The following is a 57,671-nucleotide window of genomic DNA, read 5'->3' as shown; positions in this document are numbered from 1 at the left end:
TTAATCGCGTCTGCAGATACTGATGATTTAAAAAGAGTATTCCAGGATAGAAAAAGAACCAACATTTTAAACAGTCTGGAGCAACAAACGCTTTCTTTTCTGGTAACTAGAATCCCGAGTTACATTTCTTCAAACATGCTTACTTTTCTTGGTACCGTTGGATCAGTATTGGTACTTGCAGGATTTATATTAGCTAATTATGTAGACCGCAGTTATCTTTTACTAGGTATTTTTGGTTTAGCCCTAAATTGGTTTGGCGATTCATTGGATGGCCGTATAGCTTACTACCGCAATATTCCTCGCAAATGGTATGGCTTTTCCCTCGATATTATTATGGATTGGGTAAGCACTGTGATGATAGGCTTAGGTTATATGGTGTACGCAGAAAAAACCTACGAGCTCATCGCTTTTGTATTTGTTGTGCTTTATGGCTGGGCTATGATCATTTCGCAACTAAGGTACAAAATCACAGACGTTTACACTATAGATTCAGGACTGGTTGGTCCTACTGAAATCCGTATCATATTGGCCCTAATTTTTATTTTAGAAGTCATATTTGGTGGTTTAATAGGATATTTCGCAGGTGTAATATGCATAACACTTTTCTTCATCAATATTATAGATACCCGCAAATTGCTAAAGCTTGGCGATATCCGGGATACTATAGAGCGAAATGCTAAAAAGAAAGCTGCTTAATGATTACCATAAAGTCCATTTTTGAATTTGCTAAAGCACAGGTTTCGGCATTTACAGGTGGATTGCTGGATTACTCGGTGATGATATTGTGCACAGAACTCTTGCACATACACTACACCATCTCTATCGCCATTGGTGGAATTATTGGTGCCGTAGCTAACTTTTCAGTTAACCGATATTGGACATTCGGAGCAAGCCAATTGCCTGTTGGCAACCAGCTCGTTAAATTTATTTTTGTAGTAGCGGGAAGTATTACGCTAAAATCATCAGGCACCTACCTTTTCACTAACTGGTTAAATCTAGATTATAAGCTAACCAGAATTATGGTCGACATTATTGTCTCCTTAAGTTTCAACTACATACTGCAAAAATATTGGGTGTTCAAAAAACCACCAATTGAAGAATTCGAACAATTAGATTAAATCCCTACTTTTTATTTTTCAACAAGAATGGTTGTAAAGCCTTTTGCCAAATCTGATAGCCATTAGGCTTCATATGCAGGTTATCTTTTAAAAAGATATCTTTAAAGACTTCCCCATTGGCATCAAGCATTGGTGTCCAAACATCTACAAACGCAGTTAGCTTTTGCTTCTCAGCGTATTTTTTAAGTGCTTGATTAAAGGCTACATATTTATCTTTAAGATCCCATCTGGCTACACTCGGTTTTACTGAGATAAAAACCACAGGAACTTTAGGAAATGCCTCAGCAATTCTTTTTCTCAAGGTGGTGGCCTGTTTAATTAGCGTTTCGGTATCAATCCCTTTCGCAATATCATTGTCGCCTTCGTAAATAAAAATCTTAGCTGGCTTATAAGGCATAATTACCCGATCAGCATAATACAATAGATCTTCAAATTTTGAACCACCAAATCCCCGGTTAATGACATAAGATTCCGGAAAATAAGCAGCAATATCGGTCCATTTAGTGATAGAGGAACTCCCAACAAATAGATTCGAGCCTGGCTGCACATTTTCTATGGAATCTCTTTTATCAAAAGCCTGAATGTTTTTTTCAAAAGTTTTGGTGTTATAACCTTGAGCGAAAAGTGCGACAGGCAAAGCAAGAAAAAAAGCAATTAAACTAACCTTAACAAGATTACCCAAAGAAGATTTAAAAGGATTCATACAATAATTTATTTGACAATATTTTTATCGAAAGATAATAAAAAATTACAAAGCTTCTAACTCTTCTATACTAAATCTTATGATTTTATGTTCTAATAAAGCGATCCTCTTAATCTGAAATTGCTTTAATTTGGCCCTAAATAATCACGAACAAAACATGGAATCTGTAAACATTACAAACACTGAAATCCTATCGGACAACTGGTACACACTCAAGAAAATAGGTTTCGAAATCACTAGAAAAGACGGCACCAAATCTGTGCAGGAGCGAGAAGCTTACGACAGAGGGAACGGAGCAACAATTCTATTGTACAACAAACAGCATAAATCGGTAGTGCTTACACGTCAATTCAGGATGCCAACCTATGTGAATGGAAATGAGACTGGCTATTTGATCGAATGTTGTGCTGGTTTGTTAGATAAAGACAATGCAGAAGACTGCATCAAAAAGGAAACAGAAGAAGAAACTGGCTTCCGAATAAATACCGTTCAAAAAATTTTTGAAGCCTATATGTCGCCCGGCTCAGTTACAGAACTTATTTACTTTTTTGTCGCAGAATATTCCAACGAAATGAAAGTCCACGAAGGTGGGGGGCTTGAAGAAGAAAGTGAGCATATAGAAGTCTTAGAGCTCCCTTTTCAACAAGCGCTCGACATGATCAATATAGGAGAAATTAAAGATGGTAAAACCATCATGCTTTTACAATATGCAGCAATCAATAACCTAATCCTATAAAAGCCAACATACTTGCTTTACACAAAAAAATTACCTTCTTAGAGGAGACCCAGGCGCTGTTACCCTTCAGTAACAGATGCCAGACTCCGAAAAGAACGGTTATTTTTCTTCTTTTTAAGCCAAATTATCAGCCCTGTAACAGGAAGACTGGCGGCAATCAGACTAGCAATACATGCTACAATCTTACCAAAAAGCCCAAATAACCGACCTGTATGCAAATCATAATTAGTAGCTTCAACTAAGTCTGCCCGATTAAAATTCTTAAACAATTTAGCTTTAGATAGTGAACCCGTTGCACTGTCAAAATAAAAAGTATTCTGATTACGAGCCCATTTATATGGATATATCATCCTTAAACGAAGTTCACCATTTTTACGAATGGATATACTCGTTGCTTCTGCCCCCGGATATTTAATGGAAAGATCCTGGTACAGCTTATCATAGCGGACAGGGAGCGAATCGATTACGTCAGACTTAACTAACGTTTGCTTTTCCCCATCTTTAAGCTTTGTTCCAGTTAAAAATGCTGCAGCCGTTTTAACCTCTTTAAAGGCGAAAAACAAACCTGTTAAAGCAATAATCAGTAAAACTCCCGAAGCGTAAAAACCCAACACATTATGCAAATCATAATTAACCCTTTTAAAAGATCCCTTCCATTTAACTGTAAGGGCTTGTTTTAACAATCTTATCTGACGAGGAAACCAGAGCACCAAACCAGTAATTAACATGATTACAAAAACTACGACCGACCAACGTTGAATGAATTTACCCGTTTCCCCCATAAGTAATGAAGTGTGAATCTCCTCAACAGTAGATAGCCAATCAGCTCCTCCTTTGTAAACAAGGCTTCCATCATATGGATTAAAGTAGTAAGCTTTGTCCTTTTTTACAGAAAGTTGTACAGTCGCATTCGGCTGCTTTTCTTTAATTCTTATAACCGTTATTTTTTCATCAGGGGCCACCTGTTCAAAAGTCCTGATGATCTTCTCTAGCCCCAGGAATGGTTTATTTTGAACCGGAACATACAAACGGTCCTTTTGAGTAAGCGCTCTGATCTCCTCTTCAAAAACATATAGACAGCCTGTAATTCCAATGATAAATACAATAAGGCCGGTGCCTAAGCCCAACCATAAATGTATTAATCTTATACTTTTCTTAAATCTTTTGGTCATCTCAATTAAAAGGCATAACCAAGCGACAGATTAAATCTGCGGCCATTTCCCCTAACATAATTGATATCACTTCCGTAAAACTGGGAAATGCTAGGATAATAGGTTTTGTTAAGCACGTTTTCAACACCAAGGTTAACCTTTAATGGTTTCATAATTTGGTAAGAAGCCGCAAAATTAAACAAATCATAGGCTTTTACCGGTCCTTCACCAATTAAATATTTACCAGTCTTAGGATTAACCGGGAAACGCTCCCTATCACCTATGCGCATCCAGTTCAAATCTAGAAACAAATTCTTAATCCCTGAATACTTCGCATAAACAGTGGCCTTCGAAGGCGATATACGCGTAGTATTTAAGTAAACATCTAAGGGACTATTAAATCTCCCGTCGTTATCTACATCCCCCTTACCACCAACCTCGGCGTAGTTACCGCCTATGGCTAAAGATGGAATGAGCTGATAGTCGACCTGAATTTCAAATCCTTCCACACGTTCAGGAATTCTTTGTGAAATATAAGTTCCATTCACTTCCAAAAGGTTGGCGCCCAACTTTGAAGTGCTATAATAATACGCTGCACTAAAATTTAAGTTACCCAATGTACTACTAAAACCTGCCTCGTAATTATTTACAATAATTGGCTTCGTTTCCAATTGAGATAGCGTATTACTTTTAGCGGCTCTCAACACCCTTCCAAGTTCAAACACAGAAAAAGACTGTGCATAGCTGATAAAAGGGTTAAACAATTTGAATTTAGAATACCTCGCACCAGCATTAAATACAAAAGCATTATAGTTTAATTTCCCTCCCTTTACATCAATACTACCTTTGCCGTCTGCACCCGTAGCCAATGTTTTAAAATCATCCACATCAATATTGATATTTTCTCTCCTTAATCCAGCTTTAATAGTTAAATCACTAAATAAATTGGCTGTAGCTTGCAAATAAGGTGCAAAATTAACCATATTCATTTTTGGCACCCATACCCTACCATCAACCAGGTTTTGGGCCGTTTTATCGTTCATCAAGTCTAATCCATAGGTTACGTGCATTGGCACCTGAGGTGTTAATCTGAATGGGGTGTTTAAATTTAACCGAGCTCCTTTTTTAGTAGATGTAATGGCCGATTGACCACTTCCATAAAACGAAGCTGAATTTGAATAAATCGTATAAAAATCCTGAAAGTACACATTAGCGGTCAAATCAGTATTTCCAAAAATCTCCCGATTACTGTATTGAAGATTTGAATTGTGATTAAAACGCGTTCCCTCATCTACCCCTACTCTTTCCCCATAAACACCAATTGCAGGGGATTGACCATACACACCTGTTTTAGTGATATATCTGGAATCCTGACGGGAACTAAAATAATTGTACATCAGATCTAATCTTTGCTTAGCCGTAATGTCATAACCAAGCTTAACAAATCCGTTATAAGATTTAGTCTCTCCAAGCCCATATTCCGGTGAAATCACCAATCCTTCGGCATCTCTGTATACACCCGTTTTTTCATACATTCCACTTACAATATAGTCGAACTTTTTAGCCCTACCATAGAATTGTTGAACTACACGATAGCCAATGGTACTATCACCTTTCGTATTACCAGTCATTCCAATTTGCGAATAGCCACCAAACTCCTTTCCCGTGTTTGCTTTCTTTGTGATGTAATTAATCAATCCACCTTCAGCGCCATTTCCATATATCGCCGTAGCACCTTTTATCACCTCCACACGTTCGATCACTGAGGGATCAATACTACGAATATCTCTTCCCCCTGCCCTAAGCGGAGTAGATTGAGGAATCCCATCAATAAGCACAAGCACGTTTCTCCCCCTTAGCGTTTGCCCCGAATTACCAGTTTGGTTGGTTGATGTCCCCAGTCCCGGAACACTGTATGACAAGATATTGGCAAGATTAGGACTGATAATAGATTGGGTATTGATCTCTTTTGCCGTAAGGATAGTCACTGAAGACGGTGTTTGGGCTAAAGACTCTGCTCTTCTACTTGCAGAAACAATTACTTCTGATAAAGCTGAACTTTGATCTTTTAATACCACATCCATATAAGTCGTGTCACCAGCTGATACAGATACCTCCTGCTGTAGCTTATTGTATCCTGTAATAGAAATAGATACTAAGTGATTACCCGCCGGAATTCCTTTTAATAAAAACCTGCCATTTTTATCAGATGTGGTTTTAATATTCAATTTTCTAATCTGAACATTAGAAAAAGCAATGGTGTGCTTTAGGGAATCGGTCACTATCCCATTTATAATTCCGTTACCATTTTGAGCAAAAAGGCTCCATGGTAGAAACATCAATAATATTATAATAAAAAATCGTAGATCTCTAAACGGCATATGCTATATATTTCAGGCAAATATATAGCTATTTAGATTTATTACAAATAAAAATAAAGAAAGAGCAGATAAATAAATCTGCTCCCGGTTGATTTAGAAAAGAATCATTTTTTTTCTTCCACGTATTTTTTAAAATTATCAAGAATAGATTGCCATCCACTCTGTTGCATTTCTATGGAATTCTGAGTTTCAGGATCAAAAGTCTCATGCACTTTAGTCATATTTCCCTCTTCAGTAAATGTGATTTTCACTTCTCTTCCATCGCCCAATACATATTTAATGAGCTTATGATTTTCAACTTCCGTATAAACGCCAGCAAAATCAAAGCTAAAACTTCCATCTTTTGCTGCCATAGTCGTTTTAAAGGTCCCGTCAACACGTAGGTCATTATCTGCGTAGGGAGCATGCCAATCATCCGATGCAAAAGTCCATTGTTTAATCTGTTCTGGGTTTGTCCAAATATCCCAAACCTTTGCTACTGGAGCATTTATTGTAGCACTTACTGTAATTGTCGTTTTCTTTGCTGTTTCCATCTGTCTAAATATTATTTATCAGTTTCATTTTAATAATGTAAATATACCAGCGCTTTTTCTAAACAAAGGCGGGCAATAATGACATTATCTAGGGTCGATTACGACAATAAAGTATTCAGAGAAGATACAAACAATTCTGTTTCGATTTGGTTAATGCTTTAGGACCTAAACACCCGTTATGTCGCGATTAAAAATTAAGACGTTGCTTTTCATTCTTGCAGCAATTTTCAATGCACAAAACCTACTGGCACAAGACTCCTTATATAATGCCTTGCCCAAAGTCTGGAACCTCAGCGAATGTATCCTTTACGCAAAGGAGAACAATTATACAGTTAACAGCTTAAAACTTAGCTCTAAATCTGCCGAACAGGATCTAATCGCCGCTAAAGCGGCTAAATACCCAAATTTAACTGGTAGCGTAACACAAGACGCGACACATTATAAATCGGGCACGCAAAGCTCCAGTGGATATGGAGTCAATTCTGGACTTACCCTTTTCAATGGAGGTTATCTTAACAACGACATCAAGTCGAAGAACTTTAGTCAGCAAATTGCCAATCTCTCCATTGTCTCCGCAGAGAACGACATGACTATTCAGCTTACCCAAGCCTACTTAAATATTTTATTAACCAGAGACAACATTACCTACCTGAAGGATCTCCTGAGCACTAGTCAAGCGCAAGTCAACCAGGCCCAACAGGAATTTAAAATAGGTACCATTGCGAAAAACGCACTCTTGCAGCTTCAAGCCACCATGGCAAATGATAATTATACGCTGATTACTGCACAAAATCAACTCCAACAAAACATACTTACATTAAAGCAGTTGCTACAGCTGCCTACCCGAATCCCCTTTGAAGTCGCAACAACAGATACCGTTAAAATAACTAAGCCATTGATGGATTTAAACTCAGCACAAGACCAGGCTTTACAAACCCGACCAGAAGTTAAAAGCGAACTCCTCAACGTACAATTGCAAACCAATGAAATGGAAAAGGCAAAAGCTTCAATCCGACCACTTTTAAGCCTGGGCGGCTCCATTTCCTCGGGCTACAATAGCAACAGTTTTGGCTCCTACCCAAATCAACTCAACAGCAGTTTTAATCAGGGACTAGGCTTAACCCTGGCGATCCCAATTTTTGACCGGAAAGTAACCCGGACCAATGTCGCCAAAGCCAATATCGAAATTCTACAGGCCAAGCTATCCTTGCTGAATACCAAAACAATTTTAACCCAAGCCGTAGAAACAGCCTATTTAAACGTTCAGAATGCCAACAGTCAATACGCAGCTGCAAAAGAACAACTCAACTATACCAGCGAAGCTTTAAGAATTGCCGAAGCACAACTCAAGTTAGGCGTCAACAATATGGTCGAATACCTACAACAAAAGAACCTATACATTCAGGCCCTCCAGGCCTATATACAAGCAAAATACACGGCCAACTTAAATACCAAGATCTACGATTTTTATACAGGCGTCCCAATTACTGAATAAACAAATGAAAAACAAGAAAACCATATTTATTATTTTAGGCGTACTTGTACTTGGCTTTGCCATTTGGTACTTCGGCATCCGTAAAAAAGAACAAGTGGTTATACTGGACACAGAGAAACCTACGATAGGTTATATTTCAGAAAATGTAACCGCTACTGGAAGGGTCGAGCCGATGGATACGGTAATGGTAGGTTCACAGGTATCTGGTAACATTTCAAAAATCTATGTCGATTTCAATTCTAAAGTTAAAAAAGGGCAACTGCTGGCAGAGCTGGACAAAACGTTGTTTCAAGCCTCAGTGGATCAATTTAAAGGTAGCCTGGCCAATGCTCAAAGTTTAATTATTTTTCAAAAAGGGAATTTCCACAGACAGAGCGAGCTATATAAACTGGGTGCCATTAGCAAAGCCGATTACGACAATGCCCTCTATACCTATAATTCATCTATCGCCAATGCAAACAGCATCAAAGCGCAACTAGTCTCCGCTCAAAAAAATCTTTCTTTAGCCAGTATTTACTCGCCCATTGATGGAACTGTATTAGCCAGAAGCATCAGCGAGGGACAAACTGTTGCAGCAAGTTTTAATACCCCAACTCTATTCAGTATCGCTAAAGATTTAACAAAAATGCAAGTCGAAGCTGCCGTTGATGAAGCCGATGTGGGCGATCTTAAGATCGGGGAGCGAGCTACTTTTACCGTAGATGCTTTTTTGGACGATACATTTAAAGGAGACATACAGGAAATACGGTTAAGACCAAGCATTGCGTCCAATGTAGTTACCTACACGACGATTATAAAAACAGACAATAGTGATCAAAAGTTAAAACCGGGTATGACGGCCAACATTACCATTTTCGCTAAAGAGGTAAACAATGCTTTGCTGATTCCTGCAAAGGCAATTAAGTTTATGCCAGACACAACCCTAAAAAACTATCAACTGATATGGGCCAATAAAGCCAGAAAGCCAAGTGCAGCTGACGAAGGGTACGTATGGCTCAAAATGGGTGAAAATAAGCTGGAACAAAAGAAAATCCAAATGGGGATCAATAACAATACCCAGGTAGAAATTTTAAGTGGAATAACAAAAGATGATGTAGTCGTTGTTGGCAGTAAGGTAAAAGGTGCTAGTAGTGGTACTGGTGCCGCAGCTTCCAGTCCATTTATGCCGGCACGACGCTCAGGAAATAGTAACAGACCACGATAATGGCAAACAAGATACTGGAATTACATGAGTTAAAACGAGAATTCGTTATGGGTGAGATGACCGTGAGGGCTTTAAAAGGGCTCTCTTTTGAAATCAACGCCGGCGAATTTGTAACCATTATGGGGAGCAGCGGATCTGGTAAAACCACACTCCTAAATATTTTAGGCTGTCTGGATAAACCAACTGAGGGAAGTTACTTTTTAGATGGGATTGACATTAAAGGTTTAGATCGTGATGAACTGGCTGGACTGAGAAATAAAAAGATTGGCTTTGTATTCCAGTCCTACAATTTATTACCTCGGACAAATGCACTGGAGAATGTGGAGCTACCCCTCTTTTACAATAAGGAAATCACTGCCGATGAACGTAAAGAGAGGGCTATCAAAGCGCTTGAAGCTGTAAAACTGAGTGATCGATTTGATCACACTCCTAGTCAGCTTTCGGGTGGACAGCAACAACGCGTAGCCATTGCCAGGGCATTGGTCAATGAACCAGTCATGATTCTCGCTGATGAGGCTACGGGAAATTTGGATACCAGAACCTCGTATGAGATTATGGCCTTAATGCAAGATTTGAATGCGCAAGGTAAAACCATTGTTTTTGTGACCCACGAGCCAGATATCGCTGCTTTTAGCAGTAGAACGATTATGTTAAAGGATGGCAAGCTACAAAAAGACAGTATCAATGAAAATCCCCGTTCGGCGAAAGAAGCCCTGGCTTCATTACCCACATCGGATGACTATTAAATAGAAGAGATGAGCATTTTAAATCTATTAAAGATCGCTTTTCGGGCATTACGGAGAAATAAACTACGTGCTTTCTTAACCATGTTAGGGGTTATTATCGGCGTTGCCGCCGTTATTGCCATGATGGCCATTGGACAAGGCTCTAAACAAAGTATTCAGTCCTCCTTGTCAGGTATGGGCTCTAACATGATTACCGTACAACCTCAAAGCAACACGCCAGGAAGCGTTAGGCTGGCCGGAAGCAGCATTCAAACTTTAAAACTAGAAGACGTTGAAGCCATTAAAAGGTTGCGATCCGACAATATAAATGGATTATCACCCGTAGTCTCCTCTGGTGGTCAAGCCATTAAAGGGGCCAACAACTGGCCAACCAGTATCACAGGAATCGTTCCAGATTACCTGCATATCAGGCAACTTGAACTTCAGGATGGAATCATGTTTTCCGATAATGATGTTAAAAAATCCGCTAAAGTGTGTTTGTTAGGCAAAACGGTAATCGATAATCTTTTCACAGACGGTAGTAATCCAATTGGTCAGATTATTCGCTTTAAAAGTATTCCTTTTCAGGTCATTGGGACCTTAGTCCCAAAGGGACAAAGTAATTTCGGACAAGATCAGGATGACATCATTCTGGCACCTTTTACCACAGTTCGCAACAGAATTACGGCTACAACCTATTTGCAATCTATTTATGCTTCTGCAGTCTCAGAAGCGGCTAGCGATGCTGCAACTGCTGAAATCACCGCTTCAATCAGAGAGAGTCACAAGTTACTGCCTTCGCAGGATAATGATTTTCAAGTGCGTACCCAGGCACAATTAATCGCGACTATTACTGCCACAAGTAGTATGCTTACCGTTTTACTCACTGCCATTGCAGGAATCTCGTTATTGATCGGCGGTATTGGGATTATGAATATCATGTATGTTTCTGTAACTGAAAGGACGAGGGAGATTGGTTTAAGAATGTCTATTGGTGCCCGTGGAAAAGACATCCTCATGCAGTTTTTAATTGAAGCTGTTTTAATCAGCATTACCGGTGGAATTCTTGGCGTTTTATTGGGCATCACATCCGCCTATTTAATTGCTTACTTTTTACAGTGGCCCATTTTGATTTCGCAATCGTCTATCGTGATTTCCTTTCTAGTGTGTGGAGTTACAGGAATATTCTTTGGGTACTATCCCGCACAAAAAGCCAGTAAACTCGACCCTATTGAAGCCCTGAGATATGAGTAATCCCTGCCAGTGGCCATACCACTTGCTGAATAAAAGCATCATGAAAAAGTAATGGAGCAGGTACGATTACCCAAAACAACGTCCATATTTTTCCAATCAAACGATGTTGCAGTATATAGATCTGGTGATTTAAAAGTGCCTTTTCTAACACCACCAATACCCCCTGAATCAGGAAATATAAAAATGGCAAACCATAGCCAGTATTTACGGGAAGACTCAAAGCGAGTTCATGCAAAATACCAGAAAAGGCAAAACCTGCCAATACTGCTCCAATCTGACCAATTTTATTTTTTAGCGGTTTAAATATAACAATTGCAGCCATTTCACTAAAGGCCAGATTCCAACGCTTACTCCAAAACTCTGTGAGGCTGCGAGATTTTAAAGGTGATTTAAAAAGATAACCAGCATTTACGCCTTTAAAGCGCAAGATTCCTGCACTTATACTCAACAAACCAAAATGCAATATCAGACTAAAGGCAACCAATAAAACCAAGGAGGTAAACCAATAAACCATCGTAGGATTGGCATTTAAAAATATAAGCCGATGTGCAAGGTATAAGAGTAAAACCCCAACGAAGATTCTTTTCAGTCCGAAAACAATCATTTCCCAGCCACCCTCCAATTGCCTTTGTCCATAATGGACGAACAATTGTGGTCGCATACCAGCCCAACCGAAGCAAAACATCAACCACTGTTTGGTGCTTAGCGCGAAGTTTTTTTTACGATAACTTTCAATAGTAACGATGATCTTCATAACAATAAAAGTTATCGAGATCAACACAAGCATTTTTAATATTTCCATATCAGCTAACCCAATTGATATAAAAAGCCCAACTATATACAATACTGAGAAAGACAAAAAGCACAACGAGCATAAATTCCCCAGCCATGTAAATTTTCCCTTTGGGAAAGCTCTTTCTATCAAAATATAAAAACTGTATCAGCACCCTTGAAATCCAATAAACAGCTATAAAACCACAAATCAACAAAGCAAGCAGCGAGCCATTCAGCAATTCTCTGATCGCAAAAACAGAAAGTACACCAAAGCATAAATTGATGACCAGGATGTAAGCCGCATAAGTCCAGAACATTTGCTTAATCAGCAATGAAACTTTAACCAATTCGGTTTTCCAGTTCAGCATAGCCGGAATAGCCAAACTGCCAAATACTAAAGCGATCTGGGCGATTCCCGCAAAAAAGATAAGGTTAAAAATAAGGCTCTGATTGATATCCATAATAGGTTCTAAGGTTTAGAAAACACTTATAATATCTTTTATTGCATGTTCTGCTTTCGGAAAAATAAAGGTATAACCAGAGTCGACAAGCCGTTTGGGTGCAACCCATCGACTTTTTAAAATTAATTCTGTCTCTGTCCCAATAAACATAGCGCCTAGTTCTAACAGCCAGGCCGGAGAAGGGAGCCCCAATGGAATTCCGTAAGCCGTACGTATTGACTTCATCAGTTCTGTATTTTTAACTGCTTCGGGACTGGTACAATTGATAGCCCCATTAAGTTCCTTGTGCTCCATCAACCATTCCGTACATTTCGCTGCATCTTGTTCATGAATCCATGATACATATTGCTGCCCATCTCCTTGTCTTCCTCCAAGACCAAACTTGACAAGATTAAGTAAGCGTGGAAATGCCCCATCACTTTTACCTAATACAATTCCCATACGCAAAGCTATTTTCCTTGTATTTGGGGTATTGGTTTCAAAAAAAGTTTGCTCCCATTGGCGACAAACATCTATAGAGAAGCCATAGCCAATTTCCCCCATTTCTTCATCCTGCGCATGATCTTCTGCATGGCGATAGATTGTTGCTGAAGTAATATTTATCCAAAGTTGCGGGGGACTTTGCATTTTAGCGATTGTCCTTCCCAAAAGCATGGTTGGATTGATCCTTGAAGTTATGATCTCCTTTCTATTCTTCTCTGTATACCTGCAGTTTACATTTTTACCACAAAGGTTCACCAAAAGATCTGCACCTTCTAAAGTACTTTCCCATTCCCCTTCGTCTAATCCATTCCAAACTATCGTTTTAACATTTCCATCAATAGGCGCAGTTTTACGACTCAAAATAATGATTTCTGTAGCAAGGTTTCGATAATATTGAGCCAAAACACCCCCCAGATAGCCGTTCCCGCCGGCCAAAATAATCTTATTATATTTCATGATTAAGCGTTTAAATTATGATAAGAAGCACTACAATACGATACAAAACCCAGGTGATCGTCAGCGCCCAGCCAATTTGTAAAAGCTTGCTTCTTCTGATGTGTTCCAATAACATCAGGCCGGCAACCGCCATAAACCAGGCGAGGTAAAAATATGGGCTAAGACTAAACCATGCAGACAATAACATTGCCGGCAACAGCAACAGCGCCCCTGCAAATGAGATCGTCATCATGTTCCCCAGGTATCCCCAGATTTTATCTTTGTTAACAATTGCGATGACCAATCCCTGGAATAAAATCTGTCCACCACAAACAAAATACTCGCGATAGGCATGACTAGCAGGTAGCAAACCTTGCATTAAGCCCGTATAAGCAGAAAGGATATATGCAGTTACCAACCAGGTAAAAATCAAATAGGCTATCCGATAATGCAGTTTAAATGTTGGCTGAAACAGATAATTTTCACCTTTTGCCGGCGGCACAATTACCCGTCTGTTATAGGCAATAAAGGCATATACCTTACTCATTAGCCAAACAAAGGGTTTAAATCTAAAAAGCGGGGCAAAGAAAGGCATCATCAATGCAAAGATTTTAAAAAGGCTTTCAATACCGTAAGTCACCTCCCCAGTTTCCTGATTAACCAGGGCGATTTCATTTGCCGCCCGCTGCCGGTCTACCATTGGGCAAGCCTGGGTTGGCAATTCCTGATAAGCAGCCCTGCCGTCCTCATCCAAAAGCCCTGTGCTCACAAAAGCACTTGTATACATTCGGCACATCGGACATTCTTCGTCAAACAGAATCAGGTGGTTTTTAAGCGTTTTCATATTAAGGTCATTTAAACATTTTAAAAATTGAGCCCCAAAACCAGCTTTCTTCTGCTTTGAGCATGGTATCTAATGTTTTATCCACATTTTTAGCCAGCTTATTGATGTCCGTAACTGTTTTATTGAAGGTTTTAAATTCAGGGTCTTTCGCATCTCCCTGCACATTCGACAACTCATCCAGAATTTTCAAAACCGGATCAAGCTCACGCTTTCTGCGTTCTTTAGCCACTTGTCGCGCGATGTTCCAGGTATCCTTATCTGCATAAAAATATTCTTTACGCTCACCAGCTTTATGCTGTTTCTCCACCAATCCCCAACCAATCAAATCCCTTAAAGTCATATTCGCATTTCCCCTGGAGATACTGAGATCTTTCATGATCTCTTCTGTGGTCAGCGCTTCTGGAGATACCAATAATAGCGCATGAACCTGTGCCATAGTACGGTTAATCCCCCACTCAGAGCCTAATTTACCCCAAGCTTCTATAAATTTTTGTTTTGCTGCTGCTAATTCCATGAACAAATATACACAAACATATTAAACTTTCAATAATTACTGAAAGTTTAATACAATATATCACGTCACTGTCTGAAAAAATGACCGAAGGGCATATTAAACATATGCATAGCCCTGTTCTGCAGTATACTGATCAATATAACGAAACTCCGCATCAATTAAATTCGCGGCAACTTCTAAACTCACAAATTGCAAATTCCCGAATACACTTGCAAATGCAGTATCAGTAGCATCAACGCCAGTTGCAATCTTGACTAATCCATTTAAGGGAACCAGCTTAGTTGCATCTACAATAATCCAGTAACCACCTATATAAGCCTCGAAACAGGCATGAAAATCTGCAGGCTGCAACTGGTAGGCATAACCAGTGTAATATCTAGCCGGAATGGTTAATGCCCTGCATAAGGCGACTCCCAAATGTGCAAAATCACGACATACGCCTATTTGTTCCGTGATGGTATCAAATGCCGATGTTTGAGCATTGGTATACCCCCCACTATATTCTACATTAGCATAAATCCAGTCACGGATAGCCATTACTTTATAAAATGCATGATCAATATGCCCGAATTTGTGAAATGCGAACTTATATAGTTTGTCGGACTGACAATATCTGCTGGGATTTAGATAGGACAAAGCACTAACCGGCATAGCACTAATAGGTATATCGTCCAGATAATCTGCCGCAACTGCACGAACTTGCGTCTCAACTACCGCACGGTAATTGATCACTAAGCTTCCGGTATCAGGAATTTCTATGATCTTAAATCTTTTTTCTCCGGTGACTGCAAATAACTCCGTCATTTTCAATTGCGAATTCAAATCCATACACTCTTCAACAAGAAACTGACCTGCAGATTTAAGAGGTTGGACATTTAAGATCAGGGTTGAAGGCGAAATCACTTCATAAACTATTCTAGCAGACACCTCTAATTTCATACAAATTCCAGATTAAGATAATAATTCAACAAAATTCTAATCATTTTTCAAACAAAAATTCAAAAAACAGATAAAAACAATAAAAATTAACCACTAAAAATAGATTTAAATAAAGATATAACTATATTTCAGAAGATTTTAACGTAAAATGCTCGGAAATGGAAACAAAAAGCTACACAAAATCGTACAATCTACCCAAAAACACCTGGGACGAGATGTTTGAAGACTCAGAAACGGTAAGAGAAGCGTATAAAACCGTGATGAACTACCTCGATCTGGAGTCTACCGAAGAACTCAACAAGAAAGAAGAGCTATCTAAAGTACTTTTCATGAGCCAGGGCATAACCTTCACTGTATATAATAGCGGAGAAGGCATCGAAAAGATTTTCCCTTTCGACATCATCCCCAGAATTATTACTGCTGATGAATGGTCTTTTATAGAAAAAGGAATTAAACAGAGAGTCACGGCCCTAAATCTTTTTCTGAAAGATGTGTATAGTGACCAGTTTATCATTAAAGATGGGATTGTTCCCATCGATGTCATTTATTCCTGTCCACATTTTTTACGGGAGATGGTCAATGTAAAAGTACCACACGACATCTATATACACATTGCCGGAATAGACCTCATCAGAGACAACGACGGCACTTATTATATTCTGGAAGACAATGTACGTACGCCATCCGGAGTAAGCTACATGCTGGAAAACAGGGAGATTACCAAACGCCTTTTTCCAGATCTTCTGCCCCAATGCAAAGTCAGAAGCGTAATTGAATATCCCAACGTGCTCTACAACAACTTACTTTCACTGGCACCGCATGATGTTGCTGACCCTACGATTGTATTACTGAGTCCTGGCAGCTTTAACTCTGCCTATTTTGAGCACACAACCCTGGCGCGTTTAATGGGAATAGAACTAGTTGAAGGACCCGATTTAATTGTAGAAGACCATAAGGTATACATGAAAACTACTGCCGGACTGCAACAGGTAGATGTCATTTACAGGAGAGTAGATGATGACTATCTTGATCCGCTAGCCTTTAATCCAACCAGCTTACTTGGGGTTGCCGGACTCATGAATGCTTACAGAAAGGGGAATGTCACCATTGTGAATGCAGTAGGCAACGGCGTGGCCGACGACAAAGCCGTATATGTATATGTCCCCGAAATGATCAAATACTACCTGAATGAAGAACCTTTACTGAAGAATGTACCGACTTACCAGTTAGGCAATGCACAAGAGCGAGCCTATGTATTCGAAAACATTTCCCGCATGGTTGTTAAACAGACCAATGGCAGTGGCGGCTATGGAATGTTAATGGGACATGCTTCAACAGGAGAAGAAATTGAAGCCTACAAACTGGAAATCCTGAAAGATCCGAGGCAATTTATTGCTCAGCCAACCATCAGCTTATCATCTGCACCCTGCTACATGCAAGGCAAATTACAGCCCCGGAGAGTCGATTTTCGCCCCTTTGCTTTGTGTGGGCCCAATGGAATCGACATTATCCCCGGTGGGTTGACTCGCGTTGCTCTCAAAGAAGGCTCACTGGTCGTAAACAGCTCTCAAGGTGGGGGCAGTAAAGACACCTGGGTACTTTCTAAATAAAAATCATTAAGCTAAAATAATAGAATCAATATGTTAAGCAGGGTTGCAGAGAGCTTATACTGGCTAAGCCGTTACATCGAAAGAACAGATGGCATGCTACGCATGCTTAAAATAAATTACGCATCCTCACAGGATGCAATTTCAGAGTTTTCCTGGAGCCCGGTCATGCGCTTATTTTGCGATCCTAATGATGATGAACTAAACGCCATGGAATTCAATAGTCGGGCAGTTCTCCAACATATGGTTACCAACAAAGAGAATCCCAACTCCATCGTCAATATCATCACACTGGTGCGGGAAAATGCAAGAAGCGTTCAGGATCATATGACCAAAGATGTATGGCAATGTTTGAATGAATATTACCATACGGTGAAAGACCCCCGACTAAATGCTATGCTCAAAAAAGACGATCCAATATCCGTGCTGGATATTCTGATTAAACAAGGCATGCTGTTTTATGGCACTACAGAAATTACTATGGCAAGAAATGAAGGTAGCAGTTTCATGCGTATTGGAAAATATCTGGAGCGCAGCATCCAGTCGGTAAACATATTAGACATTAAATTTGGTTCAGTAGACCATAACCCGGATTTATTAACAAACACAAGTTATTGGAAACACCTATTGTTTTCCATAGGCGGATACGAACTATATCTAAAAACCTACAGACAAGGTTTTGAAGCAGAAAATGTACTGGATCAGGTAGTATTGAATAATGAGTTCCCCAGATCTGTCATCTACTCCATAAACCAACTGTTCAAATATTTTGAAAGGTTAAAAAGAGATGGGCACATTACCGCAGGAAACCTGGCCTTCCTCATTGGCCGGCTCCAAAGTAAAGTAAAATACAGCTCTATAAAGGGACTAAAAAAAGGAGATCTTCACCTCTACCTGGCCGAAATAAAATCTGAGCTCTATGGCATAGGAAATGCCTTTAACCAAACTTGTTTCAACATATACTAAACGCCATGCCAGAATTCAAAATCAAACACGTTACCAAATACACTTACGAATCTCCGGTAAGAGAAAGCGTAAACCATATCATCCTCTACCCTATTGAAGATCCGTTTCAAAAGGTAATTAAGCATACCCTTATCATCTCTGGCAACCCGAAAGTAGATGTGTTCACAGACTATTATGGCAATAAAATCGGCTTCTTTGCCTATAGCGAACGACACCGGGAACTTGAAATCTGTTCGGAACTTACCGTAGCTACCCTACCTAAAGAACTCCCCACAGAAACGATGTTCAGCGAGATGCAGTGGATGGAATTAAAAAAATTGCGTTATCAGGTCCCTTATATTGATTATCTCAAATGGGAAGCTTTTAATGAGCTCAATGAACTCAAAAAAGTAACAGAGCAATACCTTCAGTCGGATTTAACACCCTACCGCGTGGCGATGGATTATTGCCAATATGTATATGAACATTTCAAATACATACAAGGTGTAACAACGGTACAAACGCAGATAGATGAAATCTGGCAAATCAAATCGGGCGTATGCCAGGACTTTGCACATATCCTTTGCCAGATGTTGCGCATGGCCAAAATCCCTGCAAAATACATAAGCGGATATATCTGTCCGAATAAAAATGGGATTCGCGGTGAAGGTGCTACCCATGCCTGGGTAGAAGCTTACATACCCGACTATGGTTGGCTGGGCTTAGATCCGACAAATAATTGTATCGCCAATGAGACTTATGTCAGACTGGCACTGGGTAGAAGTTTTACCGATTGCTCCCCGGTAAAAGGTGTTTACAAAGGTCCATCCAACCATAAGCTAATGGTTCAGGTAATAGTTGGCTACGACAACGGCATATCAGATACACATGAGCCTTTCACAGAAGAAACCGAATCAGTAGCAACATCTAACCCAGTCTTAAAAGGCAATAGTTATCGTCGTAACCTGGAACTCATGCAGCAGATCCAACAGCAGCAGCAGCAATAAAAAGTATTTAGCAGGCAGATTTCAAGATCGGAATGCGAAGAAACTTCGTTAAATTTGCATAATGAACAATGAGATTGCAGTTATTTTTGACATGGATGGTGTAATATGCCATACCAACCCTTATCATTCTCTTGCCTTTCGTGAGTTTTTTGCGGCAAGAGATTTAGCCCCTACTGACGAAGAATTTGCCGAACACATGTTTGGTAAAAGCAATAGTTATATCTTAAGTCACTTTTTTAAACGTCCAGTTGCCGGAGCTGAGCTACTGGAAATGGAGCAAGAAAAAGAGGGATTATTCCGTAAAATTTACGAGCCTTATATTGAGCCAATCACCGGCGTTGTGGAATTTATGACGGATTTAAAACAGCATGGTGTAAAACTAGGTGTAGCTACTTCAGCGCCTTATGCCAATCTGGACTTGATCCTAAGCAAAATTGATATCCGCGAAAAACTTGGTTCAATTATGGCCAGCGAAGATGTAAAAAAACACAAGCCAGATCCAGAAGTATACTTAAAATCGGCCGAAAATCTGGGCCTAACTCCTGATCAATGCCTGGTGTTTGAAGATTCTTTTTCGGGTATCACAGCTGCATTAAATGCCGGGATGCGTGTGGTTGGGGTACTTAGCTCTCACACCAAAGAAGAGCTACCACCTTGTAATTTATACATCGACGATTACACTGACTTGTCTTATAAAAAGATCATTGAACTTTTCAACACATCATACTAGTTGCTGCCTACCATGGAAGATGAAAACAAAAATCCTTACGTCCAATTTAATGCACAAATCCTTAAGGATTGGAAAGACAATGGCGTAAGCTACATCAAATTGGTTGAGCTGGTGACCGATTTACCCGTTAAATTTTTCGAACTGGTGCCCAACTCCGAAATCCCCGACGCTGGTGAAACCATTTACCATATCGATTCAGAAGACATTACGGAACTTTTAGAACCATTAAAACATGTGAAATTTTTAGTTCACGAAATCTATTTAGAGGAAGAGGAAGACTAGCTTTTGGAAAAACCAATCGCTAGTTCAACTTAATTTCAAATAAACTGAATGTTCCTTTTGCATAGTGCAAAGGCAAACCTACGGTATTCTTTAATTTCGTTACACCTAGATAGGTAAAACCGCAGCTTACATAATATTTGTTTAGCTTCTCGTTCCCTGCGCCTGTATCCATTCTGATATAGGATTTCTCCTTTTCTATCGCATAATTTTTAACCCAGGCTACAATGTGCTTTACAAAATGCATCCCTCTAAACTTAGGGTTTGTGGCAATGCGGTGGATATATACCGCAGGGTCTTTATCTTTTTCTTCCCAAATTAACGGATCACTTAAAGTTAGCGTAAATACGCAGGCCATCTCTCCATCTACCATAATCTGCCACTGAAGGTCATCTTTGATCGTCTGCGCTACCATAGCTCTTTCGAATCCCAACCAATTGATTGATCCAACTATTTTCTGGTACGCAGTAGCTGCATCATACAGTTCAAATATCGCATCTATGTCTTGGTCTCTGCTTTTTACAACTTCCATCATCTCATTATTTGTTTCCTACAAATCTATGCAGCTTTAAGAAACTATCACAGATACAGAAATAAAATATTTTATGGTAACAGATGACCCATATATCCAGCAAACAATACTCGCCTTCAGATGTTACACTTCCGCAATACTTATTGCTCGATCATGATAGGGAATCTCCATTTCAAAACGATACTATTCCTTCTTTTACTATTTATTTCCACTCCCATTTGTGCCCAAATTTCATTCTATAATCAACACTATCACAGAGACTCCCTGGTCAGAGGGCCAATCACCGAAAACCCAGTGGAAAAAAGATTTGGACGTGGCGCATTTCTGTTCTCGCTCACAGAATTATTGCCATGGACCTATGACAGGTTTGTGGTAAATGCCGACTTCGCAAAAATCACCTTTAAAGGAATAGGCCAAAATTTAAAGCTTAGTAGCTGGGCTTGGGACAACGATGGATTTACCACCAATCAATTGAGCCATCCTGCGCATGGCAGCATCTTTTTCAATACTTTTCGCTCTAATGGTTACAACTTCTGGCAATCTATTCCGGCTGCAGTTGCAGGAAGTTACATTTGGGAAGTCGCTGGAGAAAATCAGGCATCATCGAAAAACGACTTCTTAAATACCTCTTTCGGCGGCGTGATCATCGGTGAAATGGTTCACCGTTTGGCTGGAAAACTAATCAATAACCGTAGTAGAGGGATCAGAAGACAGATCAATGAATCAGTAGCCTTATTGATTAATCCAGCAAATGGTTTTAACAGATTAATAGATGGCAAATGGGGGAAAGTACCCAACCCCATGGATATAGATTCTTCAAAAATAGATTTGGAAATCGATGCTGGTCTAAGAAATTTTAATGTGAATGAACGCAATGCTAGATTTAGAGGATATGGCCGAATAAAATTACTATATGGCAGTCCCTTTGAGAATTATAAAATACCCTTTAGCACCATTACCGTTAATGCGGAAGTTGGAAAAGATGATAGCACTTTTGTAAATGCAATCAATCTTTTTGGTTCCATCAAAGGTTGGCCCGTTGGTAGATCCGACTACTCCAGACATATCGCGGTCTTGACTGCCAATTACGACTACATTCTTAATCAGGCTTTCTCTTACAGCGGACAAAGTCTTAAAGCCAATTTATTTTCAGAATTTGGCGTGAAACGTAAAAACAGGATGAATACATCAATAGGTGCAGGCCCAATATTGCTTGCGGCCATCCCAGAGAAGTATATAGGCAACGGTAGAAACTACGATTATTGTTCTGGATTTGGCTTTAATGCCAATGCTGAAATCAATATCAATAATATTTTTTTTTACGGCATGACCTATAACAACGGCTTCTTTTTTACCTGGAATGGAAATACATCCAGCTTTTTTTTACAAAGTCTTTCAGCTGAGTTGAGATATCGATTTCTCCATAATCTTTCTTTCTGTACAGAGCCAGGTTATTTTGTATTAAGGGAGAATTATAAAAGCAATGAGGAGGTAACCAGAACCTATCCTTATTTAAAAATCGCTGTGAAATATAACATTCGCATCCAATAAGACTCATTTCACCTCATGACTGAGACTTACCCAATACCTTCAGAAATCGGAGATACTTTCTACGGACAGTAAAAAAGGGAGCCCATATTTTTATATGGCTCCCTTTGATAAACAGGTAAGAACCTAACTCTTACTTTAACAACTCAAAAACCTTATTCGGAATTTCGAAATTTTGTAGAAATCCTGTAAACCTATCGGCACCAGGGCCATAACTCAATAAAGGTACAGGCAAACCAGTATGGTCGGTGGTTGTATAAGTACTCACTACTGTCCCCGTTTTATAATTGCCATCTAATACAATCAAACCGCCAGTTTCATGATCTGAAGTGATAATAACTAAGGTTTCGCCATTTTTATCGGCAAACTGCAATGCTTTACCAACCACTCTGTCAAAGCTCAGGTATTCATCAATAGAGATATTAAGCTTATTACTATGGCCGCCATGATCAATTTTCGCACCTTCAATCATCAGAAAGAACCCCTTCTTATTGTCAGCAGACAGGAGTTCTACGCTTTTATCAAAAGCATGTTCAATCATCCTGTAATTATCTTCAGCCCGATCGGTATCAAAACAAAGTATTTTTTTACTTTTCTCTTCTTTAGGGATGTTACCAACACCTTTATACACCTCAAAGCCTGCAGCTTTAACACTGTTTAATATGGCATTATTATTCGCACCAAAAGCATCATGATAGCCAGCAATCACTAATTCGGCAGGACTTCTGCTCAGATCAGCGGCAATGCTATCACTTTGATCTCGCTCTGTTCTATGCGCAAAAAAAGTTGCAGGCGTAGCACCTGTTACCCGGTCATTACTCACAATTCCTGAACGAACGCCTATTTTAGCCAGTCGCTCAGGTAAATTGGGTACTTCCTTGCCATTGGCATCCATACCAATATAACGATTATTGGTTTTTTCACCTATCGACATGGCACTACCGCCTGCCGCAGAATCGGTGGTATAATCATTAGCCGCCGAAGTATTTGAAAAGCCCACATGTTTGATGTTCGTTGCATTCAAATATCCACCGTTAGCAGTTGCCGCAGCCCAAAAAGAAGAGAAGCCAGATCCATCGCTGATCAGCAAAATCACATTTTTAGGCTTAGCCTTCCCGTTATCACTCTTATAGGTAGGTTGATAAATGCTGTGCTTTGACTTTGCGGTATAGTTATTACTTGGATAATTGTTCAGAAACTTGGCCATTTCTGCCGGCGAGTCCGTATTCAAATAATCAACGCCCATTTTAATAAAAGCCTGCCAGCAGGTTTTGGTATCCGGGTTGCCCCAGAAACGTACCGGTTTTCCAATACGATGTACCGAGTCGACAAAGTTTTTTGTCTTCAATGAATCCGGTGCCACCATTCTACCTAAACCATTCCATTTACTAAACTGCTGAAAGCTTGCACTAAAAAAAGCTACTCTTTTTAACTGCTCTGCAGTATAAGCAGTATTTCGGTTCCCGTCAAAGAAAAAGATCTCATCAAAATCTTTAAACCTATCTGCAGTCGGTGCAGCTCCACTAATCACCAGCTTTATCGCATCAGGATTGTTCTTCACATCAAAATACTGACGGATGGGTTTCAACTTAGCTTCCAGACATCTTAAAGTAGGTTCACCAGCAGTTTTTAAGTCGATCATAAACTGTAGTTTACCACCATCTTTATACGCTTTGTTGTTGCCGTTTAGCTTAATTTGTCTTAGCAGCGGTTCTATATATAAGCTTTCAATGGTCTGTTTAGGATCGATCTCATTCTTGCGATGCGCAACATATAACTCATTTCCTTCCAGAAAAACATCAATCTCCATAGAAGCAAAATGATTGCCATGCGCTGCATAAAAGGGCTGACTCTGTAGGTAATCATTGTGAGAATGGGCATTTTTGCCTACCTCATATTGTTGAGCAAAGGTAGTAGTACCTGCGCCCAGTATCATCAAGCAAAAAATTGCTGCACGTAATGTATTTGTTCTTTTACTATTCATCTTCTGTTAAGGTTGAAACCAAACTTTAGTGTTGTGTGTCGGCATTTTACCGCCCATATGCTCTTGAACCCAAAGAATCAGGTTTGGATTGTTCTGCTCATTATCTGAATATACATAACGAACAGGTATTGGAGATAAAACCGAGGGACCAGGAACCAATTGTGGGTATCCCACTCTTCTCCATCCTGCCCATCCTTCAAAACCGTTCAGATAAGCATCTATCCATAATTGCTCGGCAATTTGCTGTAATGAATTTGTGGGAGAAAGTGCCGCCAATGGCTGATCCAAATAGGCCTTTTTCTGCGCTTCAGAGATAAATGGAGTCTCAGTCGCTGTTGCCGAACCTACTGCAGGCCATTTTTCCAGCGAAGCCTTAACTCCTGCCAGGTAAACATCTGCAGCTGTTCCACTAACGCCCATGTTACGCTGAATAGCTTCTGCTTTCAACAACATCAACTCTGTATATGTCATCAGAAAAGCGCGGTTTTCTTTTCGAATTCTCTTACCTATTACAGAGTAGTCATCCTTATTCAATCCTGTATTAGTATAATCAGCTTTCTGTTCAGCATTGCTCAATCCGGCACGCTGACCTCTGTATTCTAAGGGTTTAGCTGCATTTGCTACATTAGCGAGATAAGAATTTTTGGTTGGTGCAGCAAAGATGGTTAGCCTTGGATCATTCTTGCTTTTCAATAAGTTTACCATTACATCGCTCACCCTGGTATTGCCGCCAAAATCGACCCCACTACCATCAGCCGGAGGATTCTGAATAAACCAATAATACAAATCTGTACCGTTGTTATAAACTAATGTTGCCTGATCGCTGTTTCCTTCAAAAACAGGAAACTCTGTTGGATTGTTAAAAATGGCTGCTACCGATGCTTTAACATCGATCTTTGCCGATTGCCTCATCAGAATTCTCACTTTAAGCGAATTGGCAAATTTCCTCCAGCGATTGATGCTACCATTAAAAAGAATATCCCGTTTTACTGTAGTTCCTGCAGGCAGACTTTTGAATTGTTGATTTGCGGATTCCAGATCTCTTAGCATCAGCCCATAAACATCCTGTTGCGCTTGAAAATGAGCAAATTCCATTCCGCTCAGGTTACCCATTCCGGCTTCATCATAAGGGATATCACCATAAGCATCGGTCATTAAGGAAAGAATATACACTTTAAGGACATGGGCTACAGCTACATATTGTGGCAGATTACTTTTAGTACCGATCTCCTTCAGCTGGTTCACATCCTTGATTAAACGCATCGGACCATTCCATTCTTCGCGGAAAGAGGCTCCGGTTAGGTTGTATCGCCCGTCTTCTTCACTGGTACCACCCAGCCAGGCCAGGTGTTGTACATATTGCCCTGCACGTGTACCACTACCATTCATGGCATTTGCCGCACTAGCAATAATTGGCGGTAACAGCATTTCTGCAGGAACCGTAGCCGGATTGTTAGGGTTCACATTGATTTCTTCAAACTTTCCGCAGGAGCTGAGCAACAAAAGCATCGCACCGGTTATTATAGAGAACTTCTTCATTTGCTATATGTTTATAGAATTTGATTTAAAAGGATTAGAAATTAAGATTAAGCGCAAAACCAATGCTTCTCAACGAAGGGAGTGACATGGCCTCTACGCCTTGGAATTGACCATCATAAGCAGAAACCTCAGGATCAATGTTAGGTACATCCGACCAAAGTAAAAGGTTACGTCCTACAGCAGAGATAGAGCCTGTTTTTACGGCTATTTTTCGCAACAATGACGTTGGTAGCGCATAACTTAGCTTTACCTCTCTTAATTTTACGTAAGAAGCATCAAAAGTTGCAATGGCATCGTTGTTATAATAAGCGCGCCAGTAGTTTCTTACCGTTACTTCGGTCGAGTTTGGATTACCCGTATCGATATCCGTACCACCGCCAATCATATTTCCAGCACCATTCGCATCACGGTTTACCAAAGATTCTTTTAAACTACCTGCATTAATACCTTCTATATAAGTACGTGAATGTACTACGCCACCTTTTTGCATGCTAAACAACACACTTAACGATAGTTTTTTGTACCTAAAGTTATTGGTAATTCCGGCAGTGTAATCAGGATTTACATTACCAATGAAAGCCCAGTCGCCATTTTCTTCTTGTGGCAAACCGTTTTTATGTGTTAAACCTGCATTATTGTAAATCAGGTAGTCACCATATAAAGAGCCAAAAGAGCCATCACCTTTGGTATTTAGGGTACGTAATTCCAATGACGCCCAACGCTCTAATTGACGAATACGGGAGATCCCAATGTTTTCGGCCAGAGAAATTACTTTATTGCGATTCATGGCAAAGTTGACTGACATATCCCAACTAAAATCCCTGAGTTTAACCGGAGTTGCATTAAGCATCACCTCTAGTCCCTGGTTATTCATTTTACCCACATTCATCAGCTTAGTATCGTAACCTGCAGAAGGGTTTAAGGTGACAGGGATAATCAGGTCAGTCGTGGTACTTTTATAATAGGTCACATCCAAACCGATGCGGTTATTTAAAAAGCGGGAATCAAAACCAAATTCATAAGAGTCTACTTTTTCCGGACGGATATCCGCATTCGGGTAATTGTTATTATGAACCGCTACGGTTTCACCATTCCAACCCTGCGAAATCTGGAAGTTTGAAGCTGTTTGGTAAGGCTCTAAATCCCTACGTACAGAAGATACACTTCCTCTTAATTTCAAAAAGCTTACAACCGGACTGGTCAGATTAAACAACTCTGAAGCCACCACACTCAATGATGCGGATGGGTAGAAATAAGAATTGTTCTTTTTTGGTAAAGCACTAGACCAGTCATTTCTACCTGTTAAATCTAAAAACACAACGTTTTTATAACCCAATTGCGTAGTCGCATAAATGGAGTTGATCTTTTTCTCCTGATACGTATTACCAGCTACGATTGGAATGGCATTGTTGGATAAGTTGTATACATTAGGAATGGCCAACCTGCCTGCAATAGCACCTAGTCGTTTAGATTTCTGGGTAAGCAAGTTACCGCCTGCATTTGCGTTAAAGCTAAAATCACTACTGAATTTAGTATCGTATGATAGTAAGAAATCATGGTTGGTTTCCAGGAAATAGACATCATCCTCCTGATAATATCCATTTACAAATTGCGCCGTAGAAGTGGCATGTCTCATGGTACGCTTGTCGTTATAAAAATCACGACCCGTTCTTACCATTAGTTTTAAGTTCGGCATAAAATCGTAACTCAACTTTACATTGCCATACACCCTGTCGCGGTTGTTACCATTCAGGTTTTCCTGGGCTACAAAGTAAGGATTGTTCAACCTTGAACCATTTGGACTATAAATCGGCGTATTTTGCAAAGTATTTGAGGAACCTGGCTGCCAATAATTTTTCAAACTCTCTACGTTCACATTTCGGGGCATGTAAAGGAAAATTTTCATGATCGCATCATCATTTTTAGCCCCGTAACTGGTCCTGTTGTCACTGGCTGTATTGATGTAATTCATGTTTACATCAACTTTCAGTTTTTGGGTAATGTTGTATCCCGCATTTAAACCTAAGGTATTACGACTTAAGCCTGTATTTTCCACAATACCCGTTTGCTCGGCATTGGTATACGATAAACGGAAATTCAATTTATCGTTGCTGCTGGCAATAGATAAGTTATTGGTATAGGTTTGACCGGTAATAAAGAAGTCTTTCAATTGATTGGGATAAGCCACAAAGGGTGTAGGAACACGTTTTCCTGTAATGGGATCAATTGGCGAATCGAACTGCGGGATCAATTGCCCATTCATTGCAGGTCCCCAGTTTTCCATGATGTTATCATTGGTACCACCGCCCATTCCATCTACATAGGCATACTGACCATCGCGACCCTGACCATATTGGTATTGATAATCAGGCAATTTTAACGGCGACTCAAAGCTTGCCTGTGAGTTAAAAGAGATACCAACACCTTTAGTGCCTTTACCAGATTTGGTGGTAATCAGGACTACCCCGTTCGCGGCTCTTGATCCGTATAATGCCGCAGCATTCGGCCCTTTTAATACAGTAATCGATTCGATATCATTGGGATCAATCTCTCCGGCGGCATTACCATAATCCACCTCGCCTTCGCCATTCGTTAAGTTCGGATTGTTGTAATCCTGTCTGCCTGTATAAGCACGGGTAGATTGTTCGTTGTTGTTACTTACCGGCACTCCATCCACCACAAAAAGAGGAGAGTTGTTGTAATTATAACCACTTACGAAGTTTTGTCCACGGATCTGGATATTCGCAGAAGCGCCTACCCCACCCGATGAATTGGTGATTTGCACACCAGCTACTCTACCGCTAAGCGTATTCAATAGGTTGGTTTCATGTGATTCCTGTAACAGATTTCCATCTACTTTTTGAGCAGAAAAACCTATCGATTTTGCCTCCCGGGTAATTCCCAATGCTGTAACCATCACCTCATTCAGCTTATTGTCGTTTTCAGACAAAGCAACATTAATCACTTGACGGTCGCCCACAGTAATTTCTTTAGATGCATAGCCTACGAAAGCAAACACCAATACTGCATTTTCATCAGGAACCGTCAATTGATAATGTCCTTTGCTATCTGATACCGTACCTTGGGTACTACCTTTTACCCTAATACTTACACCAGGAATGGTTGATTTTGTACTGGCATCAGTTACCACACCTGTAATGTTTTTACTTTTTGCGAGTACAATTGAATTCTCATACTCCTGGTACGAAATGGCGTATGGTGTTAACAACTTGTGTAAAACATACTCCAATGGTTCATCTCTAAAGGCGATACTGCTAACCCCGGCTTTTTTAAGGTTAAGTGAAGTTGGATCATAGGCGAAATTCAGTCCCGTTTTGTTTTTAATTTTTTGAATGGCTGTTTCCAGGTTTTCTTTATCAAAGGAAATAGAGATCCTTTGTTTTAAAATACCCAGACTGAATAAGTTTTTTGCATAAAGCTGACCTGTGGTTAAAAAGAGGAATAGTACACAGAAGCTCATTACAGTTGATGTCTTTAATACAGTATGTATAATTTTTTTCATCAGTATATAATATTGTTTTTCTATTTTTGATTAAAATGTTGAGTGATTGACTTTTTAATAGCGATGCCCTTGGCATCCTATATAGAGGTTGCTGTTAGTTCCAGTAACAGCAGCTTCTTTTTTACCTATACAGTATTATCTTTCCATTTTCAGTTCTTGTATGAAGTCCGTGAATTTTTGCTGCGATTTTTAAGATGCGCTGCGCATTATCCGTTTTATTGATCGTGAAGGTGTATCTCAGTTCTGCGATCTCTGCATCAGGCGCCAGAAGTTCTGTGCCATAACAGCTGCTAAAAATATAAGCGAGTTCTTTAAAGGATACATTGTTAAGCTCCATTGTTGATTTGTTCCATGCAGCTACATAGTTGGTATTGATGCTATCCAGTTTAAAGGCGCCTGATTTGGTATTAAACCTGATGAGTTTCCCTTTGGTTAGGTAAGCCAGACCATGGTTTTTGTCGCTTACCTGCACTTTACCATGTGAAACAGCTACTTCAACCTCGGTTAAATCCGCTTTGTTTTTAATGTTGAATGCTGTACCCAATACCTGAGTTGAAATCTGCCCGGATTGGACAATAAAAGGGCGTTTAGGATTTCTTGCAATGGAAAAGTAAGCTTCGCCACCCTCCAGTTTCACCATACGCCTGCTGCCCCGCGTAAATGTTGCAGGTACATGTAACTTTGTTCCGGGGCGCAAAGTTATCACTGACCGGTCTGTGAGTGTTATGGTTTTGGTCTCGCCAGCTTTGCTGTTATAAGTAGTCCAGGTCTCATTTCTGTTTACCTCGGGTTTACTGCCAGATCTATATAAGGCAATACCAATTGAAGCTATGAGTAAGATTGCTGCTGCAGCCCTTATAAAAAATAGTTTAAAGCTTTTATGTTGATTTACTTTCTGATAAATCTGATCGAAGATTTCATCTTTGATTCTGTTTTCTTTATCTATATCTCCGAAAGCATCAAAGGGGAGCTTGTCATCTGTCTGATGGAACCAGGTTATGGCCCGTTGGTCTACGTCTTTTTTAAAGCGGCTGTTTGTCTTACCCATATACTAACTCATCATCGCCAAAGTCAAAAAGTACTTTAAGCGCGGGTTATGTATAGGTTAAAGTTTTGTTAAGGCAATTGTAAATAGCGCGGCGAGGTTTGTGGGGTCAGAATAGAATTTTTTTGTTTTCTTTTTGAGTCTTTCCAATGCCTGAGAAATGTTGTTTTTTATGGTTTGTTCGGATAAGGAAAGCTCGGAAGCAATTTCACGAATTGACTTATTTTCCTCCCTGCTCAGCACAAATGCCTTTCGCATAGTATCCGGCATTTCCTCAATTTCCTTATTAAAGAACGCTTTCAGTTCATTTGCTTCTAGGTTATGCTCTATGGAATGTTGCAACTGATCATCCTGAAAAATGTTGTTCCTGGAAAAGTCGGCCAGGTTCTTTTTGTAAAAACTAATGGTTCTATTTTTTGCCGCAGTATTTAAATACGGAGCAAGGGTACTTTCGATAGTAATAGCTTTTCTAGAAGTCCAGAGATTTACAAAAATGTTCTGAACAATATCCTTAGTGGCCTCTTCATCATGTATTCTGCGGTATACCATATTGTAAACTTCTTTCCAGTACCGCTCATATAAAACCTTAAAGGCCGACTGATCTCCTTTTCTTAAACCAAGAAGTAAATTATCATCAGTATCAATGGCATTATACATGCTTCAAAGGTAGAAGTCAGTTGTTAAGCCAAGGTTAAGATCAAAAAAATAAGACGGTCCTTACCTACAAGAATATTTTTGTAGATAAGGACCGCCTTATTCGATCTCTATTTAATCCAGGATGGACCAATATTATTATTGCTTAGGTTTTCTTATCGATATGTTAAAATCCTTCCAAATTTGAGCTTGCTCAGGCGTCATGATTTCTTTTTCTTTAGCAGCCATTTCTTTCCTGACAGCGGTAACTTTTCCCTTTCTTTGTTCGTCAGTTAATGTTGCATCTTCTTTAATTGCCTTTTGTGCTTTACTACTTTCAGATATCGCATCGTGCATTTTTTGTTTATTTTCATCACTAAGCTTCATCACAGTAAAAACTGAATCTCTTCGTAATTTCATACTTTTAGGTTTGTCTTGAGCAAAAATTGTACTTGCCGCCAACATCAATCCGAATAACAATGCTACTTTTTTCATAATTACTATTTTATATCGTTTAATTTATGTTTAATGATTGGAGTTTTGTCCCCCTATACTTCTATTTAAATTACTACACCTGCCGCAACAACTATACTATAGTTTACCATAGAAATCTAATAACGTCAGCTGAAAGATATTGATTTACGATCAAAAAATAAGCTCCACAAGTAAAATTCATCAATTTCAAACTATTTCTGGAGATATTCGAAAGTCCGTTGTCTCATTCTCCCCTACCTTCACTATTATAAAGAATTAGATCTGTAATAACAAAAGATTGAATGATGAGAAAAACTTTCAGCATGCTTTTAGCAGCCTCCACCCTTGCTTTAACCAGTTTTGCACAATCCGGGCAAGACACATCTTTGAAGTGGTTAAAGAATAGTACTAATGTAATTAGCTACCAATTAAATAAAGCGTCAAAGACCTACAAACCTGGTCAAAATCCCCGTTCGGTGAATCCAGATGGCACTGTAAGACTTGCTCCTTATAAAGATTGGACTACTGGCTTTTTTCCAGGTTCATTATGGTATGGCTATGAGCTTACCGGAGACAAAAAACTAGCAGAAAAGGCAAAACGTTTTACCCTGGCTTTGGATTCTGTCCGCTACCTTACACATACCCATGATTTAGGTTTTATGTTGTATTGCTCATACGGAAATGCTTATCGCATTACTGGTGATAAAACTTATTTACCTGCATTAGCCGATGGCGCAAAAAATCTTTTTGCCAGGTTTAATCCTAAAGTTGGCGCTATACGCTCATGGGATTTCCCACAATGGCATTTCCCGGTAATCATTGATAATATGATCAACCTTGAGTATCTATACTGGGGCGCAAAAGAATTCAACAAACCTGAATATGCACAGGCAGCAAATACCCATGCCATTACAACCATGAAAAACCATTACAGAAATGACCATAGCTCGTACCATGTGGTGGATTATGATCCTGAAACTGGAAAGATCCTACGTAAGGCGACACACCAAGGCCTTACTGACGAATCGGCATGGGCACGAGGACAAGCCTGGGGACTTTACGGCTATACCATGTGTTATGAAAACACCAAGGATCAAAAATTCCTTGATCAGGCAGAATTGGTTGCTGCTTTTATCATGAATCATCCACGTATGCCTAAGGATAAAATTCCGGTTTGGGATTTTGATGTGCACAATGCGCTGGATGTGGATGAACGTGCCCCTAGAGATGCTTCAGCCGCAGCTGTTATTGCATCAGCGTTGCTGGATTTAAGTACTCAGGTAAAGGATGGCAAAAAATATATGGACTATGCAGAAGCCATACTCAAAAGTCTATCTTCGCCAGCTTATTTGGCCAAACCAGGTACAAATGGTTTATTTATCTTAAAACACAGTGTAGGTGCTTTCCTTTACAATTCTGAAATCGACACCCCTCTGGATTATGCTGACTATTATTACCTGGAAGCTTTGAAAAGATATGCCAACATCAAAAAAATAGATCTTTCAAAAATTTAAAAGATGAAAAAAAAAGGAATTGTTCTATTCACTATTTTAACATTATGTTATATAGGGGTTCACGCGCAAGAAACAGACCTTACAAGAGTAAGCTTTGACAACATCAACCTCTCCTATCCGGGCCTTGAAAAAACAAATCAGCTTTTTACGACTGGTAAATACGAGGATGCCGCTAAAGAATTGCTAAGTTATTACAGAAAAAAAAGCAAGGCTAAAGCACCTGATTTCAGCAACTCTGAAAAGCCTGCCGATTTAAGTAAGCCTATTGACAAGGCTACACAAGAAATGGCAGACAAAGCTTTATTCCACCAGTTTCAACCCCACAAGGGATATGGCTACTTCGATTATGGCCAGGATATCAATTGGCAAATGTGGCCGGTAAAAGACAATGAAGTACGCTGGCAGTTACACCGTGTAAAATGGTGGCAAGCGCTGGCCTTGGTTTATCATGCCACAGCCGATGAAAAATATGCTAAAGAATGGATATACCAATACAGCGATTGGGCAAGAAAAAACCCATTGGGTTTATCAAAGGATAACGATAGGTTTGTATGGCGCCCGCTTGAAGTTTCGGACAGGGTTCAAAGTTTACCTCCAACTTTTAGTTTATTTGTAAATTCTCCTAATTTCAGTCCTGCCTTTTTAATGGAGTTTTTAAAAAGCTACCATCAACAGGCGGATTATTTATCTGAAAATTTTGCCGAAAAAGGAAACCATCGTTTATTTGAAGCGCAACGCACCTTATTCGCTGGTGTGTCATTTCCTGAATTTAAAAATTCCCAAAGATGGAGACAAACTGGTATCACTGTATTAAACACCGAAATTAAAAAACAAGTGTATGCAGATGGAATGCAGTTTGAGCTTTCGCCGATTTACCATGTTGCTGCCATTGATATATTCTTAAAAGCTTATAGCTCTGCACAGCGTGTTAACCTGGAAAAAGAATTTCCACAATCTTATGTGCAAACTGTGGAAAACATGATTATGGCCGTGATCAGCATTACTTTACCAGATTACAACACGCCTATGTTTGGTGATTCATGGCTTACCGATAAAAAATTCAGAATGAGTCAGTTTGCAAGTTGGAGTAAAGTTTTTCCGGCAAACAAAGCGATCAAGTTCTTTGCTACAGATGGTAAAGAAGGTCAGGCTCCAAACTTTTTATCTAATGCATTGAGCAATTCTGGCTTTTATACATTTAGAACTGGATGGGATAAAAATGCAACCGTTATGGTGTTAAAGTCTAGCCCTCCGGGAGAATTTCATGCCCAGCCAGATAATGGAACTTTCGAGCTTTTTGTAAAAGGCAGAAACTTTACACCCGATGCTGGCGTATTTGTATACAGTGGAGACGATGCCATTATGAAACAAAGAAACTGGTACCGCCAAACGCGTATTCATAGCACGCTTACACTTGATAACCAAAATATGGTGATTACCAAGGCACAACAAAACAAATGGGAAACCGGGAAAAACCTGGATATCCTTACTTATACCAACCCTAGTTATGCTGAACTTAATCATCAGCGTAGTGTACTTTTCATCAACCAGAAATACTTTCTAGTTATTGATCGTGCAATCGGCAAAGCTACTGGAAATCTGGGCGTACACTGGCAATTGAAAGAAGATAGCAAACCAGTTGTCGACCAATCAAAAAACAGGGTTTACACTACATACGGAGATGGAAACAATTTATTAATCCAATCACTAAATAGTGATAAGATAACACTTACTGAAGAGGAAGGTAAAGTATCTTATGTTTACAACAAGGAACTATCCAGACCTGCTTTTGCATTTGAAAAGCTTAAAAAGGATGATAAGACACAAAATTTTGTGAGCATCGTTTACCCTTATCATGGGGAGAAAGCACCAAGCATCAGCATTAAAGAAAACGCTGGTAATGATTTCGAAAAAGGCAACATCAACATTAGCCTGATCATTAATGAAAAAAAACAAGACATTAAGACAACGCTGAATTAACAACACTTATAAATGAAGAAAGGCAACCCTATTGGTTGCCTTTCTTCATTATAGAAATATATCCTTTACTTTGCCGGCACAAGCAATAAGGCGTCCGCCACTACAGCTCCATCCGATCCCTTAGCCAAAATTTCAACATAAGCCTTTCTTCCTGCATCGAGGGAATAAGTACCCAAGCTAACCCACTCACCAGAAGTTTGACCAACAACCTTAACTTCAGTATCCTTTATCAACACTTCTTTAATCCCAGTTCCGTCATTAACATGAACAAGCGTTAATGCTGCTGCATTTTTCAACTTCGGGTAATAGATATATAGTTCATACTTTCCCTTTTTTAAAACTTCAGGTTTGTATTTAATTGATTTGGGATCCGAAGAAACCGTGTCTGCGATAAAATAATCAGGACCGTACCCACCAGATTTATGGATAGCCCAATCTCCTTTTTTCTCCACCTTTAGTACATCGCTATTGTCTACCAGAATTTCCGGCAGACTTCCATCCGCAAGAGGATTTGCTTTTAGCTGTGCCTGAACCTTTGCCACATCAACCTTTTGTACCGACAGTTTCTGATCAATTGCCTGCACTGCAGCCAACGCCGCCGATTGACCAAGCACCATAAAAACAGGCTCCATACGTATAGAGCCGTAAGCGATATGACTGGCAGAAAGACAAACCGGCACCAATAAGTTAGTTACCTCAGTTTCCTTTGGAACAATTGCACGGTAGGAAATCGGATAGGGCCCAAAACCGCCCTCCTCTACATTCCCTTCATTTTTCACCATTCCATTGACAACCAGTCGGTCACAATTGTGTGAATCCATTGTATATGCCGCCATACCTACGCCATCTGTTACTGTTTCTCTACCCTGACAATGGTGTTGTGTCATCACCAATTCCCCTTTCATTCTCCTGGCTTCTCTGACATAAAGCTGGTGTGACCAGTTCCCCATATCAGTATACTCATCTTTAGGGTAACCCCATTGATTGAGCTCTGATCTGATGTGTGCATCAACCCGAGGATCATTACCTACAAAATACAACAGGCCTTTGGTATAATCAACATGCGCCTTCCAGATCTCGGCTCTTTTCTGGTAATCTGCATCAGGGTACTCCCAGTTCATTCCAATCATATCCGTAGAGAAGCCGTTCCTGTTGTTGATATCGGTTTTTCCATTTGGCATGCCACTCCATATGAAACCATCTTGCAGGGATTTCCAAGGTCTTTTTTCCATTTGCCGCAGTAACAACTCATATTTTTCTGGTTGATAGTGCTCTGGCTTGGTAATGGGTATCAGGTTTTCCTTATTATTAGTTAAGCAGATCCGAAAGTTATAAGCCTGAACTTTTTTATCTCCTGTTCCGTCTTTTTCCAAAACACCAGTGTTAATACCCCAAAGCAATCCGCTTGAAGCATCCCCAGGAGTTTTGTAAGGGTCTATCCCCTCAAGCATCTGATGCCCCTTCATGAACTGAACGCCATTAAAAGTTTCCTTGTACAAGTCATTTGCCTCCCGCCCCACAGTATAAGAAACGCCTGCCTTTGCCATCAAATCTCCTTCATAGGAACAATCGATAAACATTTTGGCTTTAACCCTGTTATTTGGTGTAGCTTTGTTCGTACTCTCGAGTGCTATTTCGCTGATCAGGGTACCATTCCTGGTAACCGACACTAAACGGTTCTGGTACAAAACTTCTACTTTAGCGCTTTTAATATATTCAAGAAAGAGATTTTCGGCGACATGAGGCTCAAACACCCATTGCTCAAATTTGCCATAATGCTGACCTATTCTTCTGTAGAAATCAAGTGCAAGGCCACTGATGGCGTATTTATTACCTATGTCGGTAAGGCCGAGACCACCGGAACTCATTCCACCAAGGTGTTTTCCAGGCTCAATTAACAATACGGTTTTTCCAAGCTTTGCTGCTGTATAGGCTGCAATTACACCAGAAGAAGTTCCTCCATAGATACAGATATCATAATCTTTCTTATTGGGTTGCTGGGCTAGTGAAGGCTGCAGCGATAAGCCGATCAGAATGGGTATCAGCAAGTAAAGAAGAATATTTTTCATAACTAGTATTTAGGGTTTTGAATTAATTTAGTATTGGTCACCACTTCTATATTAGGAATTGGCCATAGATAATCTCGTTCGCTATTGAAAGTACGTATTTCTATGACCCTCAAATCAGCACGATTTGGTACCGCAGAATAATCGGCCAGACCGTTTTCGTCTATTTGTGGTGCGGCAGCAAGCAAACCTCTTTGTACCCTTCCGTAGAAGTTTCCAGTCATTGCTTTCTCAGCAATATTCCATCTGCGGAGATCTGTTTGTCTGAAACCTTCCATAGCCAGTTCATAAAGGCGTTCTTTACGAACTAAACTGCGAAACTCAGCTGGCGTTTTACCCAATGTAATAGCCGGCATGTTTACACTTGGCCGCTGCCTTACCAGGTTAATAGCGTCATAGGCCGACTGATCTAATTGATTGAGCTCGTTTTTTGCTTCGGCATAAATTAGCAGGATTTCAGCATACCGAATCTGTATTACATTCAGTTCCGAATTGGAGCGGTCTATCTTATCGGCCAGGTCTACATATTTTCGCCAGCAATATCCGGTAAATGTAGCAAAGGCGTTAATGGCTTCCTGATTGTCGACCCGTGTTGCTGGTGTTGTATCGTAATTCCAGCATTTTAAACTGTCTCTATGTGTTTCAAACTGATAGTTGAAATATATTGATCCGGGCAATGCAATGGTAAATCCAAGCCTGGGATCTCTGTTTTTATACGGAACTTTAGGATCAAAAAGTGGTGACTCATCAATATTCAATCCATCTGTGCATGGATATGCGTCTACAAGTGATTGTGAGGGTACTTTGTTTGAAAACCCTTGTCCGTTCCTCGATAAAAGAGCTGTTGGGGTAGAATGGGTTTTGGTTTTTGAGGCGCGAAGATATTGAAATGCCCAGATGATCTCATTCGAATTCTGTCCTGCATAACTAAACAAAGCACCAAAATCGTTATGCAGACTATAGATTTTCAGATCCATGACTGCTTTAGCAGCATCAGCGGCATCCTGCCACTTCCCATTGTTTAGTGCGGAGCGGGCTTTAATGGATAGCGCTGCTCCTTTTGTTGCCCTGCCAACATCAGCTCCGGTGTAGCTATTCGGCAAATCCGGAGCTGCTTCAGTTAGCTCTTTCATAATAAAATCGACCAGTTCAGCTTTTGAAGTTTTAGGAATCTTAGCTTCTTCGAGGGTTAACATTTTAGTAACCAATGGTACGCCACCAAAGTAATCGATAAGATATTGATAGGTATAGGCCCGGATGAAACGAGCTTCCGCTTTGGAACGGTTAAATATGGCGGGAGTAGTTTTGTCCTTTACTTTGTCAAGATTATCCAAAATGAAATTGCATTTTGCAATTACTTTATAGGAGTCTCTCCAGATATTCAATGCATAACCATTGTTACTGTCGTGGTTACCTTTCCCTATACTCTGCAAGGGGCTATTGTTACGGTCCCAACCGATATCTGTTCCATCATCTATAGTAAGATTGAGTGGCATGCCATCAAGCGGTGGATTACTTACATATTTATACAAGCCGTTAACAGCCAATATAAGTTCATCCTGATTGGTGAAAAAAGTATCATCTGCGGGACCTGACAAAGGACTTTTATCCAGATATCCTTTTTGGCATGAAGGCGCAACTGTTATTAAGACAGCGGCCAGTATAATAAGGTATATATTTGTTTTCATCTGTTTCGTATTTAAAATGTAGCCTCTAAACCAAAGCTATATAGTTTAACCTGGGGATAGACACTTCCTGAACCAATTGGTGCTTCTACGTCGTAACCATTAAGAAAGCGGTCGAACGAGGCCACGTTTGAGCCATTTGCAAATACCCTGAGGCGGTTGATGCTTAGCTTTTTGATCACACTAGCTGGCAGGGTGTAACCGATCTGGATATTTTTAATACGCAAATAAGACGCATCTCTCATCCAGAAACTGGAAGCCTGCTCATTATTAGATTCACCAAAAGCGAGTCGCGGATATTTTGCACCCGGGTTCTCTGGCGACCAACGATCTTTATTTTCCTCGCGGATCGTTCCACCAAGTGCTCCGCCTACATTAAAGGGTAAAACACCAGGCCCATTCACATAACCATTCGCTTTACCTACGCCTTGTATCAACATAGAAAAATCGATGCCTTTGTAGGATGCGCCAATATTGGAAGCAAAAGTAAATCTGGGAATAACACTACCTATAATGATCTTATCACTTTCGGTAATCAGGCCATCGCCATTTTGATCTTTGTATTTGATGTCGCCTGCTTTAACAGCACCAAATTGTTTAGCGTGAGCGGCAACTTCTGCATCAGATGTAAAAAAACCTTGTGCTTCGTAACCAAAAAGTGAGCCGATTGAATAACCCTCTCGGTTTACCTGTAGCTTGCCGGCCTCGTTGATGCCTTTCATATCAATTACGGTATTTTTTACATCAGATACATTGAAACTCACGTTATAATTGAAGTCTTTAACCTTCCCTTTATAAACTATGCCCAGTTCCCAGCCCTTATTGTCAACAACTCCAGCATTTTGAAAGGGTGCTTTCAGACCAATGGTGAGTGGGACATCAAGCTCCAGAAGTATATCCCTGGTACGCCTTTGATAATAATCGGCAGTGATGCTCAAATTATTGAAAAGGGTTAAATCAATACCGATATTCTTTTCTTCAGTAGCCTCCCAGGAAATATTCTTATTGGCCATCTTGTTTAATATTGCCGTATTTACGATCTGTTTACCCAAGGTAGTAGATTCCAATTCCAGCGCAGTGGTGGAGGGATAGGTACCGATAAGTTGATTACCGAGCCTACCCCAGGAAAGCCTTAGTTTGGCTTCGTTAATGGTGTTTTTTAATCCACTGAAAAAGTTTTCTTCTGAAATTCTCCATCCTGCTGATGCAGATGGGAAAAATCCGTATTTATTGCCGGCTGAAAAGCGGGATGAGCCATCGTAACGTGCATTGACCTCGAATAGATATTTTCCTTTATAGGTATAATTAAACCTGCTGAAGAGTGATTGCAGTGCCCATTCTTCGGCATCACCAGTTGCAGTTTGATTTAAAGCTGAACCAGTGTTAAGCACTGGATACTCTGGAAGTATATAGGTATCGCGATAGCCATTTAGTGACTCGGCATAATAATCTTCCCGAGATCCACCGATTAAAAATTTTAAATCGTGATCACCAAAACGCTTGCTTGCTGTAATGGTTGCACGTATATTGTTAAAAAACGATTGGACTTGCTTTTGTGTTAATGAGGTTAATGCCGGAGTAAGGAAACTACGTGTGCCATTGGGTAAATAGGACTGGATCGCTTTCCGGAAATTTTTGGCTGATGAAAGTGCATATTTGGGTGAATAGGCTGCCTCTGCCTCCAACCACTCTACGGGTTTATAATTTAAAGTGGCGTTAATGCTGCCAAATGGTGCTCTCAGCCTGTTTGTGCCTCCATCTCTGCTTGCTGATATGGGATTGACACCGTTCCAGCCCACTCCCCACTGGCCATTTTCAGTAATGCCAATCTGATTTGCAGGAATTCCATTCATCCACTGGAAGATCTCGCCGGAGGCTGAAGTATTAGGATCCGAGGTTGACGCAGGTTCGGTAGTGATGGTATTTACGAATTGAAGGTCAACTCTGGCTTTTAGTTTATCAGAAAAAGTGATGTCGGCATTGTTACGAATGGTGTATCGTTTGAAATTTGAGTTTTCAATGATCCCTTTCTGGTCGAGAAGCCCGAAAGAGCCCAGTAATTTTACCTTTTGCGTGCCACCCTGGATGGTTAGAAAATGGCTTTGTTGTAATCCGGAACCTGTTAATGTTTCTTTTTGCCAGTCGGTATTTGGATAAAGATCTGAACTACGTCCGTTCTGCTCGCGGTACTTGTCGATCAGCGTATTGGCATAAAGGGGGGTTCTACCGGTATTGGCGTATGCTTCGTTGATTAACAGCATATAATCCAGCGCGTTTACCAGCTTCGGCAAATTCGTTGCATCCTGCCAGCCAATATAGTTGTTGTAAGAGATACTGACCTGATCGGCGCTTGCCCTTTTTGTTGTCACTAAGACCACGCCATTTGCAGCCCTGGACCCATAGATGGACGAAGAAGCGGCATCTTTAAGGATAGAAATGGATTCTATTAAATTTGGATCTATATTGTTGATTGAACCCTCGATTCCATCGATGATGACTAATGGATCGGCATTGCCCATGGTACCTATCCCACGTATGCGAATTTGCCCACCATCACCACCGGGCCTGCCCGAACTTTGTCTGATGGTAACACCAGGCGCCATACCTTGCAGCGCAGCAGAGGTTTGCCCCATCGGACGCGCCGCCAGATCCTTTCCTGAAACCATAGAAACAGCACCAGTTAGGTTTACTTTTTTCTGCGTTCCATATCCAACTACCACAACCTCGGTTAGATCAGTATCATCAGCCTGCATTTTTACATTGATACTGCTCTGATTACCTAGAAGGATTTCCTGAGCGGTATAACCAATATAGGAAAATAGCAGAGTGTTGCCACTTTTGGCTTCAATTGAGTAACGTCCCTTCTGGTCTGTAACGGTTCCCACGTTGGTTTCTTTCACTTTTACACCTACCCCTGCCATTGGTATTCCAGCATCATCGGTTACAATTCCCCCAATTTTTTGACGGGTATTATCAACTGTCCCCTGGTCTGCTTTGTGATCTGCAGGAATAGCCGGTGAAGCTGTTTTTTGCAATACAATGTATTTTTCTTTAACCAGCCAGCTCAGTCCTTTACCCTTGAGTGCTACTTTCATCACTTCGGCAAGGTCAGCCCCATTAAAGTCGACAGAGATCTTTTCAGTGTCGTCCAGCAGTTTATTACTGTAAAATACGGTTAAACCAGTTTGTTTCTTAATGGTTTTAAATAAAGTGGCAATGGTAATGTTTTTGCCTTTGAGGCTGATCTTACTGACGCCCTGGGTACTTGCGCTGACAGGCATTAAGATCATCACCATAAAAATAGCTGGCAGTGATAGCCAGCCTAATCGGGTTAGTTTTTTAAGCATACATCTAAAGTTTATATAAGGTTTGCTCTAAGACGCAGCTTTTACCCGAATGGGTGAAAAGTATTTAAAAAAAGAATTACCTAAAGGTCAGTATTCCATTTTTAAGGTCTGCTTGCATTCCTGAAGTAATTTTTAAATTATTGATCACTACATCCAGGGGCAGGTTTTTATCAATTTCGCCGGTAAAAGTTTGTTCGGAGACTCGTTGGTTCTGCCATGCGACTTTTACATCAAACCAGCGGGTTAAGACCTGCGAGATCTGGGATAATGATTGATTATGGAAGGAATAGGTCCCATTTCGCCAGGAAAGCACTTCTTGTGGATCAAATATTTTGACCTCCAGATTGTCTTTTCCTATTGTTGCTTCCTCTCCTGGTTTTAATTTGATAACCTGACTGTCTTTTTTCGCGGATACAGACCCCTCGACAAGTGCAGTGCTGAAGTTTCGAGCGGTATAGGCATTCACATTAAAAGAGGTTCCGTGCACATGAACATCAGCATAGGAGGTATGTACAATAAATTCTTGCTGCTTGTTCTTTGCTACTTCGAAATACGCCTCTCCTGTTAAATAAACCTCTCTTGTTTGTCTTCCAAATTGGAAAGGAAAACGCAGACTAGATGCTGCATTCATCCACACAGTAGTACCATCTGATAATTTAATCTTATAGTCTTTTGTAACCGGAACAAAAATCGTAGCCCATTCTTTACTATCGGCATTATCAGATGCGTAGCTTAACTCCTTTTGTTTTGCGTTGATTTGAGTTTGGCCTAATTTAATTCTCTTGTTATTCGAAAGATCTACAGCTTTTCCATTGTCAGTTTTAAGATATACCTCTTTAAATTCCTGCTCCTCAATGTTTGAAAGTCCTTGTTTTGTGGAATTGAAATACCATGCCAGGGGAAGTACAATGGTCAGTATTGCAGCCACAGCAGTTAATGCCCATCTGTTTCTGCTGAAAACCGAGCCTGGTTTTTGATGCAGGCTTGTGGCTGTTTTATCCCAAGCCTCATCCGCACTCAATCCGGATAAGAATGCAGTTCCTTTAGCGCTTCCCATTTTGGCTTCCAGTACTTCCCAAAATCTTCGCAGTTCGGCATCGTTTGAAATGGCATGCTCAGCAACGAGGTTATCCTCTTTAGAGATCGTTCCTGCTATCTTTTCAAATAAAAGACCTTGTATATATTCCTCGTTGTACTCCATTACTACACATTAGACGCAATTAAGCGATTATCAGGTGAATATTTCATTTAAAATTGATAAGTTTTTTTTGCAAGGCCTTTACTGCCAGTTTTAAATGGGTTTTTATGGAGTTTACAGACAGGCCCATTTCCTCCGCTGCTTCCTTATACTTTTTATCTTCCAGGTACACCAGCTTAAATGCCTTTTGGCGCTGGGATGGTAATTGGCCAAATATTAGCTCAAACTTTTTTTCGTAATCATTTTGCGGAACCGTTTCCTGATCCTCTTCGTCCTGCCAGTTTTGTTCTTCTGTATATCTATTGAGCCTACGTTCAGCAGTTTTCTTATCTCTGAGCACTGTTAAGCAACGATTGTGGGCTGAACGAAGCAAATAGGCTTTTACAGAGGTATTGACAGAGAAAAAAAGGTTATTTTGCCAGATGGAAATAAACAGGTTCTGCACCAGATCCTCGGCCTCCATATCGTCCTCGAGCATGAAATATGCTTTAACGGAAAGTGCCTTATAATATTTCTTAAAAATCAGCTCATAAGCAGAGTAGTCCCCGCTTTTAAGTTGATCCAGTAATATTTGGTCTTCGTTTTCCATGCTACAATCAAGTAGGTTATTTAGGTTCTGAATATATAAAGCTAATAATTATATAACACGCAAAACCAAATTTCAAAAAAAACACACACAATAGCGCACCTCCCTATAGCTATTATTTATACATTTACTGCATTATTATTAATGTGTAATGGGTCATCATAAAAACGTCCACAAATTAAGCGCTGCAGGTTTATTAATTAGCTTAGGTATCATTTATGGGGATATCGGTACCTCTCCGCTCTATGTTTTCAAAGCCATCATTGGTGAACGTCTGATTACACCAGATCTAATTCTAGGCGGCTTATCCTGCATATTCTGGACGCTTACTTTACAAACTACCATTAAATATGTGGTCATTACCTTACAAGCGGACAATAAAGGTGAGGGTGGTATTTTCTCCCTATTTTCTTTAGTAAAGCGCAAAGCAAAATGGTTAATCATACCTGCCATGATTGGTGGAGCCGCCTTATTGGCTGATGGCATTATGACCCCTGCGGTTACAGTTTCTTCTGCGATTGAAGGTCTGGGATTAATTTATAAGGATTTACCTACGGTACCTATTGTACTAGCTATCATCGTCTTTCTATTTGTTCTACAGCAGTTTGGAACTTCTTTAGTGGGCAGAGCCTTCGGTCCCATTATGTGGCTGTGGTTTACCATGATCGCGGTTTTAGGTTTTGTATACATTATGGAACTTCCTGAGATCTTAAAGGCGATTAATCCTTATTATGCTTATCATATCCTGACCACTAATCCGCAAGCATTTTTAATTATCGGAGCGGTATTTTTATGTACAACTGGAGCTGAGGCATTGTATTCTGACCTAGGACATTGCGGCCGTTCGAACATCAGAATTAGCTGGATTTATGTGAAGATTTGTTTGGTTTTAAATTATATGGGCCAGGGCGTTTGGTTATGGAAACTACAGGGCACCCATTTGGGCGATGTAAACCCCTTTTATCAATTGATGCCGGGTTGGTTCCTGATCTACGGTATAACGATAGCAACTATCGCAGCAGCAATTGCCAGTCAGGCGCTTATTTCAGGTTCATTTACCTTAATTGCTGAAGCTGTTAGGTTAAATCTATGGCCGAAGGTTAAAATTAACTATCCTAGTGAGCAGAAAGGGCAACTTTATGTACCTTCTATGAACTGGATCTTAATGAGCGGATGTATTATTGTGGTATTGATCTTCCAAAAATCTGTAAATATGGAGGCGGCCTATGGTCTATCTATTACGGTAGCCATGCTCATGACTACGATTCTAGTTTCAGTATTCCTTTTAAGGAAAAAAGTACCTAAATACCTGATCGCGATATTTTTAACGATTTATGGTATTATTGAATTGACATTCCTTGCAGGTAATGCAGCAAAAATACTTCATGGCGGCTGGTTTACTGTAATTCTGGGGATGGCGATATTCTCTGTAATGTGGACCTGGTACAATGGCCGTAGAATCAGAAACAGGTACATGAAATTTGTGGATATCGAAGAGTTTTATCCGGTGATTAAAAACATTAGCTCTGATCAATCCATTGCTAAATATGCATCTAATCTGGTTTACCTCACCAGTGCGAATTTCAATACGGAGATTGAATCTTCGGTGATTTATTCGATCATCCAAAAACACCCTAAACGAGCCGATGTATACTGGTTACTGCATGTGGATGTAACGGACGAGCCTTATACCATGGAATATGAAGTAGACCATATGATCCCGGAGAAACTGATCAGAATAGATTTCAGATTAGGCTTCCGGGTTGAACAACGAATAAATGTCCTGTTCAGAAAAGTGGTTGAAGAATTGGTAAAAAGCGGTGAGATTGACATCACCAGTAAATACGAATCCTTAAAGGCATTAAAAATACCCGGCGATTTTCGCTTTGTGGTAATTGAGAAAATTCTATCCAACTCGAGTAGTCTTCATTTTATAGAAAGATTAACCATTGCTTATCATAAGATCCTTAAGCACATGAGTATTTCTGAAAGAAAAGGTTTTGGACTGGATTCAAGTTTTGTGAGTGTGGAGCAGGTTCCATTGATCGTAGATGTTCCGGATCCCATTCATATGAAAAGGATTAAGTAAGCAATGGATCGATTCTCACTGAGCCCTCAATTAACGCGTCTAGTGACCTGCTTAAAATCTCCACTGCATCGTCCATTTCTTTTTTGTCTAAACTACCAAATCCTAAACGAGTAGCGGTAAGGTTTTTGGTTTGGTACAAAATCGTTTTTGGCAAGAATAGTCCATTTGCAGTACATTTCTTTTGAAACTTTATCAGGTTAAAGTTATCTAGCCATTGAACCCAAATCGCTAATCCGCGGGGTGGGACATGAAACTTGATCCTATCTTTTAATTTTTCAGTCAATAGAAAAGCAAAATAATCCCTGCGTTCTCTATAGATCTTTCTATTCTTTTTCGAAAGTCGATGAACCTCTCCATCCTGAATCCAATCAGTCAGGACCTGCTCTTTAATCACATCTATTCCCGGCTCTAAAATATTTTGGTGCTTTTCCAATTCCTTGATGAACGCTATTGGTGCTGCAACAAAGCCATAGCCGAAACCTACAGGCAATGATCTGGCGAATGACCCAACATACACTACCCTTTCCTGTGAATCAAAAGCAGCTAATGGTAATATTGGATTGTTATCATAGTGAAAATCAAAATCGTAATCGTCCTCTAAAATGATAAAGCCATATAGACTGGCCAATTCAAGTACCTCCATCCGCCGTTTAGCACTAAGCGAAATTGTAGTTGGATAATGATAATTGGAAGTAAGATACAATACCCTAATCGTATGTTCTTCGCAAACCTTCCTCAGCTGTGCTGTATCAATTCCCTCATCATCAATAGGCACTGGAATAATATGTGCACCACTATCCGACAAGGTCATATTCGACAAATAATAGCTGGGAGCAGCAACGATAACCTTATCACCTGCTGAAATCAGTAGCTTTGTAACCAAATACAGACTAATCTCATGACTGGTTGTGGTGAGTAAGTTCGATTCAGAGATTCGCAGCCCCCTGGTTAAGTTTAAAAAATTAGAAAACTGCTTTTTAAAAGTCAGATGCGACTGAGTCTGGATCTGTTCCCAGGTCCTTTTAACCTGTTGTCTTTTCAGTTTTGAGACATAAAGTCTTGCCAAAACATCAGTATGAACAAGCCTCAAGTCTGGCAAACCATCATTAAATTGTAAAGCCAGGTCACTTACCTCAACTGGATTTTCCAACAATGATGAATGCTTGAAAGTAAAACTTGTAAAAACCGCCGATTTCTCCAGGCTTAAGGATGGACCAGCCGTCTTTGTATTTTTCTTTTTTTGATCTGATAAGATAAATGTTCCCCTATTTGGCAGAATTTCGATAAAACCTTGCGATTCTAAATCGTCAAAAGCTTTGATCAATGTATTTCTGTTTACCGCTAATAACTTACACAATACACGTGTACCAGGAAGCTTTGTACCCTCTGGAAGTAGGCCCAATTGTATGGACTTAATGAATTCAAAGACGATCTGTAGGTAAATCGCTGTGCCTTCGTCAGGCTTAAGTTGAATGAAACTTTTGAAGGGAATTTGAACCGGACCATCCATTATCTTAAAACTGGTACACTTTAGTGGTACGGCAAGGTACTACTTTTGTCGAAATTTATAAGGAATGAAGAAAATTTACTTTGCTTTATTCATGCTTTTATGCAGTAATTTATATGCGCAAAAAGGCCTGGATAGTGTTATCAGGATTAAAGAAGTAGTGATCAACGAAAATGGGTTCAGTACTCCGATCTCTAAACAAAACAGAAATGTATATGTAATCGATAAAGAAATGATTGCCAAATTACCGGCTCGTAGCATCCAGGAATTGTTACAATATGCCAACGGAGTCGATATAAGGCAAAGGGGGCCTTTTGGAACGCAGGCTGACATCAGTATCGACGGAGGAAGTTTTGAGCAGACTGTAGTGCTTTTAAACGGTGTGAAGATCATTGATGCGCAGACAGCTCATAACATGCTTAACCTGCCTATTCCGGTCGAGGCTATTGAGAGAATTGAAGTGGTCCGGGGACCTGCTGCCAGAATATATGGAATCAACAGCTTAACAGGGGCTATCAATATCATCACCCGAAAACCAACCAAATCAGGCTTCCTGGTCGATGTACACGGAGGTTCTAACTTCGAAAAGGACACTGAAGGAACAGGAAAGACATTTTATGGAGAGGGTATTCAAGTGGGCGCCGCTTTGAGCAAGAAACATCAGCAACATTCCCTTTTCGGATCTTATGATAAAAGTAACGGTTATCGATTTAACACCCAGTTCGATAATGCTAAACTTTTCTATCAGGGAAACATCCAAATTGATGATTCAAATGAAATCATGACTTCATTTGGCTATACCAACAATGAATTCGGAGCAAATGGATTTTACGCAGCACCTGGAGATAAGAATTCGATCGAAACCGTTCAAACCACCCTTGTGGCTGTACAATCCAAACACCTCTTATCCAGCAAATGGACACTAAAGCCAAAATTAAGCTACAGATATAATTTCGATGATTATAGCTATTTAGGGGCCTCTAGTCCAACAGCTGGCAGAAGTAAGCATTATACAAATTCAATAGCTGCCGAAGTCATCACTTCCTATAAAACCAGCGCGGGTGAATTGGGTTTCGGTACCGAAGTTAGAAGAGAAGATATTAAGTCTTCTAATATTGGCCAGCACCATCGAGAGAATCTGGGTATCTATGTACAGTACCAGACCTACCTATTTGAGAAGCTCAATCTAAATTTTGGTACCTACCTAAATTATAACTCTGATTATAAGTGGCAGATCTATCCAGGAATCGATGCGAGTTACGCCATAACTGATATGTTTAAGATTATTGGAAATATTGGAACAAGCCAAAGGATTCCTTCCTTTACCGATTTATATCTGAATCAACGCCCTGCGAATATTGGAAATCCAAACCTTAGTCCCGAAAATGCACTACAAGGAGAACTGGGTTTCAAAATCACCAAAGGAAACTTCAGTTTCAACTCCAATTTTTTTCGCAGGAGGATTAGCAAGTTTATAGATTGGACTCGGGCAGTTAATACTGATCCATGGCAAAGTAATAATGTAGGAAATCAAGTTACTGGAGGGATAAATATGCGATCAGATTATTCCATGAACGTTTCTGAACGCGCCAAACTGAATATAAACCTTGCTTATTCTTATTTGGATTCTAAAAATAGTGAGATGGAAACTGGGCTTGCTTCAAAATATCAGATCTCATCGTTGAAACATCAATTGACCAACACCATCGATTTCCAATACCTCAATTTTTCAATAATGGCTGCAACACGTTTTAATCAACGGATATCAGGCCCCTCTTATTGGATAAACGACTTCAGGTTAAGTCAGTCGATTCATAAAGTAACGATCTTTATGGATGCGCAAAATATCTTTAACACGAAATATTATGAGATTGGAGCTATTCCACTTCCCTCACGTTGGCTCAGTTTAGGGCTAAAATTTGTAAATTTCTAAACCCTGCTAAAATTCTATGAAAAGCAAAAGAGGGTGTAAACCTACACCCTCTTAACTATTTTAATTTCCAATCAGGTCTTTCGAAATGGCAGGTATATCCGTTCGGATTCTTTTGCAAATAATCCTGGTGCTCTACCTCCGCATTCCAAAAATCAGTCGCAGGAACAACTTCAGTTACAATTTTTCCTGGCCATATACCAGAAGCATCCATCTCAGCGATTAAAGCCTTTGCAGTTTCTTCCTGCTGCTCATCCAAAAAGAAAATGGCCGAACGATAAGAAGTACCGATATCATTTCCCTGTCTATTTCGAGTTGATGGGTCATGAATCTGGAAAAAGTATTCAAGAAGTTTACGATATGATAATTGTGCCGGATCAAAGACAACCTCTATACCTTCCGCATGTGTTCCATGATTCTTGTAAGTTGCATTAGGCACATCCCCACCTGTGTATCCAACTACCGTTGAAATGACACCTGGGTAATGTCTTATTAATTCTTCTACTCCCCAAAAGCAACCGGCTGCCAGAATGGCTTTTTCAGTATTCATATCAATTCTTTTTTTAAAACAAAGGTACTGCGTGGTTGTGTAAATGGCAAGTCGGCCTCTTTATTATTACTTTCTGCTGAACTTAATCTCCATGGTTTTCATTTCCTTACCATCGGTAGTGCAATACATCTCCAAAACTTGATTGTTATCATCCACTAGTTTAAAGACCTCCCGGACATCCATATCCTTACCTGTAGCAGGATCAACGCATTTCCCCTTAAAGTTAATGGTTTTCGTCGCTTCATCCCAAGTACCATCCATCACCATCATCCCAGTACCCATATTGTCTATCCAGGTAGATGTAAATGTTTTCTTGGCGTTGTCATACGCCAGAAGACTCATCCCTTCAAAAGGCATACCCATCATTGTACCTTTATGAGTAGATTGCTGGTACCGCCCACCCAAAATCATTTTATTTTCACAAACGCTTTTACTTTTTTCTGGTGGAGCACCAGGCTTCATCCACATGGTTACATCGCTATCCCAGGTCCCGTCGCTCTTTGCAATCATTTTGTGTACATCCCCTGGTGTCATGTAGGCTTGCCAGGCTTTCATCATGGCGTCGTCCTGAGCTTTAATACCACTGGTTACGGCTAGCATTAGCAAAGCCATAACAGATAATGTTAACTTTTTCATATCAATTAGAATTAGTTTTCCCTTACCTAAATTTACGAAAAAAAAAGGGCTTAAATGTCAAAGAGCTCCGACATCCATCTGAGCTCTTCATTATCAACTAAACCTAAACTTATAAATACTAACCAAATATTTATACCGCAAAAATAAAGGCTCATTATTAAAGCTGTGTTAAGGCTATATCAACTGTTAATATTTTTATATCTAAATTAGCCGCTTATTTAAACATCGCTCTTGCAATGAAAATACACTATACCTTTCTGTTAAGCTATTTAATTCTACTTGTGTCCTGTAATTCAACAGAGACCGATCAGCAAAGTAAAAAATCTGATTCTGTACACAATCCAGTTGAATCTACAAGACTACCTAGTGAGACATTGCAAACAACTGCAGTAAAAGCCAAATACTCAGAGATCATCAAAATAGATTACCTGAAAAATAAGGAGATTCTGGACATCCTACCACTGTTACCGGATAGTGCCATGACAAGCTGGGAATGGAAAAAAGAAGAACGAGAAGGCTGGGTCCGGAGTCTGGCAGCTAACAACCAGTTTACGGATACCACAAAAAACTACAACACGATTAACAAATTAACCCCCAACTATTTTGAAACCCTCGTAGTAGATGGCTTATGGACCGTAGCGCTTTATAAGCTATCAGAAAATCATTACATCGTAATCACGAACGACATAGTGGGTGATGGATATGATATCAATGCATTTGAAGTGAAAGATCAGCAGATCCAAGCTATAAGCGTTGATAATCTAATCGGAACAAAACCCGGAGACTTACTGCTTAAAAATAACAGCGAAAAATGTAAATCATTTATATCAGAAAAAGACATGGGGATGTTCACGTACGACTTTTCCGATCCGGACATAATCCGCATATATTGTGATTATTTAACCAAAAAAGAAAATAGTGCGTGTTTCAAAGGCAACGAGGTCACCCTTAAATTCAATAAAGATTTAAAACGATTTGATTTTATAAAAATAAGCTGGCGTGATCGCCCAGTCTATGACTAAGGACCTCGAAGAGGCCATAAAACCCTGTTAGGATTGAAGCTTCAAATAACTCAGTGGTGTTTTTCCCGTATAGGTTTTAAAGTCTTTTAGAAAGTGGTTTGAATCGTAGTAGCCATTTGATATTGCAATTCGCATCAAATCGACATCTTCATTTCCTACCAATTCAAGATATGCGTGAATAAAGCGTTGGAGTTGAATATACTCTTTAGGCAAAAGTCCAATATTTTTCACAAAACTCCTTTCCAGCCACTTATAGTTTACACCAGCATCATTGGTCACATTTCGCACAGTGCTGTTTCCTTTTATTTTATGGATATAATCCAATGTTTTTTGCAAAACGTCAGGGGTACCGATCTGTGTAAAAGAACTTTGAACATATGTTTCGATAAATTCGATCTTTTCTTCGATAGCATTACATTCAAAAAATTCTGCCATGCTGAAGTTATTGTTCTTCGCAAGATCCCCAAATGGAACAATTGGATTGTGTCTAAAATATTGAGCATCTAAACCAAACATCTGATAGAAAGTACTGGGATGGAAACGGACTATGAAAAGCTGCGCTGTATTGCTGTTGTATTTTATATAAACATTTTTTATCGAGCCAGCACTTGCCCATCCTCCCTTAATTTCGATTGCATCCTTCACTCCTGTTACCCCTATCGTATCTTCGTGACTTTGCAAAAATACAAGCACGGGAAAGCCGTCATTGAAAATAAGATGGTTATCATGCTTGGAATCTCTAGAGAAAACATAAAAACCCTCGATAACTGAGGCCAAGTCTTTAGACGGACTAATTCTGTACCCTTCCTCATCAAATTCCTCTAGCTGTATCTTCTCCAGATAATTTATTGGCATGCTGCAAATTTACGGGAAATGTAACTGGCTAACGAATAATACAATGTCTAATATTTACTATGAGCTCAATTTAAATGCCCCTAACTTTGTGCAAAACTGAATAACATTAATTTATGATTGTAAAAACGGAAGAAGAATTGCTTGGTATGCAGCGCGTGAGTGAAGCTGTCGGGCTTACCTTACAAAAAATGCAGGCATATACCCAGATAGGCATGTCCACAAAAGACATAGACGAGTATGGAAGACAAATATTAGAGAACCTTGGTGCAAAGTCTGCCCCATTCGAAACCTATGGTTTCCCTGGTTATAGCTGTATTAGTGTCAACAATGAATTTGCTCATGGTGTCCCTTCCGACAAAGTCAATCTAAAAAATGGTGACATCATCAACATTGATGTATCTGCAGAGTTGGGTGGTTTTTGGTCCGATAATGGTTGCTCATTTGTCGTCGGAGAAGATATTCAGGGCCTACAACATTTGGTAGACACTTCTAAAGAAATATTACTTGAAGCAATTTCACAAATTAGAGGAGGAGTCAAAATTTCTGATATCGGAAAACTAATAGAAACCAAGGCTAGAAAAGCAGGATATACTGTTATCAGAGATTTAGCTGGTCATGGCGTTGGACGTAGCTTACATGAAGAACCTGATGCGATCATGAACTATTGCGACCGTTATGATAAAAGGCGATTTAGAAAGGATTCTGTTGTTGCTATTGAAACATTTATCTCCACCGATTCAACATTTATAAAAAAGGGGGCGGATGATTGGGCTTTTGTAGGTGACAAAGGTGGATTTGTAGCCCAACATGAACACACGATATTAATAACGTCGGACAAACCAATAATTTTAACAGCAGCGAACGGAATATAAAAATTGTTCAATTAAATTCGCTGCTGTCAACAGGCTTAATTCTCTGCTCTGAATGTATTTGACATTAATTTTCTAGGGCGTTTATTTTTAAACGACTCTGTGTTGCTTGCCCCACTACTTGCATTACCCTGTAATTCTTGAGAATGGAAGTGGTTTGTTTTAAATGCTCTCGGCCGTTCTGCTCTATCTTCATCGGCTAGTTTAACACGAATCTTCCGACCTCTCAGCACCATGCCATTTACAGCGGCAATAGCCCTGTCGGCATCTGCTTGCTCCTCCATTTCGACAAAACCAAAACCTTTATGTCTTTGGGTCACTTTATCTCTTAGCAATTCTATGCTGTGTATTGCCCCATGGATGCTAAATATCTCCTTCAGGTCAGCTTCTTGTATATCTAGTGGATAGCCCACTACAAATAATTTAATCATGATTGTATTTAGTTTTGTTCGATTTCTTTTAAGCTATCCATTTTCTTGTACGCCAGGAAGCCTTTAATATCCTCAAAGTGCTCCCGAACACGCTTATTACCAAATTCGAACACTTTTTCTGCCAGTCCATCCAAAAAATCCCTATCATGGGATACCAGAATCAAAGTACCATCAAAATCCTTAAGAGCGTCCTTGATAATGTCTTTGGTCTTCATGTCCAAATGATTGGTTGGCTCATCCAGGATTAACACATTTACGGGTTCTAACAACAACTTAATCATTGCTAAACGGGTTTTCTCTCCTCCAGAAAGTACCTTAACTTTTTTCGTAGTGTCATCACCACTGAACATAAAGGCCCCCAAAAGGTCTTTAATTTTTATGGAACCATTGCTTAATGGAATCTGGTCAATGGTTTCGAATACCGTTAAGTTCTCGTCAAGCAATGCAGCCTGGTTTTGGGCAAAGTATCCAATCTTGGCATTGTGACCTACTTTTAAATCTCCTTCAAAATTGATCTCACCCATGATGGCTTTGATCATGGTCGACTTACCTTCACCATTTTTACCCACAAAAGCTACTTTTTCTCCTTGCTTGATCACCATAGATGCTTTTTCGAACACCACATGATCACCATAAGTTTTAGTCAGCTCTTCCACAATTACAGGATATTGACCCGAACGCGGTGATGGCGGGAATTTCAATCGCAATGCCGAAGTATCAACTTCATCAATCTCAATAACTTCAAGCTTTTCGAGCATCTTTACACGCGATTGTACCTGTAAGGTTTTAGAATAGGTTCCCCTAAATCGGTCTATAAATTCCTGGTTATCTGCAATAAAACGCTGTTGTTCTTCGTAAGCTTTCAGTTGGTGTACACGACGGTCAGCGCGCAATTGAAGATAATGGCTGTATTTGGCTTTGTAATCGTATATTCTACCCATAGTAACCTCAATGGTACGATTGGTAATGTTATCTACAAAGGCACGGTCATGCGAAATTACCATAACTGCTTTTGCCGAATTGATCAAGAAATCTTCCAACCATTGTATACTTTCGATATCCATGTGGTTGGTAGGCTCATCAAGTAAGATGAGATCAGGCTTCTTTAACAGAATTTTAGCCAACTCGATACGCATACGCCATCCGCCAGAAAACTCAGCGGTTAGACGAGTAAAGTCCTTGCGTTCGAAACCTAAGCCTTTTAGCACTTTTTCTACCTCTGCATCATAATTGATCTCTTCGATCGAATAAAATTTCTCACTCAATTCCGATACGCGTTCGATCAGCTTCATGTAGTCATCACTTTCGTAATCGGTACGAATAGTCAGCTGCTCATTCAGCTCATCAAGCTCTTTTTGCATCTGGTTTACCTCTTGAAAAGCTTTCATCGTTTCTTCAAAAACGGTAAGCTTATCCTCTGTAAGCAAATGCTGCGGCAAATACGCTATTACCGCATCCTTTGGACCGGTTACGCTACCAGAAGTAGGTTTAGCAGCATTTGCAATGATCTTTAGGATGGTCGACTTTCCAGCGCCATTCTTGCCCATCAGGGCTATTTTATCGTTCTCGTTTATCGAAAAGGTTACATCGCTAAATAGAGTGGTTCCGCCAAATGAAACGGAGATGTTATTTACATTAATCACAGTATGGGGTATTGAATTGTCGGCAAATATAAGAGAAAGACATCGAATTAACAGTCGACCGATTTTATTTTGAGCCGACTTTTATTCTCGCCAGTTCCATCGCCTTTTTCATGTCTGCGATACCATAACCAAAAGGCAATTCAGGATGGCCAGCTCTATCAGCAGATTTACGGATTATTTCCATTAAGTCATTATTTGTCAGTGTGGGATTGGCTTGCCATAAGCAGGCTACTAGTCCACACATGATCGGACTGGCATATGATGTCCCACTTCTATTTTCGGCTATGCCTGAAGTATTGATCACACTAGCTCCTCCACCCATAGCCATTACATCAGGTTTAATTCGACCATCAGCTGTAATTCCCCAGGATGTAAAGTAGCTTTGGGTGCCATTGCTATTGATTGAACCTAGCGTTAACACGCTCGGCGAATCGGCAGGAGTGCCTACCCATTTTTGTTCGTTCCCTGCACAGTTTACAATAAAAATCCCTTTCTTGAAAGCCATATTTGCTGCCCTGCTAGCGAAAGCGGTTCTACCATCCATATCATTAGCAGTATATCGTTGTTGTGGGAGATAATAGCCATCGCTATAGGATAGAGAAGAATTAACCAAATCTACCCCTACACTGTCTGCAAATTCTATGGCACTCGTCCAGTAATCCTCTTCGACCGGATATTCAGTTGCGCTATCTTCTGTACGTAGTAGCCAGTAATTTGCCTCTGGTGCAGTCCCCACATAGCTTCCAGGTTTGTTCACAGCCATGCATGAGGTTACCCAAACACCATGTGTATCGATGCTATATGGATCATCATTTTCATACACAAAAGATTTTGCCCCTTTAATACGTATATTACTAAATGCTGGATTGTTTTTCAACTGCATGAACCCGTCATCAATAACAGCGATATCCATTCCTTCGCCTTTAAAGCCTTGCTGATGCAGCAATTCTCCCTTTACTGTATTGATGTTCAATGCGGCCGATCCGTAATCAATTGATGTACCTAAATTGCCGGAACTTCCTGGCTGTGGGCTATCCACATATTTTTGAACCTCCGAGCTTAGTTTCCTTTTGCCCACATATACCAATACGACCTCTTTTACGAATGGTAAAGCTTTATATTTATCAATCAGAAACTGATCTTTTACGTTCACAGTCACTGTATTCAGCCATTTACTCTGAGCAACAATTGTACCTCCAATTTCGGTTATCTCCTTAAGATATTGCTTAGCTATAGGCAAATCACTTTCGTCAATGGGAATATTTCGTTTTCGACGTCTTTCAATAGCTTTTGAAGAAAGAAATGCCTCAGGCCTACCAATTGAAAAATCAGACTTCCCCTTATCGGTCAATACAAGCCTGTATTTATAGTCATTCCCATCAGTAACGATGACCTTGCATTTCGCTTCACCCTTTCCATTCAGCAGTTTTGCAAAAACGTAGGTAATTCCAGCTCCCTTAGGCCATACGACTCCTTCTAGGGTTACCTCAGCAATACGTGGATTTTCTACACGCCATTCTACAGCATCTGAAGTGCCTTCTGGAAAATTTTTAAGGATCACCGAAAGGCGTGTGCCAAAAAAGTTGTCATTTGCCAAAATGGTACTGTCCAAATTCATACGAAGGGAAGGAATTGGCACTTCTGGTTGTTCTGGTAGTTCGCTTTTTTTACATGCAGATAGAACAATAAGGAATGAGAAGAAACTTATTAGGAAATGACGAGCGTGTAATTGCATTTTAAGATATGTATTTGGATACTCTTTTTTGAATAAATGTGCTGGGTACAAATGTAGGATTAATTAATTCCAAAATCTAGAACATTTTTAAGCCTGAAAAGGGCATAGAGTAGGAAGGTAATCATTATTTGATTACCTGTCCCCTCACACCACCGTACGTGCCGTTCGGCATACGGCGGTTCATTAAACATAAACAGCTTTAGGGGCTACTATTTCTTTAAGACATAGTAGCCCTTGTTTCTTTAAAAATGCGTTGTTGAGCGTCCGGGTCAAGATCGGGCTATGCACCGTTCTCCAATGGCCTTTACGAGTATTTCCCCATTGATAGGCTTGATAGGGTTTCACCCCTAGTTTCTCAAGCTGTTTAACACGAGTCTTTACCTGTTTCCATTGGATCCAGTAGCATAGTCGGATACGACTACGAACCCATTC

General features: G+C 40.0%; 48 protein-coding genes and 1 pseudogene (1 of these 49 running past the window's edge). 19 read left to right on the top strand and 30 right to left on the bottom strand.

The window, feature by feature from the left end; all coding sequences use genetic code 11:
• Both BLS35_RS06675 and BLS35_RS06670 read left to right on the top strand, forming a co-directional pair.
• On the top strand, positions 1-696 hold the 3' portion of the coding sequence (locus BLS35_RS06675) for a CDP-alcohol phosphatidyltransferase family protein (protein WP_090779095.1). It extends 30 nt beyond the left edge of the window; the window shows 696 of its 726 coding nt (coding positions 31-726); its start codon lies off the left edge, out of view; it ends in the stop codon at positions 694-696.
• Positions 696-1,118 (top strand): GtrA family protein, encoded by a 423-nt coding sequence (locus BLS35_RS06670; protein ID WP_090779093.1) that lies wholly within the window; start codon positions 696-698, stop codon positions 1,116-1,118. The genes BLS35_RS06675 and BLS35_RS06670 overlap by 1 nt, the downstream gene beginning before the upstream one ends.
• A gap of 4 nt (positions 1,119-1,122) precedes the next feature.
• Here the strand turns inward: BLS35_RS06670 and BLS35_RS06665 are convergent, their stop codons facing one another.
• Positions 1,123-1,821 (bottom strand): GDSL-type esterase/lipase family protein, encoded by a 699-nt coding sequence (locus tag BLS35_RS06665; protein WP_090779091.1) that lies wholly within the window; start codon positions 1,819-1,821, stop codon positions 1,123-1,125.
• A gap of 157 nt (positions 1,822-1,978) precedes the next feature.
• On the opposite strand from BLS35_RS06665, the gene nudK reads away from it, so the two are divergent.
• Positions 1,979-2,557, top strand: a complete 579-nt coding sequence (gene nudK, locus BLS35_RS06660) for a GDP-mannose pyrophosphatase NudK (RefSeq protein ID WP_090779089.1) — start codon at positions 1,979-1,981, stop codon at positions 2,555-2,557.
• A 59-nt stretch (positions 2,558-2,616) separates the two neighbouring features.
• Here nudK and BLS35_RS06655 read toward each other — a convergent pair whose 3' ends face one another.
• The 3 genes from BLS35_RS06655 to BLS35_RS06645 all read right to left on the bottom strand — a co-directional run bounded on the left by BLS35_RS06655 (position 2,617) and on the right by BLS35_RS06645 (position 6,622).
• Positions 2,617-3,729 carry a PepSY-associated TM helix domain-containing protein gene (locus tag BLS35_RS06655; RefSeq protein WP_090779087.1) on the bottom strand — a complete coding sequence of 371 codons (1,113 nt, stop codon included), beginning with the start codon at positions 3,727-3,729 and terminating at the stop codon, positions 2,617-2,619.
• 5 nt (positions 3,730-3,734) lie between these two features.
• Positions 3,735-6,047, bottom strand: coding sequence for a TonB-dependent receptor (locus BLS35_RS06650; RefSeq protein ID WP_090779085.1), 2,313 nt, complete (start codon positions 6,045-6,047; stop codon positions 3,735-3,737).
• Between the two features lie 146 nt (positions 6,048-6,193).
• Complete coding sequence (locus tag BLS35_RS06645; RefSeq protein WP_090779083.1) at positions 6,194-6,622, bottom strand: SRPBCC family protein; 429 nt, start codon at positions 6,620-6,622, stop codon at positions 6,194-6,196.
• A 178-nt stretch (positions 6,623-6,800) separates the two neighbouring features.
• Between BLS35_RS06645 and BLS35_RS06640 the strand changes: the two genes are divergently transcribed.
• The 4 genes from BLS35_RS06640 to BLS35_RS06625 are packed head-to-tail and all read left to right on the top strand — an operon-like array spanning position 6,801 to position 11,300.
• A complete protein-coding gene (locus BLS35_RS06640; RefSeq protein WP_090779081.1) occupies positions 6,801-8,117 on the top strand; it encodes a TolC family protein in 1,317 nt (438 codons plus the stop codon).
• A 4-nt stretch (positions 8,118-8,121) separates the two neighbouring features.
• Positions 8,122-9,321, top strand: coding sequence for an efflux RND transporter periplasmic adaptor subunit (locus tag BLS35_RS06635; RefSeq protein WP_090779079.1), 1,200 nt, complete (start codon positions 8,122-8,124; stop codon positions 9,319-9,321).
• Positions 9,321-10,067, top strand: coding sequence for an ABC transporter ATP-binding protein (locus BLS35_RS06630; protein ID WP_090779078.1), 747 nt, complete (start codon positions 9,321-9,323; stop codon positions 10,065-10,067). Before BLS35_RS06635 ends, BLS35_RS06630 begins: the two co-directional genes overlap by 1 nt.
• Positions 10,068-10,076: 9 nt before the next feature.
• Positions 10,077-11,300 (top strand): ABC transporter permease, encoded by a 1,224-nt coding sequence (locus tag BLS35_RS06625; protein ID WP_090779076.1) that lies wholly within the window; start codon positions 10,077-10,079, stop codon positions 11,298-11,300.
• On the opposite strand, the gene BLS35_RS06620 is transcribed toward BLS35_RS06625, so the two are convergent.
• The 6 genes from BLS35_RS06620 to BLS35_RS06595 all read right to left on the bottom strand — a co-directional run bounded on the left by BLS35_RS06620 (position 11,275) and on the right by BLS35_RS06595 (position 15,750).
• A complete protein-coding gene (locus BLS35_RS06620) occupies positions 11,275-12,054 on the bottom strand; it encodes a wax synthase family protein (protein WP_165973208.1) in 780 nt (259 codons plus the stop codon). The two genes, BLS35_RS06625 and BLS35_RS06620, sit on opposite strands and share 26 nt — an antisense overlap.
• Before the next feature lie 49 nt (positions 12,055-12,103).
• On the bottom strand, positions 12,104-12,535 hold the full coding sequence (locus BLS35_RS06615) for a hypothetical protein (protein WP_090779073.1): 432 nt from the start codon (positions 12,533-12,535) through the stop codon (positions 12,104-12,106).
• Between the two features lie 15 nt (positions 12,536-12,550).
• The gene (locus BLS35_RS06610) at positions 12,551-13,474 is read right to left on the bottom strand and encodes a TIGR01777 family oxidoreductase (RefSeq protein ID WP_090779072.1); all 924 of its coding nucleotides are present in this window, start codon (positions 13,472-13,474) and stop codon (positions 12,551-12,553) included.
• A gap of 10 nt (positions 13,475-13,484) precedes the next feature.
• Entirely contained in the window at positions 13,485-14,297 is an 813-nt protein-coding gene (locus BLS35_RS06605) for a DCC1-like thiol-disulfide oxidoreductase family protein (RefSeq protein WP_090779070.1), read from the bottom strand.
• Positions 14,298-14,304: 7 nt separating this feature from the next.
• On the bottom strand, positions 14,305-14,811 hold the full coding sequence (locus BLS35_RS06600) for a GbsR/MarR family transcriptional regulator (protein WP_090779068.1): 507 nt from the start codon (positions 14,809-14,811) through the stop codon (positions 14,305-14,307).
• Positions 14,812-14,907: 96 nt separating this feature from the next.
• Positions 14,908-15,750: a transglutaminase-like domain-containing protein gene (locus tag BLS35_RS06595; RefSeq protein WP_090779067.1), complete on the bottom strand. Its 843-nt coding sequence runs from the start codon at positions 15,748-15,750 to the stop codon at positions 14,908-14,910.
• Between the two features lie 158 nt (positions 15,751-15,908).
• Here BLS35_RS06595 and BLS35_RS06590 point away from each other — a divergent pair, with 158 nt between their 5' ends.
• The 5 genes from BLS35_RS06590 to BLS35_RS06570 all read left to right on the top strand — a co-directional run bounded on the left by BLS35_RS06590 (position 15,909) and on the right by BLS35_RS06570 (position 20,321).
• The gene (locus BLS35_RS06590; RefSeq protein ID WP_090779065.1) at positions 15,909-17,360 is read left to right on the top strand and encodes a circularly permuted type 2 ATP-grasp protein; all 1,452 of its coding nucleotides are present in this window, start codon (positions 15,909-15,911) and stop codon (positions 17,358-17,360) included.
• Positions 17,361-17,390: 30 nt separating this feature from the next.
• Positions 17,391-18,323, top strand: coding sequence for an alpha-E domain-containing protein (locus BLS35_RS06585; RefSeq protein WP_090779063.1), 933 nt, complete (start codon positions 17,391-17,393; stop codon positions 18,321-18,323).
• Between the two features lie 5 nt (positions 18,324-18,328).
• Positions 18,329-19,309 carry a transglutaminase family protein gene (locus tag BLS35_RS06580; RefSeq protein ID WP_090779061.1) on the top strand — a complete coding sequence of 327 codons (981 nt, stop codon included), beginning with the start codon at positions 18,329-18,331 and terminating at the stop codon, positions 19,307-19,309.
• 61 nt (positions 19,310-19,370) lie between these two features.
• Entirely contained in the window at positions 19,371-20,039 is a 669-nt protein-coding gene (locus tag BLS35_RS06575; RefSeq protein ID WP_090779059.1) for an HAD family hydrolase, read from the top strand.
• Between the two features lie 12 nt (positions 20,040-20,051).
• Positions 20,052-20,321 (top strand): hypothetical protein, encoded by a 270-nt coding sequence (locus tag BLS35_RS06570; protein WP_090779057.1) that lies wholly within the window; start codon positions 20,052-20,054, stop codon positions 20,319-20,321.
• Between the two features lie 19 nt (positions 20,322-20,340).
• Here the strand turns inward: BLS35_RS06570 and BLS35_RS06565 are convergent, their stop codons facing one another.
• Entirely contained in the window at positions 20,341-20,853 is a 513-nt protein-coding gene (locus BLS35_RS06565) for a GNAT family N-acetyltransferase (RefSeq protein WP_207909076.1), read from the bottom strand.
• Between the two features lie 291 nt (positions 20,854-21,144).
• On the opposite strand from BLS35_RS06565, the gene BLS35_RS06560 reads away from it, so the two are divergent.
• The gene (locus tag BLS35_RS06560; RefSeq protein WP_165973209.1) at positions 21,145-22,401 is read left to right on the top strand and encodes a DUF3943 domain-containing protein; all 1,257 of its coding nucleotides are present in this window, start codon (positions 21,145-21,147) and stop codon (positions 22,399-22,401) included.
• Between the two features lie 130 nt (positions 22,402-22,531).
• Here the strand turns inward: BLS35_RS06560 and BLS35_RS06555 are convergent, their stop codons facing one another.
• The 6 genes from BLS35_RS06555 to BLS35_RS06530 all read right to left on the bottom strand — a co-directional run bounded on the left by BLS35_RS06555 (position 22,532) and on the right by BLS35_RS06530 (position 31,617).
• Positions 22,532-24,382: an alkaline phosphatase gene (locus BLS35_RS06555; RefSeq protein WP_090779051.1), complete on the bottom strand. Its 1,851-nt coding sequence runs from the start codon at positions 24,380-24,382 to the stop codon at positions 22,532-22,534.
• A gap of 6 nt (positions 24,383-24,388) precedes the next feature.
• Complete coding sequence (locus BLS35_RS06550; RefSeq protein ID WP_090779048.1) at positions 24,389-25,921, bottom strand: SusD/RagB family nutrient-binding outer membrane lipoprotein; 1,533 nt, start codon at positions 25,919-25,921, stop codon at positions 24,389-24,391.
• 34 nt (positions 25,922-25,955) lie between these two features.
• Positions 25,956-29,444: a SusC/RagA family TonB-linked outer membrane protein gene (locus tag BLS35_RS06545; protein WP_254778709.1), complete on the bottom strand. Its 3,489-nt coding sequence runs from the start codon at positions 29,442-29,444 to the stop codon at positions 25,956-25,958.
• A gap of 121 nt (positions 29,445-29,565) precedes the next feature.
• Entirely contained in the window at positions 29,566-30,492 is a 927-nt protein-coding gene (locus tag BLS35_RS06540; protein ID WP_090779045.1) for a FecR family protein, read from the bottom strand.
• Positions 30,493-30,549: 57 nt separating this feature from the next.
• A complete protein-coding gene (locus BLS35_RS06535; RefSeq protein ID WP_090779043.1) occupies positions 30,550-31,146 on the bottom strand; it encodes an RNA polymerase sigma factor in 597 nt (198 codons plus the stop codon).
• A gap of 135 nt (positions 31,147-31,281) precedes the next feature.
• Positions 31,282-31,617, bottom strand: coding sequence for a hypothetical protein (locus tag BLS35_RS06530; RefSeq protein WP_090779041.1), 336 nt, complete (start codon positions 31,615-31,617; stop codon positions 31,282-31,284).
• Positions 31,618-31,901: 284 nt separating this feature from the next.
• Between BLS35_RS06530 and BLS35_RS06525 the strand changes: the two genes are divergently transcribed.
• Together BLS35_RS06525 and hepC are read left to right on the top strand one after the other, a co-directional pair.
• Complete coding sequence (locus BLS35_RS06525; protein ID WP_090779719.1) at positions 31,902-33,110, top strand: glycoside hydrolase family 88 protein; 1,209 nt, start codon at positions 31,902-31,904, stop codon at positions 33,108-33,110.
• A 3-nt stretch (positions 33,111-33,113) separates the two neighbouring features.
• On the top strand, positions 33,114-35,090 hold the full coding sequence (gene hepC, locus BLS35_RS06520) for a heparin-sulfate lyase HepC (protein WP_090779039.1): 1,977 nt from the start codon (positions 33,114-33,116) through the stop codon (positions 35,088-35,090).
• A gap of 65 nt (positions 35,091-35,155) precedes the next feature.
• On the opposite strand, the gene BLS35_RS06515 is transcribed toward hepC, so the two are convergent.
• The 5 genes from BLS35_RS06515 to BLS35_RS06495 all read right to left on the bottom strand — a co-directional run bounded on the left by BLS35_RS06515 (position 35,156) and on the right by BLS35_RS06495 (position 43,975).
• Positions 35,156-37,159, bottom strand: a complete 2,004-nt coding sequence (locus BLS35_RS06515) for an FAD-dependent oxidoreductase (protein WP_090779037.1) — start codon at positions 37,157-37,159, stop codon at positions 35,156-35,158.
• Positions 37,160-37,161: 2 nt separating this feature from the next.
• A complete protein-coding gene (locus BLS35_RS06510) occupies positions 37,162-38,844 on the bottom strand; it encodes a RagB/SusD family nutrient uptake outer membrane protein (protein WP_090779035.1) in 1,683 nt (560 codons plus the stop codon).
• 11 nt (positions 38,845-38,855) lie between these two features.
• Positions 38,856-42,188, bottom strand: a complete 3,333-nt coding sequence (locus BLS35_RS06505; protein WP_090779033.1) for a TonB-dependent receptor — start codon at positions 42,186-42,188, stop codon at positions 38,856-38,858.
• A gap of 76 nt (positions 42,189-42,264) precedes the next feature.
• Positions 42,265-43,389, bottom strand: coding sequence for a FecR family protein (locus BLS35_RS06500; protein ID WP_090779032.1), 1,125 nt, complete (start codon positions 43,387-43,389; stop codon positions 42,265-42,267).
• Positions 43,390-43,432: 43 nt separating this feature from the next.
• Positions 43,433-43,975, bottom strand: a complete 543-nt coding sequence (locus tag BLS35_RS06495) for an RNA polymerase sigma factor (protein WP_090779030.1) — start codon at positions 43,973-43,975, stop codon at positions 43,433-43,435.
• A gap of 148 nt (positions 43,976-44,123) precedes the next feature.
• Here BLS35_RS06495 and BLS35_RS06490 point away from each other — a divergent pair, with 148 nt between their 5' ends.
• Complete coding sequence (locus BLS35_RS06490; protein ID WP_090779027.1) at positions 44,124-46,061, top strand: KUP/HAK/KT family potassium transporter; 1,938 nt, start codon at positions 44,124-44,126, stop codon at positions 46,059-46,061.
• Here the strand turns inward: BLS35_RS06490 and BLS35_RS06485 are convergent.
• Positions 46,054-47,571 carry an aminotransferase-like domain-containing protein gene (locus BLS35_RS06485; protein WP_090779025.1) on the bottom strand — a complete coding sequence of 506 codons (1,518 nt, stop codon included), beginning with the start codon at positions 47,569-47,571 and terminating at the stop codon, positions 46,054-46,056. The genes BLS35_RS06490 and BLS35_RS06485 overlap by 8 nt on opposite strands.
• A gap of 64 nt (positions 47,572-47,635) precedes the next feature.
• Between BLS35_RS06485 and BLS35_RS06480 the strand changes: the two genes are divergently transcribed.
• The gene (locus BLS35_RS06480) at positions 47,636-49,501 is read left to right on the top strand and encodes a TonB-dependent receptor plug domain-containing protein (protein WP_090779024.1); all 1,866 of its coding nucleotides are present in this window, start codon (positions 47,636-47,638) and stop codon (positions 49,499-49,501) included.
• A gap of 55 nt (positions 49,502-49,556) precedes the next feature.
• Here BLS35_RS06480 and msrA read toward each other — a convergent pair whose 3' ends face one another.
• The gene (gene msrA / locus BLS35_RS06475) at positions 49,557-50,048 is read right to left on the bottom strand and encodes a peptide-methionine (S)-S-oxide reductase MsrA (RefSeq protein WP_090779022.1); all 492 of its coding nucleotides are present in this window, start codon (positions 50,046-50,048) and stop codon (positions 49,557-49,559) included.
• Positions 50,049-50,114: 66 nt separating this feature from the next.
• On the bottom strand, positions 50,115-50,684 hold the full coding sequence (locus BLS35_RS06470) for a DUF1579 domain-containing protein (RefSeq protein ID WP_090779020.1): 570 nt from the start codon (positions 50,682-50,684) through the stop codon (positions 50,115-50,117).
• A 236-nt stretch (positions 50,685-50,920) separates the two neighbouring features.
• Here BLS35_RS06470 and BLS35_RS06465 point away from each other — a divergent pair, with 236 nt between their 5' ends.
• Positions 50,921-51,706: a hypothetical protein gene (locus tag BLS35_RS06465; protein ID WP_090779018.1), complete on the top strand. Its 786-nt coding sequence runs from the start codon at positions 50,921-50,923 to the stop codon at positions 51,704-51,706.
• Between the two features lie 27 nt (positions 51,707-51,733).
• Here BLS35_RS06465 and BLS35_RS06460 read toward each other — a convergent pair whose 3' ends face one another.
• Positions 51,734-52,561 (bottom strand): helix-turn-helix domain-containing protein, encoded by an 828-nt coding sequence (locus BLS35_RS06460; protein ID WP_090779017.1) that lies wholly within the window; start codon positions 52,559-52,561, stop codon positions 51,734-51,736.
• A gap of 113 nt (positions 52,562-52,674) precedes the next feature.
• Between BLS35_RS06460 and map the strand changes: the two genes are divergently transcribed.
• The gene (gene map / locus BLS35_RS06455) at positions 52,675-53,433 is read left to right on the top strand and encodes a type I methionyl aminopeptidase (RefSeq protein ID WP_090779015.1); all 759 of its coding nucleotides are present in this window, start codon (positions 52,675-52,677) and stop codon (positions 53,431-53,433) included.
• Between the two features lie 35 nt (positions 53,434-53,468).
• Here map and BLS35_RS06450 read toward each other — a convergent pair whose 3' ends face one another.
• The 4 genes and pseudogenes from BLS35_RS06450 to BLS35_RS27690 form a co-directional block, all read right to left on the bottom strand.
• Positions 53,469-53,861: an RNA recognition motif domain-containing protein gene (locus BLS35_RS06450; protein ID WP_090779013.1), complete on the bottom strand. Its 393-nt coding sequence runs from the start codon at positions 53,859-53,861 to the stop codon at positions 53,469-53,471.
• Positions 53,862-53,869: 8 nt separating this feature from the next.
• Entirely contained in the window at positions 53,870-55,504 is a 1,635-nt protein-coding gene (locus tag BLS35_RS06445) for an ABC-F family ATP-binding cassette domain-containing protein (protein ID WP_090779011.1), read from the bottom strand.
• Between the two features lie 64 nt (positions 55,505-55,568).
• Positions 55,569-57,239, bottom strand: coding sequence for a S8 family peptidase (locus BLS35_RS06440; RefSeq protein ID WP_090779009.1), 1,671 nt, complete (start codon positions 57,237-57,239; stop codon positions 55,569-55,571).
• Between the two features lie 183 nt (positions 57,240-57,422).
• Positions 57,423-57,671 (bottom strand): annotated as a pseudogene (locus BLS35_RS27690) (hypothetical protein); the annotation flags it as partial.

It is taken from the genome of Pedobacter sp. ok626 (genome assembly GCF_900100435.1).
In the GTDB taxonomy this organism is placed as follows: Bacteria; Bacteroidota; Bacteroidia; order Sphingobacteriales; family Sphingobacteriaceae; genus Pedobacter.
Note: the sequence above shows the minus strand (reverse complement) of the source record. Positions and strands in the feature narration are given on the sequence as shown.

What these genes read in the sequence shown, in the direction of transcription:
- BLS35_RS06495 (WP_090779030.1), bottom strand. Translation starts at nt 43,975, where the DNA reads ATGGAAAACGAAGACCAAATATTACTGGATCAACTTAAAAGCGGGGAC.
- BLS35_RS06550 (WP_090779048.1), bottom strand. Translation starts at nt 25,921, where the DNA reads ATGAAGAAGTTCTCTATAATAACCGGTGCGATGCTTTTGTTGCTCAGC.
- BLS35_RS06510 (WP_090779035.1), bottom strand. Translation starts at nt 38,844, where the DNA reads ATGAAAACAAATATATACCTTATTATACTGGCCGCTGTCTTAATAACA.
- BLS35_RS06480 (WP_090779024.1), top strand. Translation starts at nt 47,636, where the DNA reads ATGAAGAAAATTTACTTTGCTTTATTCATGCTTTTATGCAGTAATTTA.
- msrA (WP_090779022.1), bottom strand. Translation starts at nt 50,048, where the DNA reads ATGAATACTGAAAAAGCCATTCTGGCAGCCGGTTGCTTTTGGGGAGTA.
- BLS35_RS06655 (WP_090779087.1), bottom strand. Translation starts at nt 3,729, where the DNA reads ATGACCAAAAGATTTAAGAAAAGTATAAGATTAATACATTTATGGTTG.
- BLS35_RS06645 (WP_090779083.1), bottom strand. Translation starts at nt 6,622, where the DNA reads ATGGAAACAGCAAAGAAAACGACAATTACAGTAAGTGCTACAATAAAT.
- map (WP_090779015.1), top strand. Translation starts at nt 52,675, where the DNA reads ATGATTGTAAAAACGGAAGAAGAATTGCTTGGTATGCAGCGCGTGAGT.
- BLS35_RS06620 (WP_165973208.1), bottom strand. Translation starts at nt 12,054, where the DNA reads ATGAAGATCATCGTTACTATTGAAAGTTATCGTAAAAAAAACTTCGCG.
- BLS35_RS06450 (WP_090779013.1), bottom strand. Translation starts at nt 53,861, where the DNA reads ATGATTAAATTATTTGTAGTGGGCTATCCACTAGATATACAAGAAGCT.
- BLS35_RS06540 (WP_090779045.1), bottom strand. Translation starts at nt 30,492, where the DNA reads ATGGGTAAGACAAACAGCCGCTTTAAAAAAGACGTAGACCAACGGGCC.
- BLS35_RS06535 (WP_090779043.1), bottom strand. Translation starts at nt 31,146, where the DNA reads ATGTATAATGCCATTGATACTGATGATAATTTACTTCTTGGTTTAAGA.
- hepC (WP_090779039.1), top strand. Translation starts at nt 33,114, where the DNA reads ATGAAAAAAAAAGGAATTGTTCTATTCACTATTTTAACATTATGTTAT.
- BLS35_RS06595 (WP_090779067.1), bottom strand. Translation starts at nt 15,750, where the DNA reads ATGAAATTAGAGGTGTCTGCTAGAATAGTTTATGAAGTGATTTCGCCT.
- BLS35_RS06585 (WP_090779063.1), top strand. Translation starts at nt 17,391, where the DNA reads ATGTTAAGCAGGGTTGCAGAGAGCTTATACTGGCTAAGCCGTTACATC.
- BLS35_RS06615 (WP_090779073.1), bottom strand. Translation starts at nt 12,535, where the DNA reads ATGGATATCAATCAGAGCCTTATTTTTAACCTTATCTTTTTTGCGGGA.
- BLS35_RS06545 (WP_254778709.1), bottom strand. Translation starts at nt 29,444, where the DNA reads ATGAAAAAAATTATACATACTGTATTAAAGACATCAACTGTAATGAGC.
- BLS35_RS06485 (WP_090779025.1), bottom strand. Translation starts at nt 47,571, where the DNA reads ATGGATGGTCCGGTTCAAATTCCCTTCAAAAGTTTCATTCAACTTAAG.
- BLS35_RS06505 (WP_090779033.1), bottom strand. Translation starts at nt 42,188, where the DNA reads ATGCTTAAAAAACTAACCCGATTAGGCTGGCTATCACTGCCAGCTATT.
- BLS35_RS06580 (WP_090779061.1), top strand. Translation starts at nt 18,329, where the DNA reads ATGCCAGAATTCAAAATCAAACACGTTACCAAATACACTTACGAATCT.
- BLS35_RS06525 (WP_090779719.1), top strand. Translation starts at nt 31,902, where the DNA reads ATGAGAAAAACTTTCAGCATGCTTTTAGCAGCCTCCACCCTTGCTTTA.
- BLS35_RS06460 (WP_090779017.1), bottom strand. Translation starts at nt 52,561, where the DNA reads ATGCCAATAAATTATCTGGAGAAGATACAGCTAGAGGAATTTGATGAG.
- BLS35_RS06625 (WP_090779076.1), top strand. Translation starts at nt 10,077, where the DNA reads ATGAGCATTTTAAATCTATTAAAGATCGCTTTTCGGGCATTACGGAGA.
- BLS35_RS06605 (WP_090779070.1), bottom strand. Translation starts at nt 14,297, where the DNA reads ATGAAAACGCTTAAAAACCACCTGATTCTGTTTGACGAAGAATGTCCG.
- nudK (WP_090779089.1), top strand. Translation starts at nt 1,979, where the DNA reads ATGGAATCTGTAAACATTACAAACACTGAAATCCTATCGGACAACTGG.
- BLS35_RS06590 (WP_090779065.1), top strand. Translation starts at nt 15,909, where the DNA reads ATGGAAACAAAAAGCTACACAAAATCGTACAATCTACCCAAAAACACC.
- BLS35_RS06650 (WP_090779085.1), bottom strand. Translation starts at nt 6,047, where the DNA reads ATGTTTCTACCATGGAGCCTTTTTGCTCAAAATGGTAACGGAATTATA.
- BLS35_RS06630 (WP_090779078.1), top strand. Translation starts at nt 9,321, where the DNA reads ATGGCAAACAAGATACTGGAATTACATGAGTTAAAACGAGAATTCGTT.
- BLS35_RS06570 (WP_090779057.1), top strand. Translation starts at nt 20,052, where the DNA reads ATGGAAGATGAAAACAAAAATCCTTACGTCCAATTTAATGCACAAATC.
- BLS35_RS06670 (WP_090779093.1), top strand. Translation starts at nt 696, where the DNA reads ATGATTACCATAAAGTCCATTTTTGAATTTGCTAAAGCACAGGTTTCG.
- BLS35_RS06440 (WP_090779009.1), bottom strand. Translation starts at nt 57,239, where the DNA reads ATGCAATTACACGCTCGTCATTTCCTAATAAGTTTCTTCTCATTCCTT.
- BLS35_RS06640 (WP_090779081.1), top strand. Translation starts at nt 6,801, where the DNA reads ATGTCGCGATTAAAAATTAAGACGTTGCTTTTCATTCTTGCAGCAATT.
- BLS35_RS06500 (WP_090779032.1), bottom strand. Translation starts at nt 43,389, where the DNA reads ATGGAGTACAACGAGGAATATATACAAGGTCTTTTATTTGAAAAGATA.
- BLS35_RS06665 (WP_090779091.1), bottom strand. Translation starts at nt 1,821, where the DNA reads ATGAATCCTTTTAAATCTTCTTTGGGTAATCTTGTTAAGGTTAGTTTA.
- BLS35_RS06470 (WP_090779020.1), bottom strand. Translation starts at nt 50,684, where the DNA reads ATGAAAAAGTTAACATTATCTGTTATGGCTTTGCTAATGCTAGCCGTA.
- BLS35_RS06515 (WP_090779037.1), bottom strand. Translation starts at nt 37,159, where the DNA reads ATGAAAAATATTCTTCTTTACTTGCTGATACCCATTCTGATCGGCTTA.
- BLS35_RS06635 (WP_090779079.1), top strand. Translation starts at nt 8,122, where the DNA reads ATGAAAAACAAGAAAACCATATTTATTATTTTAGGCGTACTTGTACTT.
- BLS35_RS06610 (WP_090779072.1), bottom strand. Translation starts at nt 13,474, where the DNA reads ATGAAATATAATAAGATTATTTTGGCCGGCGGGAACGGCTATCTGGGG.
- BLS35_RS06575 (WP_090779059.1), top strand. Translation starts at nt 19,371, where the DNA reads ATGAACAATGAGATTGCAGTTATTTTTGACATGGATGGTGTAATATGC.
- BLS35_RS06555 (WP_090779051.1), bottom strand. Translation starts at nt 24,382, where the DNA reads ATGAATAGTAAAAGAACAAATACATTACGTGCAGCAATTTTTTGCTTG.
- BLS35_RS06530 (WP_090779041.1), bottom strand. Translation starts at nt 31,617, where the DNA reads ATGAAAAAAGTAGCATTGTTATTCGGATTGATGTTGGCGGCAAGTACA.
- BLS35_RS06600 (WP_090779068.1), bottom strand. Translation starts at nt 14,811, where the DNA reads ATGGAATTAGCAGCAGCAAAACAAAAATTTATAGAAGCTTGGGGTAAA.
- BLS35_RS06490 (WP_090779027.1), top strand. Translation starts at nt 44,124, where the DNA reads ATGGGTCATCATAAAAACGTCCACAAATTAAGCGCTGCAGGTTTATTA.
- BLS35_RS06565 (WP_207909076.1), bottom strand. Translation starts at nt 20,853, where the DNA reads ATGATGGAAGTTGTAAAAAGCAGAGACCAAGACATAGATGCGATATTT.
- BLS35_RS06465 (WP_090779018.1), top strand. Translation starts at nt 50,921, where the DNA reads ATGAAAATACACTATACCTTTCTGTTAAGCTATTTAATTCTACTTGTG.